At 62.7% G+C, this 41,258-nt stretch carries 40 protein-coding genes and 1 pseudogene (1 of these 41 cut by a window edge); 17 read left to right on the top strand and 24 right to left on the bottom strand.

The window, feature by feature from the left end:
* Positions 1 to 564, bottom strand: a pseudogene (locus LCF60_RS02255) (phenylalanine--tRNA ligase subunit alpha); the annotation flags it as partial.
* A 316-nt stretch (positions 565 to 880) separates the two neighbouring features.
* Between LCF60_RS02255 and LCF60_RS02250 the strand changes: the two are divergent.
* Positions 881 to 2,035 carry an OmpA family protein gene (locus tag LCF60_RS02250; RefSeq protein ID WP_292289379.1) on the top strand — a complete coding sequence of 385 codons (1,155 nt, stop codon included), beginning with the start codon at positions 881 to 883 and terminating at the stop codon, positions 2,033 to 2,035.
* Between the two features lie 51 nt (positions 2,036 to 2,086).
* Here the strand turns inward: LCF60_RS02250 and LCF60_RS02245 are convergent, their stop codons facing one another.
* The 8 genes from LCF60_RS02245 to pyk all read right to left on the bottom strand — a co-directional run bounded on the left by LCF60_RS02245 (position 2,087) and on the right by pyk (position 10,096).
* The gene (locus LCF60_RS02245) at positions 2,087 to 2,995 is read right to left on the bottom strand and encodes a DMT family transporter (RefSeq protein WP_292289378.1); all 909 of its coding nucleotides are present in this window, start codon (positions 2,993 to 2,995) and stop codon (positions 2,087 to 2,089) included.
* 98 nt (positions 2,996 to 3,093) lie between these two features.
* A complete protein-coding gene (locus LCF60_RS02240; RefSeq protein ID WP_292289377.1) occupies positions 3,094 to 4,578 on the bottom strand; it encodes a fused MFS/spermidine synthase in 1,485 nt (494 codons plus the stop codon).
* A 68-nt stretch (positions 4,579 to 4,646) separates the two neighbouring features.
* The gene (locus tag LCF60_RS02235; RefSeq protein ID WP_292289376.1) at positions 4,647 to 5,624 is read right to left on the bottom strand and encodes a serine hydrolase; all 978 of its coding nucleotides are present in this window, start codon (positions 5,622 to 5,624) and stop codon (positions 4,647 to 4,649) included.
* Positions 5,625 to 5,722: 98 nt separating this feature from the next.
* On the bottom strand, positions 5,723 to 7,522 hold the full coding sequence (locus LCF60_RS02230; RefSeq protein WP_292289375.1) for an NAD(P)/FAD-dependent oxidoreductase: 1,800 nt from the start codon (positions 7,520 to 7,522) through the stop codon (positions 5,723 to 5,725).
* 165 nt (positions 7,523 to 7,687) lie between these two features.
* Positions 7,688 to 8,053 (bottom strand): 50S ribosomal protein L20, encoded by a 366-nt coding sequence (rplT, locus tag LCF60_RS02225; protein WP_292285190.1) that lies wholly within the window; start codon positions 8,051 to 8,053, stop codon positions 7,688 to 7,690.
* Positions 8,054 to 8,065: 12 nt separating this feature from the next.
* Positions 8,066 to 8,266 (bottom strand): 50S ribosomal protein L35, encoded by a 201-nt coding sequence (gene rpmI / locus LCF60_RS02220; RefSeq protein ID WP_085628113.1) that lies wholly within the window; start codon positions 8,264 to 8,266, stop codon positions 8,066 to 8,068.
* 128 nt (positions 8,267 to 8,394) lie between these two features.
* The gene (locus tag LCF60_RS02215) at positions 8,395 to 8,616 is read right to left on the bottom strand and encodes a hypothetical protein (RefSeq protein ID WP_292289374.1); all 222 of its coding nucleotides are present in this window, start codon (positions 8,614 to 8,616) and stop codon (positions 8,395 to 8,397) included.
* 34 nt (positions 8,617 to 8,650) lie between these two features.
* Positions 8,651 to 10,096, bottom strand: a complete 1,446-nt coding sequence (pyk, locus tag LCF60_RS02210; protein WP_292289373.1) for a pyruvate kinase — start codon at positions 10,094 to 10,096, stop codon at positions 8,651 to 8,653.
* Positions 10,097 to 10,268: 172 nt separating this feature from the next.
* On the opposite strand from pyk, the gene LCF60_RS02205 reads away from it, so the two are divergent.
* Together LCF60_RS02205 and LCF60_RS02200 are read left to right on the top strand one after the other, a co-directional pair.
* Positions 10,269 to 11,006 (top strand): N-formylglutamate amidohydrolase, encoded by a 738-nt coding sequence (locus tag LCF60_RS02205; RefSeq protein ID WP_292289372.1) that lies wholly within the window; start codon positions 10,269 to 10,271, stop codon positions 11,004 to 11,006.
* A 16-nt stretch (positions 11,007 to 11,022) separates the two neighbouring features.
* Positions 11,023 to 11,340: a DUF1244 domain-containing protein gene (locus LCF60_RS02200; RefSeq protein ID WP_292289371.1), complete on the top strand. Its 318-nt coding sequence runs from the start codon at positions 11,023 to 11,025 to the stop codon at positions 11,338 to 11,340.
* 98 nt (positions 11,341 to 11,438) lie between these two features.
* Here LCF60_RS02200 and LCF60_RS02195 read toward each other — a convergent pair whose 3' ends face one another.
* The 4 genes from LCF60_RS02195 to LCF60_RS02180 all read right to left on the bottom strand — a co-directional run bounded on the left by LCF60_RS02195 (position 11,439) and on the right by LCF60_RS02180 (position 13,678).
* Positions 11,439 to 12,011: a cob(I)yrinic acid a,c-diamide adenosyltransferase gene (locus tag LCF60_RS02195; protein WP_292289370.1), complete on the bottom strand. Its 573-nt coding sequence runs from the start codon at positions 12,009 to 12,011 to the stop codon at positions 11,439 to 11,441.
* Between the two features lie 3 nt (positions 12,012 to 12,014).
* Positions 12,015 to 12,215, bottom strand: coding sequence for a twin transmembrane helix small protein (locus tag LCF60_RS02190; RefSeq protein ID WP_292289369.1), 201 nt, complete (start codon positions 12,213 to 12,215; stop codon positions 12,015 to 12,017).
* A 70-nt stretch (positions 12,216 to 12,285) separates the two neighbouring features.
* Entirely contained in the window at positions 12,286 to 13,113 is an 828-nt protein-coding gene (locus LCF60_RS02185) for an SDR family NAD(P)-dependent oxidoreductase (protein WP_292289368.1), read from the bottom strand.
* 1 nt (position 13,114) lies between these two features.
* The gene (locus LCF60_RS02180) at positions 13,115 to 13,678 is read right to left on the bottom strand and encodes an SH3 domain-containing protein (RefSeq protein WP_292289367.1); all 564 of its coding nucleotides are present in this window, start codon (positions 13,676 to 13,678) and stop codon (positions 13,115 to 13,117) included.
* A gap of 163 nt (positions 13,679 to 13,841) precedes the next feature.
* On the opposite strand from LCF60_RS02180, the gene LCF60_RS02175 reads away from it, so the two are divergent.
* The 5 genes from LCF60_RS02175 (at position 13,842) to LCF60_RS02155 (ending at position 20,317) form a co-directional block, all read left to right on the top strand.
* Positions 13,842 to 16,130, top strand: coding sequence for a DNA topoisomerase IV subunit A (locus tag LCF60_RS02175; RefSeq protein ID WP_292289366.1), 2,289 nt, complete (start codon positions 13,842 to 13,844; stop codon positions 16,128 to 16,130).
* Positions 16,131 to 16,140: 10 nt separating this feature from the next.
* Positions 16,141 to 17,316, top strand: coding sequence for a DUF898 family protein (locus LCF60_RS02170; protein WP_292289393.1), 1,176 nt, complete (start codon positions 16,141 to 16,143; stop codon positions 17,314 to 17,316).
* Positions 17,313 to 18,434, top strand: a complete 1,122-nt coding sequence (locus LCF60_RS02165; protein WP_292289365.1) for a M48 family metallopeptidase — start codon at positions 17,313 to 17,315, stop codon at positions 18,432 to 18,434. The genes LCF60_RS02170 and LCF60_RS02165 overlap by 4 nt, the downstream gene beginning before the upstream one ends.
* A gap of 194 nt (positions 18,435 to 18,628) precedes the next feature.
* The gene (locus LCF60_RS02160) at positions 18,629 to 19,387 is read left to right on the top strand and encodes an electron transfer flavoprotein subunit beta/FixA family protein (RefSeq protein WP_292289364.1); all 759 of its coding nucleotides are present in this window, start codon (positions 18,629 to 18,631) and stop codon (positions 19,385 to 19,387) included.
* Positions 19,388 to 20,317, top strand: a complete 930-nt coding sequence (locus LCF60_RS02155) for an FAD-binding protein (protein ID WP_292289363.1) — start codon at positions 19,388 to 19,390, stop codon at positions 20,315 to 20,317. It begins immediately after the preceding gene.
* A gap of 51 nt (positions 20,318 to 20,368) precedes the next feature.
* On the opposite strand, the gene LCF60_RS02150 is transcribed toward LCF60_RS02155, so the two are convergent.
* Entirely contained in the window at positions 20,369 to 21,187 is an 819-nt protein-coding gene (locus tag LCF60_RS02150) for a DUF6473 family protein (protein ID WP_292289362.1), read from the bottom strand.
* A 151-nt stretch (positions 21,188 to 21,338) separates the two neighbouring features.
* Between LCF60_RS02150 and LCF60_RS02145 the strand changes: the two genes are divergently transcribed.
* Positions 21,339 to 22,214 (top strand): 3-hydroxybutyryl-CoA dehydrogenase, encoded by an 876-nt coding sequence (locus LCF60_RS02145; protein ID WP_292289361.1) that lies wholly within the window; start codon positions 21,339 to 21,341, stop codon positions 22,212 to 22,214.
* Here the strand turns inward: LCF60_RS02145 and LCF60_RS02140 are convergent.
* The 7 genes from LCF60_RS02140 to LCF60_RS02110 are packed head-to-tail and all read right to left on the bottom strand — an operon-like array spanning position 22,211 to position 27,654.
* Positions 22,211 to 23,092, bottom strand: a complete 882-nt coding sequence (locus LCF60_RS02140) for a lysophospholipid acyltransferase family protein (protein ID WP_292289360.1) — start codon at positions 23,090 to 23,092, stop codon at positions 22,211 to 22,213. The genes LCF60_RS02145 and LCF60_RS02140 overlap by 4 nt on opposite strands.
* A gap of 48 nt (positions 23,093 to 23,140) precedes the next feature.
* Positions 23,141 to 23,410: an HPr family phosphocarrier protein gene (locus tag LCF60_RS02135; protein ID WP_292289392.1), complete on the bottom strand. Its 270-nt coding sequence runs from the start codon at positions 23,408 to 23,410 to the stop codon at positions 23,141 to 23,143.
* Between the two features lie 37 nt (positions 23,411 to 23,447).
* The gene (locus LCF60_RS02130) at positions 23,448 to 23,849 is read right to left on the bottom strand and encodes a PTS sugar transporter subunit IIA (RefSeq protein WP_292289359.1); all 402 of its coding nucleotides are present in this window, start codon (positions 23,847 to 23,849) and stop codon (positions 23,448 to 23,450) included.
* Positions 23,846 to 24,769, bottom strand: coding sequence for an RNase adapter RapZ (gene rapZ, locus LCF60_RS02125; protein WP_292289358.1), 924 nt, complete (start codon positions 24,767 to 24,769; stop codon positions 23,846 to 23,848). Before rapZ ends, LCF60_RS02130 begins: the two co-directional genes overlap by 4 nt.
* A gap of 16 nt (positions 24,770 to 24,785) precedes the next feature.
* Positions 24,786 to 25,226, bottom strand: coding sequence for a serine kinase (locus LCF60_RS02120; protein ID WP_292289357.1), 441 nt, complete (start codon positions 25,224 to 25,226; stop codon positions 24,786 to 24,788).
* 8 nt (positions 25,227 to 25,234) lie between these two features.
* Entirely contained in the window at positions 25,235 to 26,947 is a 1,713-nt protein-coding gene (locus tag LCF60_RS02115; RefSeq protein ID WP_292289356.1) for a sensor histidine kinase, read from the bottom strand.
* A gap of 2 nt (positions 26,948 to 26,949) precedes the next feature.
* On the bottom strand, positions 26,950 to 27,654 hold the full coding sequence (locus LCF60_RS02110; RefSeq protein ID WP_292289355.1) for a response regulator transcription factor: 705 nt from the start codon (positions 27,652 to 27,654) through the stop codon (positions 26,950 to 26,952).
* A 339-nt stretch (positions 27,655 to 27,993) separates the two neighbouring features.
* Between LCF60_RS02110 and LCF60_RS02105 the strand changes: the two genes are divergently transcribed.
* Entirely contained in the window at positions 27,994 to 29,592 is a 1,599-nt protein-coding gene (locus LCF60_RS02105; protein WP_292289354.1) for a phosphoenolpyruvate carboxykinase, read from the top strand.
* A gap of 50 nt (positions 29,593 to 29,642) precedes the next feature.
* Here the strand turns inward: LCF60_RS02105 and LCF60_RS02100 are convergent, their stop codons facing one another.
* A complete protein-coding gene (locus LCF60_RS02100) occupies positions 29,643 to 29,810 on the bottom strand; it encodes a hypothetical protein (protein ID WP_292289353.1) in 168 nt (55 codons plus the stop codon).
* On the opposite strand from LCF60_RS02100, the gene LCF60_RS02095 reads away from it, so the two are divergent.
* A complete protein-coding gene (locus LCF60_RS02095) occupies positions 29,809 to 31,497 on the top strand; it encodes an acyl-CoA dehydrogenase family protein (RefSeq protein ID WP_292289352.1) in 1,689 nt (562 codons plus the stop codon). The two genes, LCF60_RS02100 and LCF60_RS02095, sit on opposite strands and share 2 nt — an antisense overlap.
* A 103-nt stretch (positions 31,498 to 31,600) precedes the next feature.
* Here the strand turns inward: LCF60_RS02095 and LCF60_RS02090 are convergent, their stop codons facing one another.
* Both LCF60_RS02090 and LCF60_RS02085 read right to left on the bottom strand, forming a co-directional pair.
* A complete protein-coding gene (locus LCF60_RS02090) occupies positions 31,601 to 34,099 on the bottom strand; it encodes an FAD-dependent oxidoreductase (RefSeq protein ID WP_292289351.1) in 2,499 nt (832 codons plus the stop codon).
* Between the two features lie 110 nt (positions 34,100 to 34,209).
* On the bottom strand, positions 34,210 to 34,641 hold the full coding sequence (locus tag LCF60_RS02085; protein ID WP_292289350.1) for a hypothetical protein: 432 nt from the start codon (positions 34,639 to 34,641) through the stop codon (positions 34,210 to 34,212).
* Positions 34,642 to 34,976: 335 nt separating this feature from the next.
* Here LCF60_RS02085 and LCF60_RS02080 point away from each other — a divergent pair, with 335 nt between their 5' ends.
* The 6 genes in view from LCF60_RS02080 to LCF60_RS02055 are tightly spaced (at most 29 nt apart) and all read left to right on the top strand, a layout consistent with a single transcriptional unit that may run on beyond the window.
* Positions 34,977 to 36,023 carry a rod shape-determining protein gene (locus tag LCF60_RS02080; RefSeq protein ID WP_292289349.1) on the top strand — a complete coding sequence of 349 codons (1,047 nt, stop codon included), beginning with the start codon at positions 34,977 to 34,979 and terminating at the stop codon, positions 36,021 to 36,023.
* A 29-nt stretch (positions 36,024 to 36,052) separates the two neighbouring features.
* The gene (gene mreC, locus LCF60_RS02075; protein ID WP_292289348.1) at positions 36,053 to 36,958 is read left to right on the top strand and encodes a rod shape-determining protein MreC; all 906 of its coding nucleotides are present in this window, start codon (positions 36,053 to 36,055) and stop codon (positions 36,956 to 36,958) included.
* The gene (locus LCF60_RS02070) at positions 36,958 to 37,494 is read left to right on the top strand and encodes a rod shape-determining protein MreD (protein ID WP_292289347.1); all 537 of its coding nucleotides are present in this window, start codon (positions 36,958 to 36,960) and stop codon (positions 37,492 to 37,494) included. The genes mreC and LCF60_RS02070 overlap by 1 nt, the downstream gene beginning before the upstream one ends.
* Positions 37,491 to 39,434 (top strand): penicillin-binding protein 2, encoded by a 1,944-nt coding sequence (mrdA, locus tag LCF60_RS02065; protein WP_292289346.1) that lies wholly within the window; start codon positions 37,491 to 37,493, stop codon positions 39,432 to 39,434. The genes LCF60_RS02070 and mrdA overlap by 4 nt, the downstream gene beginning before the upstream one ends.
* Complete coding sequence (gene rodA, locus LCF60_RS02060; RefSeq protein WP_292289345.1) at positions 39,431 to 40,570, top strand: rod shape-determining protein RodA; 1,140 nt, start codon at positions 39,431 to 39,433, stop codon at positions 40,568 to 40,570. Before mrdA ends, rodA begins: the two co-directional genes overlap by 4 nt.
* 3 nt (positions 40,571 to 40,573) lie before the next feature.
* A protein-coding gene (locus LCF60_RS02055; RefSeq protein WP_292289344.1) for a glyoxylate/hydroxypyruvate reductase A crosses the window boundary here: on the top strand, positions 40,574 to 41,258 show its 5' portion. 251 nt of this gene lie beyond the right edge of the window; the window shows 685 of its 936 coding nt (coding positions 1–685); the start codon lies at positions 40,574 to 40,576; its stop codon lies off the right edge, out of view.

Below are 41,258 nucleotides of genomic sequence, written 5' to 3'. Positions count from 1 at the left end.
GGGCGCGCCCTGCTTTTCCATCGACCGGGTCTGCACGGGGCTGGTGTGGGTGCGCAGCACATGCGGCGGGCGGTCGTCGCCTTCCGCACGGTGCATGTAGAACGTGTCCATTTCCGCCCGCGCGGGGTGGTGGCCGGGGATGTTCAGCGCGTCGAAATTGTACCAGTCGGTGTCGATCTGCGGCCCTTCGGCGACGGCAAAGCCCATATCGGCAAAGATTGCGGTGACCTCTTCTGTGACCTGGCTGATCGGGTGGATCGTGCCTTGGCGGCGTCCCCGACCGGGTAGGGTCACGTCGAGCCATTCGCCGCGCAGACGCTCATCCAGCGCCGCGTCTTCAAGCGCCGCTTTCTTGGCAGACAGCGCCGAATTGATCTCGTCCTTCAGCGCGTTGAGGGCGGGTCCGGTCGTCTGGCGCTCTTCCGGACTCATCTTGCCCAGTTCGCGCATTTTCAGGCTGATCTCGCCCTTCTTGCCGACGGCCTGCACGCGCAGGTCCTCGAGCGCGGATTCGTCGGCAGCGGTGGCAATGAGATCCAAATATTTGTGGCGCAGGTCGTCCATGTCACCCTCCTGAATTCAGGAGGGTCTGCTACCACAGGATACCGGGATTGCAAGATGAAGCGCAGCCCAAAACGTCCTGCCGGGGTCTTGTCGCTATGTTTCCGGAACTGCCCCGTCTGACGTGGGACGGCGACAGGTGCGCAAAAAAGGCAGGGGATCAGCTATGTCCTGCGACATAGATGTTGACGGAAACACCAAATTCAGCAGAACTACACAGATATTTGTCAATATGTTGGGTGACACAACACCCGCTGTGCTGCGCTTATTCGGGGGAAAGAGCATGTCGATACGCATTTTGAAGGAACATTTACCATGGGTGGCGCCAACCGTGGCAATCGTGCTGGCCGCGACGGGCGTCATTCAACTTGGACCACGGGACACCGACACGACGTTCGATCCGAACGAGATGGAAGTGTCGCGCAGCATCACGCAGAACCCGGTCGCCCTGGGCCAGCAAGGCGCGGGGCTTGCGGCGCGCGCTTCGGGTGATGTGTCCGCCGTTCAGGCGGCAGTGATCCAGTCGCAACGCCTTCCAGAGGCTGCCACCACGATCGCGCCAGCCGTCGTGGCCCCAAACCCGGTCGCGGCCCCCGAGGTCGAGCCGCTGCCGGTGTCGATCTCGCCGGACCCGCAAAGCGCGCCTGCCGCCGATCCGGGCGCCTTTTTCAAGGCCGCGCAGGCCAAGCTTGCCCAGGACACCTCCTGCATCGACGATCTGCGGGTGCTGGCCGACGGGGCACGCATCTATTTTCCCAGCGGCGGGCTGACGACCGAAGACGCCGGGATGGCGCAGGCCCGCCTGATCGGGCTGGTGGCGCAGGACTGTCACGGCGTCGAGATCGTGATCACCGGCCATTCCGACCCGTCGGGGGATCCGGCCGCGAACCTGCAACTGAGCCAGAAACGCGCCGACGAGGTGCTCAAGCGTCTGTCGGCCTCGGGGATCGAGACCGCACGGTTCACCGCGGTCGGGCTGGGCAGCCAGGAGCCCTCGGGCCTAACCGGCAGCCAACCGAGAGGGTATTATGACCGCCGCGTTGAATTCGAAATTCGCGAAGCGTCTCGTCAGACAGCCCCGGTCCCGACAGCCCCGCAGCCGCGGACCGAAACTGTCTCGGCCTGTGCGGCAGAGCTTCAGGCAGCAGTGGCCCAGACCAGGCTGTTCTACTCGCCCCGGTCCATCACCGCGCCGTCCGAGGGCATTCCGGCCCTGATCGAGCTGGCCGCACAGGCAAGCTCGTGCCCGGACGCCCGGCTTCGGGTGATCGGTCAGTATTCGGACGAACCGGGATCGGGCGAAACACCGGCCACGGCACGGCTGCGGGCGGTCGCCCTGATGAGCTATCTGGTGGGATCGGGCTTCGACTCTGGCGAGATCATCATCGCGGCCCATTCCACCCCACAGATCCTGCCCGGACAACCGGGACTGAGCGCGCGGCGGGTCGATTTCGACGTGATCCTCGAGAACTGATCTCGTCCGGCGTGAATAGGATTTCAAAGGCGGTGCTTGGGCATCGCCTTTTCAGCGCGCCGCGAGGCCCGCGCGACTCAGGCGGCGTTCCCGGTACACGATCATCAGACCGCCTGCGACGATCAGCAAGGCACCCGGCATCAGCGTGTCGATGGGGGCCTCATCGAAGAACACCCAGCCCAGCCCAAAGGCGATGGGGATGCCGAAATAACTGAACGGGGCAAGATTGCTTGGCTCCGTCATGCGAAAGGAAATCACCAGGCACAGCACGGCAGAACCGCCGAACAGACCCATGAGCACGATCAACCCGAGATCCTGCACACTGATCAAGGGCGTAAACCCACCCAGCAGGATCGCCAGCAGAAACGATCCCAGGGCGGCAACAACCGAAGAATAGAGATTGAACAGCGCGGTCGGCACTTCGGGGTCGATCAGGCGCGCGGTGACCCCCGAATAGGCGTAAAGCGCAGCGGCCCCGAAAGGCAGCAGCATGTGCCAGGAAAACGCATCCGTGCCGGGTTGCATGATCATCAACACGCCGACAAACCCGATCGCCACCGCAGACCACCGGGCAAGGCCGACACGTTCTCCCAACAGGGGAACCGCCAGCGCGGTCGTGAAGAGTGCCGTCGTATAGGAAATCGTCGTGGCCGTGGCAAAGGCCATCAGACCCAGCGACATGTAGAACATGACCTGTGCAAAGGTCACGGCGGCGCCGCGATACACAGCCAGGCGCCATTGCCGGATCTTCAGGCTGCGGCCGCTGCGACGCCATGTCGAGTTCATCCAGAGGGCGATGCCGCTGGGCACCAGACCAAAGAAGTTGCGATAGGCAGACAACTCCGCCGCGCCATAGCGGGGCGACAGGTGCTTGATGATGACCCCCATGAGATCGAAGAGAAGCAGCGCTGCAATGCTGACTAGGATGCCCAACACCACGTTGTCCGTATCTCTTTTCATGGCGTCTGTCCCGGTGCGACCTGAACGCCAAGGAACATGTTTCCACCGTCAAGTCGACGGGTTTGAGCGGGCGCGGCGCGGCTCATCGGCAGAGCGCGTCAGTCGCGCGGACCGACAAGACGGTCGATCGGGGCGTAATCATCGGTCAGCAGGGTGCCTGCCGCCGCAAGCTCGTCGACGAAGCCAGACCCCAGGGCGGCAAATGTCGTGCGCGTCGGGGCCGGCACGGTAAAGCTGTCGACCGGCGTTTCAAATCGTCCCGCTGCGATCACCGTGACGACGCGTTCTCCCGGCGCGGGGCGGCGGGCCTCAGTCCAGACCTCGACGACCGGGAACACGCGGCGCAGGGTTCCGACCAGGCTGCCGACCGCCTGCATCCGGTCGGCGTAGTCGATCACGTTCATGAGGTAGCTGCCGTCGGATGACAGGCGGGTCCGGACCAGGTCGAAGAATTCCTGCGTCACGAGATGTTGCGGCACGGCGGTGTCGGTGAAGGCATCCCCGATGATGACGTCATAGGTGGTGTCCCTTGTCAGAAGCGCACGGCGGGCATCAAGGTGGAGCACATGCGTGGTCGTCGGGTCGAACCAGAATGACTGCACGGCCAACGCGGTCACGGCGGGGTCGATCTCGGCCACGGTGATGCTGGTTCGGCCCCGGTCGGCAAAGGCGCGCGGGAGGGCATAATTGCCACCGCCGATCAGAAAACTGGACGGGTCTGCATTGGGCGCGCGAAGCTGTGTCAATGCATCCAGCATCGCGGCATGATCGGTGAACATCACGTCGGGCGCGTCCTGCGCCGAGATTCCGTGCACAAGATGGTCGATCACCATCGCCCGCGTCGGGCGTGCCGGATCGGCAGAGACATCGACGGTTTGCAGGCAAAAGTAACGGCTTTCGACCGTGCAGGGGCTGTCCGAAAGTGCCGTCGTCACGCCCATCGCCGCCAGCCCGCCGACGATGGCTCCGTGAAGCAGGCGCAGACGCCGGGCGAGTGCGAAACACAGCGCCGCACCGAGCGCATAGACCAGTGTCACCGTCGCCAGCGTCCAGAGGCTGCCCAGCCACGAGATGAAGACAAAGCCTGCCAGCAACGTCCCGAGGATCGCCCCGATGGCCCCGGAGGCGAACATCGCGCCCAGCGCCTGACCCTGACGCGCCGGGCCGGCCAACGACACCTGGGTCAGCAGCGGTGCGGGGATGCCCGCGAACAGGGACGGCAGGAAGAACGCGGCGAACGTCAGCCCGGTGATGCCCCAGACCGGTTGCGGCAAGGCCGTCAGGATCGGCCCGGCCGTGGCGCGCAGGGCGACGCTTGCCAATGCGGTAGTCACAGCCGCCGCAACAAGCGCCCAGCCGGTGGCCGCCATCGGGTTGATGCCGGGACGGTCGGCAAGCCGCCCACCCCACCAATGCCCGGCCGAGAACCCGGCCAGCACAACCGCGATCACCGAGGTCCATGTGTAAAGCGACATGCCGACATAGGGCGCGAGCATGCGCCCCGCGACGATCTCGACCACCATGGACGCTGCGGACACGGTGGCCTGAAGGGCGACAAGCAGCCAGAGGGGCGCCATGGGCATGTTCACTCCGCAGATTGGGAACTGGCCCATGTTGCTTGCCCGCCAGGCGAAGGCAAGGGATCTTCGTGTCAGGCCAAGGCCAGAACCGGTCCGTCCAGAAGGCGCATCAGATCTCCGAAATACCCACCGGATCGCGCCGGCTGGTTCGGGTCCGACGTGATTGCCACCGCAATATTGCGTGCCGCGTGCGCCGCGATGATCTGCCCGCCATAGCCGCGGGCAAGCGTATATCCCGATGGCGACAGGAACCAGCCATAGCCATAGGCAAGACCCGACCATGGGGACCGGGCATGCTGCTGCGTCGAGGCGGCGATCCAGTCTTCCGGGATGATCTGTCGGGCGCCATATTTCCCACCATCCCGCATCAGCATTGCGATCCTGAGCATCGCCGTCGGGCGGAGCGCCATGTTGTTGCCGCCCATGTAATACCCCTGCGGATCGCGAGTCCAAGGCGGGATCTCGATGTCCAGCGGCTCACCAAGCCGGTCGCGGGCCTGCGCCAGAAGGCTCTTGCCCGTGGCCTCGGTCAGGGCGGCGCCAAGGATATGGGTCGATCCGGTGGAATACAGCATCCGCCCGCCGGGCTCGGCCACCATCGGCCGCGACAGCGCATCGGCCAGCCAGTTGCGGGAATTGACCCATGCGCCATAATTCGGACCCGAGGTGCGCTCCAGCCCCGCACGCAAGGTGACGAGATCTTCGAGCGTGATGTCCCCGGCGCCCTCGGTTGCGTCCGGCGGCAGGATCGACGGCGCGACTTCGGACAGGGCAGCCGTCACCGCAGGCACTTCCCCCCGCTCAATGGCCGCGCCAAGCAACAGCGCGACGATGCTTTTCGAGCAGGACTTGATATTCGCGAGGCTGTCGAGCCCCGGGCCGCGCGGCGCTTCGGCAAACACCGTCTTGTCGCCGCGGCTGATCTGAAGCGAGTGCAGCTGCGGCAACGCCTCGACCGCGCTGCGCAGGTCCGAAGTCTGGGCACGCAGGATATGGGGGAAATACAGGGCTGCGCCGCTGGCGCCAAGAAATGTACGTCGATCCATCATACCCATGGGTCTAAGGTCCGGACACGGCGAGTCCAGCGCCCCCCGATCACGTCTGCGTGCAGGTGACCGGGCGCGTCCGACCGGCCACCCTTTCGGCATCAAGACAGGTGGTGCACCTCTTGCAACGCATAGACCGGGGTCGGAAGGCCTTCCATCCGCGCCTTGAGTTGCAGCGCAAGGAATTGCGAATAATGCCGCGACTGGTGCAGGTTGCCGCCATGGAACCACAGGTTTTCCTGCTGGGTGGGCTTCCACATGTTGCGCTGTTCGCCCTCCCATGGGCCGGGATCCTTGGTGGTGTCCGACCCGAGCCCCCAGACCTTGCCGACCTTGTCGGCCATGTCCTGACCCATCAGGTCGGCGACCCAGCCGTTCATCGAATTGTAGCCGGTGGCAAAGACGATCAGGTCCGCTTCCAGCTTTTCACCGCTGTCGAGGATCAGCCCGTCCTCGACGATCTCGGTCACCTGCCCGCGCTTGAGCTTGACCTCGCCATCGATGATGAGCTGGCTTGCGCCCACGTCGATGTAATAGCCCGAGCCACGTCGCAGGTACTTCATGAAGAGACCGGACTCGTCGTCGCCCCAGTCAAGCCAGAAGCCCGCCTTTTCAAGCCCGTCATAGAATTCCCTGTCCTGCTCTTTCATCGCGGCATAGGCCGGGATCTGGAATTCGTGCAGGATCGCGTAGGGCAGCGAGGCAAAGATCAGGTCGGCCTTTTCCGTCGTCACACCAGCATTGACCGCCCGTTCGGAATAAAGATCGCCCAGACCGATCTCCATCAGCGTGTCCGAGCGCACGATATGGGTCGAGGACCGCTGCACCATCGTGACATCGGCATCATGTTCCCAAAGCGCTGCGCAGATGTCGTGGGCCGAGTTGTTCGACCCGACCACAACGCATTTCTTGCCCTTGTATTTGTCGGGGCCCGGATGCTGCGAGGAGTGATGCATCTCGCCCTTGAAGGTTTCCATGCCCGGAAAATCGGGCATGCGCGCCTTGCCCGACATGCCGGTGGCCATCACCAGTTGCTTGGGTCGCAGGGTGACTTCCGTGCCATCGCGGTCCAGCACGACGGTCCATTCCTTCTTGGCCTCGTCATAGGTGGCCGATTTGGCGGTGGTGCGGGTCCAGTAATTCAACTCCATCACCTTGGTATACATTTCCAGCCAGTCGCCGATCTTGTCCTTCGGGGCAAAGACAGGCCAGTTCTCGGGGAACTTGATGTAGGGCAGATGGTCGTACCAGACCGGGTCATGCAGGCAGAGCGACTTGTAGCGCTTGCGCCAGCTGTCGCCGGGGCGGTCGTTGCGTTCGACGATGATGGTCGGCACGCCAAGCTGCCGCAGCCGCGCACCCAGCGCGATCCCGCCCTGCCCGCCGCCGATGATCAGAGTGTAGGGCTGGGTCGCATACCCCAGTTCGGCCGCTTCGCGTTCGCGCTCCTCGGCCCATGTCTCGCGGTTCTTTCCTGCACCATGCCTGGCGCCAAGCGGCCGGTCAAAGCCCTTGGGTTCCTCGAAGCCCTTGAGTTCGACCATCGTGGTCAGCAACGTCCAGATCCTGCCGTCGCGCAGGCGCATCAGGCCAAATCCGCGGGCAAGCTCGGTCTCGAAGGTGATCCAGGCGGTTGTGATGCCGCCATCCTCGGTGACGACTTCACCATCGGCCAGCGCCCAGTTTTGCGGCTTGGTCGTGGCAAGCTGATGGGTCAGCATATCCTCGACCTGATCCTTGCCTTCCACCGTCTTGAGGTTCCAGGTGAAGATCACAAGGTCCCGCCAGTAGCAGTCATCCGCGAACATATCGCGGGCGCGGGCAATGTCGCCGTCTTCGAGGGCTTTCCCGAACTCATCGAGAAAAACCTGCGTTGTGTCAGCCAGTGTCGAGTCGAGCATGATTTCCTCCCATTTAATTATGGGTAAGAGTGCCAAGCCGCGCCAATTTACGCTAGGGAAACTTTCGTCCTGTTGCGCGGCGCTCGGGGCTGCGGATCACGGTGCCTGAACGAAAAAGCCCCGCCAAACTGGCAGGGCTTTCAAAAATTCCGGTCTTCGGGTCGCTTACGCGGCCAAAGCACCCTTGGCCTGATCCACGATCGCACCGAAAGCTTCGGGCTCGTGTACGGCCAGATCGGCCAGAACCTTGCGGTCCACTTCAATGCCAGCCAATGTCAGGCCGTTGATGAAGCGGGAATATGTCAGCGCTTCGTCATGCGACCGCACGGCCGCGTTGATCCGCTGGATCCACAGCGCGCGGAAATTGCGCTTGCGGTTCTTGCGGTCGCGTGTGGCGTACTGGTTCGCCTTGTCGACGGCCTGGCGTGCAACCTTGAAGGTGTTCTTGCGGCGGCCATAGTAACCTTTGGCGGCCTTGATGACCTTCTTGTGACGGGCGTGTGTGGTGGTTCCGCCTTTTACTCGGGACATGGTTCTTCCTCCTTAGCGCGCGTAGGGCATCATCGGCTTGATGATCTGCTCATCAGCCTTCGACAACACGGTGGTTCCGCGCGCGTCGCGGATGAACTTCTTGTGGCGCTTGATCATGCCGTGGCGTTTGCCGGCCTGACCTGCCTTGATGCGGCCCGTGGCCGTCACCTTGAACCGCTTTTTGCAGCTCGACTTCGTCTTCATCTTCGGCATTTCCGTCTCCTGTCATCAGATCGGTGAACGCGCGACTCGGTATGCCATTTCGACCGGCCACGCGGATAGAGCGCGCCGTATAGGCGGGGACGTCGTGCGATGCAAGAGGCTTTGCGCCGGCAAGCCTCTCAGGTGAAGTCCGACAGGACCTGTGCGACCACCCGGGGGATGGATTCGATCGGATATCCCCCCGGCTTGTTGCTGATCGCCCAGACGATCATGCCCCCCGCCACCATGAGGGTGATCGTCGCGATGCGCGGACGGTCCCCGTTCGAGATTGAAGAGACAACCGCCGGAATCGACAGGACGCTCAGCACGAGGCCGATCACAAAAAAAGTATCCGGGTTCATTCACCCTTCCCTCACTCATTACGTGAGGGAAAGCTTACTCCGGATCCGTGTTGTAGATCAAACGTTCGTCGCAGGGCGCCACACGCAGGATGTTGGTGGTGCCCGGCGTGTTGAACGGCACACCTGCGGTCACGAGGATCTGGTCGGTCGCATCCGCATAGCCCCGCGCCCGGGCGGCGCGCGCCGCGTTCACCACAGCCTGCTTGAAGCGCTCGAGTTCGCCGGTGATGACGCATTCGGTGCCCCATGTCAGCGCCAGGCGCCGGGCCGTGTTGACCGAGCTTGTCATGGCGATGATCGGCACGCGCGGACGTTCCCGCGCGGTCAGCAGCGCCGTGGTGCCGGAGGACGTGAAGCAGCAGATCGCCTTGATGTCCGTCGTCTCGGCAATCTCGCGCGCGGCGGCGACGATCCCGTCGGCCACGGTCGCCCGCTTGGCGGCGCGGGAGGCTTCGATGATCTCGGTATAGGTCGGATCGCTTTCGACCTCTTCGGCGACGTTGTTCATCGTGGTCACCGCTTCGACCGGGTAATCCCCGGCGGCGGATTCCGCCGACAGCATGATCGCGTCCGCCCCTTCGTAGATCGCGGTGGCGACGTCCGACACCTCGGCCCGTGTGGGCATGGGCGACTCGATCATCGATTCGAGCATCTGGGTGGCCACGATCACCGGCTTGGCGGCGGCGCGGCAGCGGCGGATCAGGCGTTTCTGGATCGGCGGCACGTTCTGAACCGGAAGCTCGACGCCCAGATCGCCCCGGGCCACCATGATGCCGTCGGACACTTCGAGGATTTCCTCGAAAGCCTTCACCCCGGCGGGCTTTTCGATCTTCGACAGGATCGCCGCGCGCCCCCGACACAGTTCGCGCGCCTCGATCACGTCTTGCGCGCGCTGCACGAAGCTGAGAGCGAGCCAGTCAACGCCAAGGTCGGACACGAATTCCAGATCAGCCCGGTCCTTGTCCGACAGGGCGGCCAGCGGCAGCACCACGTCGGGGACATTGACGCCCTTGCGGTTCGAGATGGTGCCCCCCGCGAGGACGGTGCAATCGGCGAAATCGGTGCCGCATGCCTCGACCTTGAGACGGATCTTGCCGTCGTTCACCAGAAGATGCGCGCCCGGTTCGAGCGCCGCGAAGATCTCGGGATGCGGCAGCGTCACGCGGGTCGCGCTGCCCTCTTCGTCAAGCAGATCAAGCCGGAAGGCCGCGCCCTCGACCAGGTCTTCCTCGCCGTTGGCGAACACGCCGACACGCAGCTTGGGGCCTTGCAGATCGGCCAGGATGCCGATCGTGCTCTTGCAGTCTTCCTCGACCCGGCGGATGATCGCGTGGCGCTCGGCGATCTCCGAGTGGCTGCCATGGCTCATGTTGAGGCGGAACACATCGGCCCCGGCTTCGTGCAGCGCACGGATCACTTCGTAGGTGCTGGAGGCCGGCCCGAGGGTGGCCACGATCTTCACACTGCGCAAACGTCTCATCGGATCCCTGTCCTTCCGCTCGTGTTCCGCGCGGTGACCTGCCCCGTCTCGGACTGGCCGCTGAAGCACCCGCTCCCGGGCACTGTTACCGCTAACTGTTCCCAAGGCTTATTGCCCATTTCACATTGCTGCGCAACTCCACTATCTGATGCGCTCGGGAGATGACGCACGCATGACATACGTACCCTATCTTGTTCACGGAGAGAACCGGTCCTCGCGCTGGCTGATCACCTGCGATCATGCGAGAAACACGGTGCCACCCGACCTCGGTGGCACGCTGGGCCTGCCGGACGCGGACATGGCGCGTCATATCGCCTTCGATCCGGGCGCCGCGGGCGTGGTGACGGCCTTGGCCGATGCGCTGGACGCCCCGGCGATCCTGACGAATTTCTCGCGGCTTGTGATCGACCCGAACCGTGGCGAAGACGACCCAACCCTCTTGATGCGGCTTTATGACGGATCGGTGATTCCGGGCAATCGGACAGCCGGTGCCGCCGAAAAGGAACGGCGGCTGCAGGCTTATTACCGGCCTTATCATGACGCGCTTGCGGCGTTGGCAGCGCGGCGGGACGATACCGTCATCGTCTCGGTACATTCGTTTACGCGACAGCTCAGGTCGCGACCAAGCCGCCCTTGGCACATCGGGATCCTGCACGGCTATGACCGGCGGCTGTCCGACCCGCTCATCACGCTGCTCGAGGCGGAGCCGGACCTGGTGGTGGGCCGCAACCAGCCCTATCCCGGACATCTGCCCGGAGATGCGATCGACCGGCATGCCTTGCATCGCGGACGGCACAACACACTTATCGAGTTGCGCAATGACCTGATAGACACCGAAGCGACGCAGGTCGCATGGGGGCGGCGACTGGCCCCGATGCTGACCGCCGCGCTGGCAAAGACACAAGACTGACCCGGAGGATCCCCAGATGGACGACCAGACCCGACTAGAAATCGAAGCCGCCGCGTTCCGCCGCCTGCGTCAACACCTCATCGAGGATCGGCCGGACGTGCAGAACATCGACATGATGAACCTGACCGGCTTCTGCCGCAATTGCCTGAGCCGCTGGTACCAGGAAGCCGCCAATGCGCATGGCATCGAAATGGGCAAGGACGAGGCGCGCGAGGTGTATTACGGCATGCCGATGTCGGAATGGAAAGCGAAACACCAGACCGACGCTACAGACGATCAGAAAGCCGCGTTCGAGGTCGCGTTCAAGCAGAACGTGACCGACAGGGACGGCTGACCGTCCCAGGCAAAATCACCCTCGGCTGGGGTGAGGGCTTTGCCCTCACACCCCAGATGTATGTGAAATCCAACGAAGCGGGGCCGTGATGCGCCGCTTCAGCGGCTGGCCCCCGGCACCCAAAGCACATCCGCCTTGCCGCCGTCATTGGCGATCCGCGCCGCGACGAAGAACCAATCGCTGAGGCGGTTGAGATACTTCACCGCTGCCGGGTTCACGCTTTCCATGGTTGCAAGCTGAACCACGTGCCGCTCGGCCCGGCGCGCCACGGTGCGACACTGGTGCATATGCGCCGACAGGGCCGAACCCCCGGGCAGGATAAAGCTGCGCAACGGTTCCAGATGGGCGTTCATCGCGTCGATTTCGGTTTCGAGCCGGTCCACCTGTGACGACACGATTCGCAGCGGCGGGTATTCGGCATCCGCATCCTGCTCCATGTCAGGGCGGCACAGGTCTGCCCCCAGATCGAAGAGGTCGTTCTGGATCCGCGCCATCTGCGCATCCAGATCGGTGCCCGCCTGCAGCCGCGCCAGCCCGACGATGGCGTTGAGTTCGTCCACCGTACCGTAGGCGGTCACGCGCATCGAATGCTTGGCGACCCGCGCGCCATTGCCCAGCGCGGTTTCACCGTCATCGCCGGTCTTGGTGTAGATCTTGTTCAGCACGACCATCGTCTATTCTCCCCGCAACCAGACAAACAGCAGGATCAGCAGCACCGCCGCGAATTGCGCGATGATGCGCCAGCGCATCGCCTTGTTGGCGTATTTCTTGTTGAAGTCTCCGCCCTTGGCAAAGCTGCCGATGCCGAACAGGAGCACAGCCACGACTGCAAGACAGGCGATGGCTGCGATAATGAAAAGCGGGTCTTGCATCATGGCGGTTGGCCTTCCTCGGATGGGTGTTCAGCGCCATGTAGGCGTAACGCGGTGCAAGGCGAATGAAAAGTCAGCCTTTGGACAAAACCCAGTCAAGCGCGCGGGTCGGCAGCAGGCGCCGGGCGATGGCCATGGCGTGGGTGGGGGTGGTCACGGCATAGCGCGGCCTGGGGCGACGCGCGGTCAGGGCCTTGAGGACCGCATCGGTCACGACGGAAGGCGGCCATTGCGCCTTGGCGCTGCCGCCCTTGTGCAGCTGGTCCAGCAGGGAGGCTTCGTATTGCGCGCGGCGCGGCGACGCTTGCCAGTCGACCCAACGCTCGAACTGTTTGATCGCATTCGCGCGAAATGCGGTCTCGATCGGTCCGGGTTCGATCAGGACCACGTGGATGCCGGTCCCGGCCATCTCCATCCGCAGCACGTCGGCATAGCCCTCGAGCGCGAACTTGGTCGCGACATAAGCCCCGCGCCAGCGCATCCCGACAAGACCCAGAACCGACGAGTTGAACATGATGCGCCCCTGCCCCTGGCGCCGCATCACCGGGATCAGGTGGCGATTGAGATCGTGCCAGCCAAGGAAATTCGCCTCGAACTGACTGCGCATGCCGTCCGCCGGGATATCCTCGAGCGGGCCGGGAAGCGCATAGGCGCCGTTGTGAAACACCGCGTCGAGCGTGCCGCCGGTCATGCTCAGCACTTCTTTGACGCAGCCGGTGATGCTTGACGGGTCTTCATAATCAAGCCGGGGAGACTGAAAGCCTTCGGCGGCGCGCGCGGCGCAGTCTTCGGAGGACCGGCAGGAGGCGAAGACCGTCCAACCCCGAGATTTCAGCCGCCGCGCGGTATCGAGGCCGATCCCGCTTGAACAGCCGGTGATCAGGATTGTCTGCGAACTCACCTCAGTTCGACGCCGTCACGAGCCATTCGGCAATCCAGCCCTCGTCCCCGGTGAGCGTGTCGCGCAGGTGCAACCAGCCATTGCCCTCGTCCTGGATGATCTCGACCATGTCGTTGCGGTACAGCCTTCCGACCACGGCATAGTCTGTGCCCGGCCCACCGCGCATGTTGACGCGGTCGCCATCGACAAATCGAAAATCCGGCGCGGGGACGATCCGCGGACCGGATTCGGACGCTGCGACCGTGTCTTGCCGTGTCGTGTCGCGCTCTGCCTCTTGAAGGTCCAGCACGTTGTCCGGCTCCAGGGTCGCAAGTTGCACATTGGCGTCGCGGTCCTCCGGGGCTGCGGGGGTTTCGATCAAGGCGCGTGCCGGCGTGACATCGGTCAGCGCGGACATGTCGGCGCGGGCGACGACGGGCGGTTGTTGTGGTTGCTGAGGCTGTGTCGGCTTCGGTTCGGCGAAGATGGCCAGACGGGTGTCCCCCTGTTCGAAATCGGCACCGCCCGACAGTTCATAAAATCCAATGCCCATGAAGGCGAATGTTACCACGATATACTTGTTCATCTTGTCCCCCGAGTGGACCAAACACGTCCAGTCTGCGCAACATTATCGTGATTCTGCGGCCCTGCCGAAGGGGAATGCTAAAAATTATTCCCGCAATTGCTTTACGGCCTCAGAGGGTGTGAGTATCACATCATCTATGGCCAATGATGTCGATGACCCCAAGATGACCCCCCGCGACTTCGCAGAGCCGCTGCGCCGCGCGATTGGCGAACGGTATCTGACCTACGCTTTGTCGACGATCATGCACCGGGCTCTTCCCGATGCGCGGGACGGCTTGAAGCCTGTCCATCGACGTATCCTCTATGCAATGCGCGAACTGCGTCTGAGTTCCACCGGAGGTTTCCGGAAGTCGGCCAAGATTTCGGGTGACGTTATGGGCAACTATCACCCGCACGGCGACGCCGCGATCTACGACGCGATGGCGCGACTCGCTCAGGACTTCGCGGTCCGCTACCCGCTTGTCGACGGTCAGGGCAATTTCGGCAATATCGACGGCGATAACCCGGCGGCGGCGCGCTATACCGAAGCGCGGCTGACTTCTGTGGCCGAGGCGCTGCTGGACGGGCTGAACGAGAACGCGGTCGATTATCGCGCAAATTACGATGGCACGCTGGAAGAGCCTGTCGTCCTGCCCGCGCAGTTCCCGAACCTGCTGGCCAACGGGTCCAGCGGAATCGCCGTGGGCATGGCCACGAACATCCCACCGCACAACATTTCCGAACTGATCGACGCCTGCCTGCACCTGATCAAGGTTCCCGATGCGCGCGACGACACGTTGATGAACTACGTGCCGGGGCCGGATTTCCCCACCGGCGGCGTGATCGTGGAGCCGCGCGAGAATATCGCGCAGGCCTACCGCACCGGGCGCGGGTCGATGCGTCTGCGCTGCAAATGGGAGATCGAGGATCTGGGCCGCGGCCAGTGGCAGATCATCGTCACCGAGATCCCCTACCAGGTGCAGAAATCCAAGCTGATCGAACGGCTGGCCGAACTGATCCAGACAAAGAAGGTGCCGATCCTCGCCGATATCCGCGACGAATCCGCCGACGACATCCGCATGGTTCTGGAACCGCGCTCCAAGAACGTGGACGCGGATGTGCTGATGAACATGCTCTATCGCAATTCCGACCTGGAGACGCGGTTCAGCCTGAACATGAACGTGCTGATCGACGGGCTGACGCCCAAGGTCTGCTCGATGAAGGAAGTGCTGCGCGCCTTCCTCGATTTCCGGCGCGAGGTTCTGATTCGGCGCAGCCAGCACCGGATGGACAAGATCGATCACCGGCTCGAAGTGCTGGAAGGCCTGATCGTCGCCTTTCTGAATCTCGACCGGGTGATCGACATCATCCGCTACGACGACGAGCCCAAGGCCGCGCTGATGCGCGAGGATTGGGGCAAGGATCACCCGCGCGCCATGAACGAGCGCGATTACGTGTCGCCGCCGAGGGTGTCGGGCGACGACGAGCTGGGTCTGACCGAGGTCCAGACCGAAGCCATCCTGAACATGCGGCTGCGCTCCCTTCGCAAGCTCGAAGAGATCGAACTTGTGGCCGAACGCGACCGCCTGATGGCCGAACGCGCCGGGCTGGAAGACCTGCTGGAAAGCGGCGACCTGCAATGGGATTCGATTGCCGAGCAGTTGAAGGAGGTCAAGAAGACTTTCGGAAAGTCTCATCTTTGGGGGGGCCGCCGAACGCTGATCGAAGAGGCGGGCGAAGTCGAGGATGTGCCGCTGGAAGCGATGATCGAGCGCGAACCGATCACCGTGGTGTGCAGCCAGATGGGCTGGATCCGCGCGATGACCGGCCACATCGACCTGAATCGAGAGTTGAAATTCAAGGATGGCGACGCGCCGCGCTTCATCTTCCACGCCGAAACCACCGACCGGTTGCTGGTCTTCGGATCGAACGGGAGGTTCTACACGCTCTCTGCCGCAAGCCTGCCCGGCGGGCGTGGCATGGGGGAACCGTTGCGGCTGATGGTCGATCTGCCGAACGAGGCGACGATCATCGACCTGTTCATCCATCAGCCCGACCGGAAGCTGCTGGTGGCGTCGAGCGCCGGCGACGGGTTTGTCGTTCCGGAAAACGAGGTCGTGGCCCAGACGCGGGCGGGCAAACAGGTGCTGAACGTACGCGGCGACGTGCGCGCCAAGGTGTGCAAGCCCGTGACCGGCGATGCTGTTGCGGTGGTCGGGGAAAACCGCAAGGTTCTGGTTTTTGCGTTGGACGAGCTACCTGAGATGGGACGCGGCAAGGGCGTGCGGCTGCAAAAGTACAAGGACGGGGGCCTGTCGGATGCAACCACCTTCACCCTGGGAGAAGGCCTCACCTGGCGCGACCCGGCCGGACGCACCAGAACCGAAGCCGACCTCGCAGAATGGACCGGCAAACGCGCCGGATCAGGGCGCATGGCCCCGCGCGGATTCCCCAGGGACAACAGCTTCACCTGACGCCGAAACGCTGACCACCGAAGTTGTCGGCAATCGTCGAACGCTGTTCTGGCTGGCGCTCAAGACGGGCTTCTTCACCGTTCTGACGCTCGGCATCTACCGCTTCTGGATGCGCACCCGGCTGCGGCGCTGGTACTGGTCGGCGATCCGTCCGGGCGGTCATCCGCTGGAATATGTCGGCGACCCGATCGAAAAGCTGTTGGGTTTCCTGTTCGCCGTGGTGGTTCTGGCCTTCTATATCGGCATTGTGAACCTGTTCCTGATGTTCGCGAGTTTTTCCCTGTTCCAGGACAATGTCGCCGCCTATGCCACCAGCCTTGTCGGGGTCATACCGCTCTGGTTCTACGCGCAATATCGCGCACGCCGCTATGTGCTCGCGCGGACCCGGTGGCGCGGCTTGCGGTTCGGACTGGAGCCGGGCGCGTGGGGGTATGCCTGGCGCGCGATGGCGCATTGGGCGGTCACGATCCTCACCCTCGGCCTCTTGCTGCCGCGCATGACCTTCTGGCTTGAGAAGTACAAGACCGACCGCACGTTCTACGGCACCGCCCGGATGCAGCAGGGCGGCAACTGGAAAATGCTCTACCCGGCGATGAAGCCGCTGTTCCTGGCGCTCGGAATCGCCCTCCTCGGGGGGGCTGCGATTGTCTTGGAAAACCTGGCCGTCGGCATCGGGTTCTGCGTGATTGCCGGGTTCACCGCGCTTTACGGGCTGGTCTATTACCGCGTCGACACCCTGCGCCGGTTGACCGATGCCAAGACCGTCAGGGGCGTTTCTCTGGGCCTGGCGCCCAATGCGTTTCGCGTGATGATGATCTATGTCCTGGGAACGCTGCTGGCTGCCGCCGCGATTTTCGTTCCGATGGTCATGCTGGGAATTCTGCTCTTGCTCATCCAGTCGACCGACATGCTGGCCGAGCTGGGGCTCGAGGACAGGCTCGAACCGATCGCCGGGGCGGGCCGGTATATCCTCATCGGCGCCAGCGTGTTGATCTATTTCACGATTTTCCTGCTTTGGTCGGCTCTCAAGAATGTCTTCATCACCTACCCGATCATCCGGCACTATTTCTCGACGCTGAACCTGTCTCCGGCCAGCGCCGTGGCCGACATCCGTCAGCGTCCGCGCGACGCCTTCGAAGAAGCCGAAGGCTTTGCCGACGCGCTTGATGTGGGAGCGTCGCTATGACCCTGCTGCACGTGGGCCGGACACCCGGATCCTTTTCGTCGACCGGCACCTATTTTGACGGCACGCGCGCGGCTCCGGTCGAGATCAGACTGTCGATCGACGAAGACGCGAAGGCGCTTGTCGGCTTCACCGATGTCGGTCTGGAGCTTCGATGGCCACTTGGCGACATCCGCGAAGTGCCGGATCAGGCAGGTGGCGACCAGATGATCCTGCAGCGGTGCGACGATCCGGTGCAGCGCCTTTCCCTTCCGGACCGTGCCTTGGCCGCGCGTCTGCCAAACCGCACAAAGCGCCCCGCCGTGACCAATCGCGGCCCGCTTCTTGGCTGGGCGGTGGCGGCCGTGGCCTCTGTCGCGCTCATCATCTTCGTGCTGGTCCCGGCGATGGCAAATCAGCTGGCCAGGTTCATCCCACCCGAAGGAGAACGCGCTCTTGGCGAAGTGACCCTCGACCAGATCCGCAGCGCGCTCGATCAAACCGGGCTGAACCCGGTTCCGATGTGCGAAAACCCCGAAGGCGTGCAGGCGCTTGCCAAGATGGAGGCGCGGTTGCAGGCCGCCCTGCCCGATACGCAGCCGCTGAACGTTTCGATCCTGGATCACGGCATGGTCAACGCCTTCGCCCTGCCCGGCAACTACGTCGTCTTCTTCCGGGGCCTGATCGAAAAGGCCGACACGCCCGAGGAAGTCGCCGCGGTGTTCGCCCATGAAATCGGTCACGTGGTCAGCCGCGACCCGACGCGCCATGCCTTGCGCTCTGCCGGATCACTGGGTGTGCTGGGGCTGATCTTTGGCGATTTCGCGGGCGGTGCCGCCGTCTTGCTGCTGGCAGAACGCCTGATCGAGGCGAATTACAGCCAAAGCGCCGAGGCGACTGCGGATGTGTTTGCTCATGCCCTGTTGATCGAGGCCGACATCGCCCCATCCGCGCTCGCCACCATGTTCGAGAGGTTCCTTGAAATGGGCGGCGATACCGGCCCGCTTGTTGGCCATTTCCTGAGCCATCCCGCCCTGGGCGACCGCGTCGAGGCGGCCCGCGAGGCAACACCCGAGGGGTTCGACCCCGTCCCGGTGATGACCGCGCAGGAATGGCAGGCATTGAAGACGATCTGCGACTGATGTGCCTGAACCGGCGTCCCTGCCATATCGGCACATTTCCCGACCGCCACAGGAAATCCGGAAAACGCGACGTCCGATGGCGCTAACGTGACGATTTTGCCCTGTTTCCCTAGGTCAGGGTTGGGTATCCCTTGCCCGGAACGAAACGTCAGAATCGCAGAAACATCTGCGATCCCAACGAGAGGAACGCGCTTATGAAGGTCCTGGTGCCTGTCAAACGCGTGATCGATTACAACGTCAAAGTTCGCGTAAAGGCGGACGGGTCCGGTGTCGATCTCGCCAACGTCAAAATGTCGATGAACCCGTTCGACGAAATCGCCGTCGAAGAAGCGATCCGCCTGAAGGAAGCCGGCAAGGCCGACGAGATCGTGGCCGTCAGCATTGGCGTGAAGCAAAGCCAGGAAACCCTGCGCACGGCGCTTGCGATGGGCGCGGATCGCGCGATCCTCGTGGTTGCCGCCGATGACGTGCACACCGATATCGAACCGCTGGCTGTCGCGAAAATCCTGGCCGCCATCGTCAAGGAAGAAGAACCGGGTCTGGTTCTGTGCGGCAAGCAGGCGATCGACAATGACATGAACGCCACCGGCCAGATGCTGTCGGCGCTGCTGGGCTGGTCCCAGGCGATGTATGCCAACAACGTCGACATCGACGGCGACCACGCCGTTGTCACCCGCGAAGTGGATGGCGGCTTGCAGACCATCAAGGTCAAGATGCCGGCGATCATCTCGACCGATTTGCGCCTGAACGAGCCGCGTTACGCGTCGCTGCCGAACATCATGAAGGCCAAGAAAAAGCCGCTGGATGAAAAGACAGCCGCCGATTACGGCGTCGACGTCACGCCACGCCTCGAAATCCTCAAGACCTCCGAACCCGAAGAGCGCGCCGCGGGGATCAAGGTGGCCTCGGTTGACGAACTGGTAGCGAAACTCAAAGAAGCGGGGGCTGTGTAAATGGCTGTACTTCTGATTGCCGAGATCACCGACGGCACCCTGGCGATGGACGCCACCGCCAAGTCCGTGACCGCCGCGAAAGCGCTGGGTGACGTGGTGGTTCTGGCCGCCGGTGCGACAGCGAAAGCCGCCGCCGACGAAGCCGCGACCCTGGAAGGTGTGTCCAAGGTGCTGCTGGCCGAGGACGATCTTTACGGTCACCGCCTGGCCGAACCGGTTGCGGCGCTGATCGCCTCGATGGCGGGTGACTATTCCCACATCGTCGCCCCCGCGACCACCGATGCCAAGAACATCCTGCCGCGCGTTGCGGCGCTGCTGGATGTCATGGTCATCACCGATGTGACCGCGGTCGTGGATGCCGACACGTTCGAGCGTCCGATTTACGCCGGCAACGCGATCCAGACCGTGAAATCCTCGGATGCGACCAAGGTCATTTCCTTCCGGACCTCGACATTCGATGTCGCTCCGACCGGGGGATCGGCCTCTGTCGAAGCCATCGCGACAGGTGACAATCCCGGCCTCAGCGAATGGGTCGAGGACAAGGTCGCCGCAAGCGACCGGCCTGAACTGACATCTGCCGGCGTTGTCGTGTCGGGTGGCCGTGGCGTCGGGTCGGAAGACGACTTCGCCATGATCGAAAAACTGGCCGACGCCCTGGGCGCCGCGGTTGGTGCATCGCGCGCGGCGGTGGATTCCGGCTTTGCCCCCAACGACTGGCAGGTCGGTCAGACCGGCAAGGTCGTGGCACCCGATCTATATATCGCCGTCGGCATCTCTGGCGCGATTCAGCACCTCGCGGGCATGAAGGACTCCAAGATCATCGTCGCGATCAACAAGGACGAAGAAGCTCCGATCTTCCAGGTCGCGGATTACGGGCTGGTTGCAGACCTGTTCGAAGCCGTTCCGGAACTGACCGAAAAGCTGAGCTGATCCAACATGGCATGACCGCGAAACGGCGCGCCTGACCGGGCGCGCCGTTTTCTATTGTGTCAGCGCATTGATCCGCTTCGCCAGGACCTGCGCCAGCAAGCCATGTGCAGCCGGGCCGGGCAGATGCTCTGCGCGTGTCTCTTCCAGAGGTGGGACAACCATCGCCTCGTGACCCGCGCGCCAGTCCGGTGGCACGACCTCCACGATGTCCCTGACATGCGGCGCGAAGGACTGGACAAGCGCACGGGTCAGGAAGGGATCACCCTCTCCAAGACCGGCATTCCCGTCCATCAAAGGCGTCGGATTGAACCAGAGCAGAACCACCGCACCGTCCATCTGGCTGATCAGATGCCGCATCCGGGCCCGCCATGCATGGCGCGCCTCACCCGCGACCAGATCGAACCGGTCAGGACAGATCGCCTGCAACCTTTTCAGCAGGTGCCGCGTGAAATGCACTTCGGTGAAGTCCATCTCCGGATAAAGCGATTTCAGCGACTCCGACGCCTTGAGAAAACGGTCGTTCCGGCGCGGATGAACCGAATAGAACCGGTTCGACGTGTTATGGCTGCAGGCCAGGTGCACCACGCAGACATCGGCCTTGGCGGCCGTCACCATGGCCCCCGGATCGTTCAGATAGGCGTCAATGCCGGCATTCTCTATCCCGAGATTGACGACAATGCGCGACACCTGCCCCTCGAGCAGGGTAGGCCAGGGCCGTTCCAGATAACGCCCGTACACTTCGGACCCGCCAAGGCAGGCCACATATGGCAGTCGCAATGGTCTGCGCGGACCGCGAAACCAGAGCCGCGATGCATTGTATCGACATGGCGCATAATCAATTCCATGATCGTGCGTTGCGGGAATTGTCATGATCCCACCCCCTTTCCTTTCACCCGAGGATGAGACTGCCCCGATTCGGTTCCCAAATCGCTAAACCTAAATTTGGACGGAACGCGCCGATCCGCCTTGCAGCGCCTTGCCCCACAAGTCATTGTTGCCGCGAAACGGACGGAGCATTCGCATGACGGTGAAATCAATCGGCGTGGTCGGGGCCGGGCAGATGGGCAACGGCATCGCCCACGTGATGTCGCTGGCAGGCTACGATGTTGTTCTGAACGACATCAGCGAAGACGCCCTGAAACGGGCGCTCAGCCTGATCGAAAAAAACATGGACCGCCAGGTCAGCCGTGAAAAGATCACCCAGGAGGAACGCGATCAGGCCGTGTCCCGCATTGTCATCACCCGGGAATTACCGCAGGTCGCCAAGACCGATCTCATCATCGAGGCCGCGACCGAACAGGAAACGATCAAGCAGAAGATCTTCGACAGCCTGCTGCCGCACCTGGACGATCACACGATCCTGACGTCCAATACCTCGTCGATCTCGATCACGCGACTTGCCAGCCGGACGGATCGGCCCGAGAAATTCATGGGGTTCCACTTCATGAACCCGGTGCCGGTGATGCAGCTGGTCGAACTGATCCGCGGGATCGCAACGGACAAGCCAACCTACGAAACCTGCCTGGCAGTCGTCGAGAAGCTTGGCAAGACCGCGGCCTCTGCCGAAGATTTCCCGGCCTTCATCGTCAATCGCATCCTGATGCCGATGATCAACGAAGCGGTCTATACGCTTTACGAAGGCGTCGGAAACGTGAACTCGATCGACCAGTCGATGAAGCTGGGCGCGAACCACCCGATGGGACCGCTGGAGCTTGCCGATTTCATCGGGCTCGACACCTGTCTGGCGATCATGAACGTGTTGCATGACGGGCTGGCGGATACGAAATACCGGCCCTGCCCCTTGCTGACCAAATATGTCGAGGCCGGATGGCTGGGCCGCAAGACGCAGCGCGGATTTTACGATTATCGCGGCGAAACACCGGTCCCGACGCGTTAGGGTCGCTTCCCGAGGGCCAAGGTCGTTTCGCGCAGCGAGGCCACGAATTCCCGGCTGCGCCCGGCATAGGACTCGATGGCTTCGGCCGGGATCGGCTCGCCGACAACCGGGGTCTGCGGCTTGCCACAGGCATGGATCACTTCATGGATCAGCAAGCCCTGCCTGAGCGTCGCCGAAAGCCGGTTGGCGATCTGGTAGGCGCGTGAATTCTGACCGGGGAAAAAGATCGGCACGACGGTCGCGCCCGACCGCTGGATGAGATTTGCGGTGAACGGATTCCAGCTTCGTTCGATCGCCGGGCCGAAATAGCTGTCGCTCGAGGCGACGAGCCCGGACGGAAACAGCGCGATCACGCCGCCCTGCTTGAGATGGGCCATGGCGCGGCTGCGCATCTCCAGGCTCTGTTCGCGGGCGTCTTCCTCGTGCGGGAACGGAACCGGGATCATGAACTGCTCGACCTCGGAAACCCCGGTCAACAGCGACCGCGTCAGGATCTTGTAATCCGTGCGCACCCGGCCGATCAGCTCGGCCAGGACCATTCCGTCCACCAACCCATGCGGATGGTTTGCAACGATGATCACCGGTCCGTCTTTGGGGATCCGCGCGATCTGCTCTGCCGGGGTCTCAAGCGAGATATTCATCAAGCCAAGCGCCTGCGCCCAGAAGGCCTGGCCTTCGGCGGGGCCCATACGCTCGAACCGGCGCACGAGATAGAGCAAGGGAATCTTGCCCGTCACCCACTCCAACGCGCGAATGGTGTTGGCTTTCCACGGATTGGTGAAGGTATTGGCGTAGCTGAGTTTGCGCTTGTCATAGGGAACATCAGCCGACACCACGGAAGGCGCATCTGTCGATGTGTGCTGATAGCTGTCAACCATAAGGCAGTGTGCGGTCCTGTTTCCGTTCGCCCTGCCGAACCCTGTCGATCAGCAGCCTTCTCCAAAGCGGTCGGCCACCAGATGTTCAATGGCCGTGGCCAGGGCTTCCGCATCCGGCCCGGAGGTCTCTACCTCAATAGAGGTTCCTTTGGAAGCTGCCAACATCAAAAGGCCCATGATGCTGTCCCCGGACGCGCACATGCCATCCTTGCGCACCTCGGCCGTGGCATCGAACTCCTCGACAACCTCGACCAGCCTGGCCGACGCCCGGGCGTGCAGCCCCTTCTCGTTCACGATCTTCAAAACCCGGTGCGCGATGACGGACATGCTCGATAACCTTCCCTACCCCCTGCGATCACGCGCTCTGATCCAGAGTAATGTTCTGGCTGTCAATGTATTTCCGACCCGCGTCCAAGGCCGCACGGACCGCCTCTGGTACGGTCTTGTTGCGGCTTTTGGCCAGTTTGATCAACATGGGCAAATTCGCACCATACACGATGCGGCGGTTTTCGGGCTGGCAGGCCCGCAGGCTCAGGTTGGATGGAGACCCGCCGAACATGTCCGTCACGATGACGACGCCACTGCCCGTGTCGACCTCGTCCGCGACGCTACAGATCTCGGATTGCTTGGAATCCCGGTTGTGATCCGCTTCGATCGAGACGGCGGCCATGCCGGGCTGATGGCCGACGACATGTTCGACGGCAGAAAGATATTCTTTCGCCAACCCACCGTGAGCGACAATCACGATCCCGATCACTCTGTTGCCTTTCCGCGTTCCGACAGATCTTTGCTGCCAGTGGCCACGAGTCCCCGTCTGGCCAGTTCCCTATGGTCAGTTGACACTTGCAAGCCCCTGTCTGCAAGGGCTCTTGCAACGTGTTCCGTCACGATAACCGACCGGTGTTGCCCGCCGGTACACCCGATCCCGACCGAAAGATGGGTTTTGCCCTCCGCCTCGATCTCGGGCAGCAGAAAGGCAAGCAGATCCGTGACCCGATCGACAAAAGGCGCAAACCGAGCGTCGGCGTGGACAAACCGGGCCACGTCGGCATCCAGCCCGGTCTTGTCCTTCAGGCCGCGCTCCCAATGGGGGTTGGACAGAAACCGGCAATCGAAGACCATGTCAAGACCACGCGGCAGACCGCGCTTGTAGGAAAACGACTGCACCGCGACGGACAGCTTCTGTGACCCCTGGTCCGCAAACCATTGATGCAGTTCCGACTTGAGCTCATGCGGCGACAAAAGCGAGGTGTCGATCAGGATGTCGGCCTTTTCCTCGACGGGCCGCAACAATTCGATCTCGCGCGCGATGCCGGCCTCCGGGGTGTCGTCGCCCGCCAATGGATGGCGGCGCCGGGTTTCGGAATACCGCCGGAGCAGGATGTCCGGCCGACACTCCAGGAACAGGAGCGACGCGGCACTGTCGGGACGTTTTGAAAGATCGAGATGCAGGTCGAGCAACCCCGCGACCGAAAAATCGCGGTTGCGCACGTCAATGCCAAGCGCCAGCGGATGATCGATCGAAACGCCGTCGAAAAGCCGCGGGATCATCCGGAGCGGGATGTTGTCGATCGCCTCGTATCCGAGGTCTTCCAGTACATTGATCGCGGTAGACCGTCCGGCCCCGGACGGGCCGGTGACCAATACGATGCGGTTCGCTTCGGGTTGGGTCGCCATGTCCTCGATTTCGCGTTCAGGCCTGCGCATCCGCACGCCCGTCCGCCCTTAGATATTGCAGAATTGCCGCAGGAAAATGCCGGGAGTCGACTTTGTGAAGTAACGGGAGCGTTTGCGTGAAGTAGGAAATCCGTCTTGGTGCCGGCATCCGTTCGGTCTCCGTGATATCCATATCGACAACGAGCGCAAGCGGCACCGGGGATTGATACGCTGCGTAAAGAAGTCCCACGCCCCGCGCCTCGATCAGCCCGAGAAGCGGATCGGGGCAGGTCAACAGGATGTGGCCCGCCTCCTCGGACAGGATCACCCGGTCATCCGCCACGAGGGTCGCGCCGCGCGCCATCATTTCCAGCGCCAGCGAGGATTTTCCGCTCCCCGAGGCCCCGGAAAGAAGAACCGCGCGCCCGTGAACGGCCACCGCAGTCGCATGCAGGGTAAGGGCTTCGGGGTCGGACACCTTCTGGCCTAGAGCGGCAGGCCGACGACGAAACGGGCGCCCAGCGGCTCCGATGTCGCATCCGCTTCGGTCGGTCGGATGTTTTCGGCCCAGATCACGCCGCCATGCGCCTCGACAATCTGCTTGGAGATCGCAAGGCCAAGCCCCGAATTGTTGCCGAAATCGGTCTCGGGACGTTGCGAGTAGAAGCGTTTGAAGATCTTGGTCAGGGCTTCATCCGGGATACCCGGTCCGGTATCCTCGACCACGATAAGAACACGGTTTTCCCGACGGCGCGCCCAGATGCGGATCGCGTCGCCATCCTCGCAAAAGCTGATGGCGTTGGTGATCAGGTTGACGAAAACCTGCGCCAGACGCGCTTCGAGTCCATGAACCTGTATCGGTCTGTCAGGCAGGTCGGAAATGAATTCGATACCCTTGCGCTTGGCGTCCTCGCCAAGGAACTGCGCCAGGTTGCCAAGCATTTCCAAGAGGTTGAACTCGGCCTCTTCTTCCTTGACCAATTCGCTGTCAAGTCGAGACGCGTTGGATATATCGCTGACCAGACGGTCCAGGCGACGGACATCGTGATCGATCACGTCGAGAAGGCGATCCACCTGGTCGGGCCTACGCGCGACACGCAATGTGCCGACAGCGGAACGCAACGAGGCCAGCGGATTCTTGATTTCATGCGCCACGTCAGCGGCAAATTGTTCATTGGCGTCGATCCTGTCATAGAGCGCCGCGACCATGCCGCGCAGCGCGCCGGACAGTCGACCGATTTCATCCGGCCGCGCGGTCAGGTCGGGGATGCGGATGCGCCCCGACGAGACATTCCGGCGGTTCCGGTCGCGTCCGACTTCGGCGGCATCGGCCAGGTTGGAGATCGGGTTCGAAATGGTGGAAGCCAGAACCAGGCTCAGGCCGATCGACACCAATGTCGCGATGACGAACATCTGCAACACGTTCTCCCGCTCGAGCCGCACAGCGGCGTCGATCTCGGGTGCGTAGCTGATCAAGGCCACGGTTCCGGCGACTCCGCTTTCGACTTCGATCGGGCTGAGCGCGGTGAAGATCGTTTCCCCGTTCGGCCCTTCGGCCCGTTCGATCCGGGTCTGGGACGGGTCGGTCTCTTCGATCTCGCGGCGCAATATGTCTTCCAGCGTCAGGGCCTCGAGCTCGGCATCGGACCGGAAGATCGCCGAGACGCTGTTCCAGACGGTCATCAGGAAGTCGGAAATGACCGTGGGTCTTTCGGCGGACGTCGCTCCGGTGGCGACGGGCGCGCTTTCCAGATCGCCCACCAGAAAGCGCGCCGCATCGAAGACAAAGACCCGCCGCCCCGGTCGCACATCGAGTTCGGTGAGCGTGCGAGGCACGTCGACACCTTCGCCGGTGCCAAGATTGACGGACGCGCCCTCCGCCACCTGTGCTTCCAACACGTCCGCGATCAGCTCGACTTCGATGCGAACGGCGGTTTCTTTCTGTTCTGCAAGCGTATCGCGCGACGAGTTGAGAAACAGGATGCCCGCAACGAGGAAATTGAGGGCGACCAGGTTGAACGTGATGATCTTCCGCGTGAGCGGGGACCGGTTGAGAGAGAAAAGGCCACGCTTTTCGCGGCTGGACCGGACTTCGGACTCGACTGTCTTGTCGGGGGCGACCCAGTCGTCCCCGAGAACCACATCTGCATCTTTGCGCCCGCCGGATTTTCCGGGTGCCGCGCCCTCAACCAATGCCATGGTCACTCTTCGTTATAACGGTACCCGATGCCGTAAAGCGTTTCGATGGCCGAAAACTCGTTGTCGACCATGCGCATCTTCTTGCGCAGGCGTTTGATATGGCTGTCGATCGTGCGGTCATCGACATAGACTTGGTCATCATACGCCACATCCATCAACTGGTCACGCGATTTGACGAAGCCGGGACGCTGTGCAAGGGCCTGCAACAGCAGGAATTCCGTCACGGTCAAGGACACGTCCAGACCTTTCCAGGACACCGAGTGGCGCAGCGGATCCATGGTGAGGTTGCCCCGAACCATGAGTTTGGTCTCTTCGACCTCGGTCCCGGCGGCATCGCCGGAAATCGCATCCTGACGCCGCAGCAGCGCGCGGATGCGTTCGACCAGAAGACGCTGGGAAAAGGGCTTCTTGACGTAGTCGTCGGCGCCCATGCGCAGGCCCAGCACCTCGTCGATCTCGTCATCCTTTGACGTGAGGAAGATCACCGGCATCTTGGATTTCTGGCGGACCCGCTGAAGCAGGTCCATGCCATCCATCCGCGGCATCTTGATATCGAAGACGGCCATATCCGGCATCTTCTTGTTGAAGGCGTCCAATGCGGCCTGACCGTCATTGTACGTTTCAACCTCGAATCCCTCTGCCTCAAGAGTGATTGCAACCGATGTCAGGATGTTCCTGTCATCGTCCACCAGGGCGATTTTCGACATGGATTGTGTTCCTTGTACTGCTCTCGATTATGATTTTTCATCATTATGCGGAATTTTTCGCCTTGCGCCAACGTAATTTGCGAATCACTTTGTGACCGCTGCCTAATTGAGACGGAAAAGTCCTTACGGATGGCTAATTTGCATCACATCCTGCGGCAGAGCTCTGCCATGGTTGCGCTAAACCCGTCTTGGTTGCGCTAACGGCGTGTTTGCATCCTGTTCAGTCTTGGAAATGCCATGTTAAGAGGCCAACATCTCTGACGTGACGTCCGGGTCGCGCAAAATACCGCGCGTTAAGGAAAGACCGCCGCAAGACGCGCGGCTACAGGAGCTTGGCAAATGGCATTTGGACGGGTGAACCCGGAATTCCGGCTGGAAGATCAACAGATCAACGGGCTTGGCAATGTCTATTACAACCTCACAGAGCCCGCCCTCATCGAAGCGGCCCTGAAACGCGGCGAAGGCGCGCTGGGCAATGGCGGAGCGTTCCTCGTCACCACCGGCAAGTTCACCGGCCGGTCGCCCAAGGACAAGCATGTCGTCAAGACCGACAGCGTGGCCGACTCGATCTGGTGGGAAAACAATGCGCCGATGTCGCCTGAAGGGTTCGATACCCTTTACCACGACATGCTCGAACACATGAAGGGGCGCGAATACTTCGTTCAGGACCTGACCGGAGGCGCGGATCCCAAGCACGCCATCGACGTGCGCTTTGTTACGGAGCTGGCGTGGCACAACCTTTTCATCCGTCACATGATGCGCCGCCCCGAACGCGAAGACCTCGACAGCTTCATCGCCGATTTCACGGTCATCAACTGCCCCTCGTTCCAGGCGGACCCCAAGAAGCACGACTGCCGGTCCGAAACGGTCATCGCGATGAACTTCGACCGCAAGCTGATCCTGATCGGCGGCACCGAATATGCCGGAGAGAACAAGAAATCCATCTTCTCGCTGCTCAACTACCTGCTGCCGGAAAAAGGCATCATGCCGATGCATTGCTCGGCCAACCATGCCGTCGGCAACCCGGTCGACACCGCGATCTTCTTCGGCCTCTCGGGCACCGGCAAGACCACGCTCTCGGCTGACCCGAATCGCGTGCTGATCGGCGACGACGAGCACGGCTGGTCCGACCGGGGCACCTTCAACTTCGAAGGCGGCTGCTACGCCAAGACGATCAACCTGTCGGCCGAGGCCGAGCCGGAAATCTATGCCACGACCGAGAAATTCGGCACCGTGATCGAGAACATGGTCTTCGACCCCGACACGTTCGAGCTTGACTTCAAGGATGACAGCCTGACCGCGAACATGCGCTGCGCCTACCCGCTCGACTATATCTCCAACGCGTCCGAAAGCGCGCTTGGCGGGCATCCCAAGAACATCATCATGCTGACCTGCGATGCGTTCGGCGTGCTGCCGCCGATCTCGCGGCTGACACCGGCGCAGGCGATGTACCACTTCCTGTCGGGCTTCACCTCCAAGGTGGCGGGCACCGAACGCGGCGTGACGGAACCGGAACCCACCTTCTCGACCTGCTTCGGCGCCCCTTTCATGCCCCGCCGTCCCGAAGTCTATGGCAACCTGCTGCGCGAAAAGATCGCGTCGCACGGCGCAACCTGCTGGCTCGTCAACACCGGCTGGACCGGCGGAGCCTACGGCGCGGGCCAGCGCATGCCGATCAAGGCGACCCGCGCGCTGCTGACCGCGGCCCTTGACGGCAGTCTCGCCGAGGCCGAGTTCCGCAAGGACGCCAATTTCGGCTTCGAAGTGCCGGTTGCGGTCGAAGGTGTGCCGGACATGCTGCTCGACCCGCGGCGCACCTGGAATGACAAGCAGGCCTATGATGCCCAGGCGGCCAAACTGGTGCAGATGTTCGCCGACAACTTTGCACAGTACACGCCCTATATCGACGACGACGTCAAAGCGGCTGCAATCGGCTGAGCTTGCCTGCGTCGAAAGGCGCTTGGAAACAAAAGGGCGGGAGCACATGTTCAGGTGCATCCGCCCTTTCTTCTTTCTGCAGCTGCACCCGGCATGGCGCCGCAGAGCAGCAATTCAAGACGAAAGATTGGAACAAATCGAAGGTTAATTGGGTATTTTTGTTGCGCTGCACCTGCAAAGTGGATATCCAGCGACAAAGCTGAAAGGACACGATTCATGGCCCATGACGGACAAGACTTGACCCTGACAACCGAAACGATCCTGCCGAACCTGGTGTCGCTGACGGCCGCCGCACTCGAGCCCGCCAACGCCGTGCTGGACATGGCGACGGCGAAGGTGCGCGGCATGGTCGAAGCGGATGGCCGCATTTCCGGAGCCCTGATCGAAGACAACCAGACCGCCGCGCACGGTCTTGCGTGGTTGGCGACATATGTCGAATCGCTGCGCCAGATGCAGGGCTGGGCCGAACGGCTCGATGCAGATGGCAAATTCGGCGAGGTCGAACAGCTGATCCACCAGATCGCCTTTGGCGAATACCTCTGGCAGATCTATGGCGGCATCCAGATGAACCAGGGCGAAATGGTTCGGCTTCAGGATATCGGTCTTGGGCAGGACGACATGCGCGTTCTGATGACACCCGAGGTCATGCACCTGACCCAAAGCGGCAACACCCAGGCAGCCCGCGTGCGCCTTGTTGAACTGATGCAGGAACGCAGCGCCGAACTGACCGTCGGCGCCTGTGGTCTCGACGACGAGCTCGAGATGATCCGCGAACAGTTTCGCCGCTTCTCGCTCGACAAGGTGGAACCCCACGCGCAGGACTGGCACCTCAAGGATGAACTCATCCCGATGGAGATCATCGACGAGCTGGCCGAGATGGGCGTGTTCGGCCTGACCATTCCCGAAGAACATGGCGGGTTTGGCCTGAGCAAGAATTCCATGTGCGTCGTGTCCGAAGAACTGTCGCGCGGCTATATCGGCGTCGGCTCGCTCGGCACCCGGTCCGAGATCGCGGCTGAACTGGTCATTGCTGGCGGCACCGACGAACAAAAGGCCAAATGGCTGCCCGGTCTGGCGTCGGGTGAGATCCTGCCCACGGCCGTCTTCACCGAACCCAACACCGGATCCGACCTCGGATCGCTGCGGACCAAGGCCGTGAAGGACGAGAACGGAGACTGGATCCTCAACGGCAACAAGACATGGATCACCCACGCCGCCCGCACTCATGTGATGACAGTCCTTGCCCGCACGGTGCCCGACACCGACAATTACAAGGGATTGTCGATGTTCATGGCCGAAAAGACCCCCGGCACCGATGCGGAACCGTGGCAGGATCCGGGCATCTCGGGCGGCGAGATCGAAGTGCTCGGTTATCGCGGCATGAAAGAATACACCCTCAACTTCGACGACTTCAAGGTCAAGGGCGAGAACCTTCTGGGCATGGAAGAGGGCAAGGGCTTCAAGCAGCTGATGGAGACCTTCGAATCCGCTCGCATCCAGACCGCCGCCCGCGCCATCGGCGTCGCGCAATCGGCGCTGGACGAAGGCATGAAATACGCACAGGATCGCAAGCAGTTCGGCAAGGCGCTGATCCATTTTCCGCGCGTTGCGTCGAAACTGGCGATGATGGCTGTCGAGATCATGATCGCGCGTCAGCTGACCTATTTCTCGGCCCGCGAAAAGGACGAAGGCCGCCGCTGCGACCTGGAGGCCGGCATGGCCAAGCTGCTCGGCGCACGGGTGGCATGGGCTGCGGCGGACAACGCGTTGCAAATCCACGGCGGCAACGGGTTCGCGCTCGAATACAAGATCAGCCGTATCCTCTGCGACGCGCGCATCCTGAACATCTTCGAAGGTGCCGCCGAGATCCAGGCACAGGTGATTGCGCGACGTCTTCTGGGCTAGGCAAAGCCGCTTCGAAGCGGCTTGAAGAAAGCGCGTTCGAACGCGCTTTCAACGCATTTTGGAAAATGCGTACCAAGGGCTTTCGAAAGCCCTTGGTACGGCGTCATCCATCGACCCGGATGGCCTCGTTTTTGGGATCATAGGGGCTGTCCTCGACAACCTCCGCATCCCAAAGCTGGTCGAACATCTTGACCTGCAGCTTGGTCCCCGGCACCGCCAGGTCCGGCGTCACATAGCCCATGCCGATGGACTTGCCGAAGGCCACCGAATAGCCGCCCGAGGTCAGTCGCCCAACGCGGGTCTCGCCGTGATACAGCACTTCGCGACCCCAGGGATCGGCATCCTCCGGCCCGTCGATCAGCAGCGTGCAGCACTTGGATCGCACTCCGGTTTCTTCCAGCGCCGCCTTGCCATGGAACTCCTTTGACAGATCGACAAAGCGCGGCAGATCGGCTTCCAGCGGTGTCGCGTCGCGGCCCAGCTCGTTGCCAAAGGCGCGGTAGCTCTTCTCTTGACGCAACCAGTTCTGCGCACGACCGCCGACAAGCTTCATGTCGTGCTTGGCCCCCGCCGCCATCAGCTGATCCCAGAGGTAATTCTGCATCTCGATCGGGTGGTGCAGTTCCCACCCCAGCTCGCCGGTATAGGCCACCCGGATCGCGCGCACCGGGCACATGCCCAACTCGATGTCGCGGCAGGTCAGCCACGGGAACCGCTTGTTGCCCAGCACGGTTTCGGGGTCGGCATCCTTGACGATCTCTTTCAGAACATCGCGCGATTTCGGCCCGGCGATGGCAAAGACACCCCATTGGGTGGTCACGTCCTGGATCTCGACATAGCCAAACTCGGCCGCCTTGTCCTCGGCCGCCTTGCGCAGGTAATCCGCGTCATAAGCCGTCCAGGCACCGGCGGAGACGAGATAGTATTCATCCTCGCCCAACCGCACGATGGTATATTCCGTGCGTGTCGTGCCGTGATCTGTCAGCGCATAGGTCAGGTTGATGCGCCCCACCTTGGGCAGCTTGTTGCAGGTGAACCAGTCAAGGAACTGCGTCGCGCCCGGACCCTTGACCAGATGCTTGGTAAAGGCCGTCGCGTCGATCAGGCCAACCCCTTCGCGGATCGCCTTGGCTTCGTCCACGGCGTATTTCCACCAGCCACCGCGCTTGAACGACCGCGCGTCATGATCGAACGTCTCTGGCGCATCCAGCGGCCCGTAGTAGTTCGGACGCTCCCAACCGTTCACGCAGCCGAACTGCGCACCCAGCGCCTTTTGCCGATCGTACGCCGGAGCCGTACGAAGCGGACGGCAGGCCGGGCGTTCCTCGTCGGGGTGATGCAGGATGTAGACGTGCTCATATGCCTCTTCGTTCTTGCGCGCGGCGTATTCCGTGGTCATCCACGACCCGTAGCGCTTGGGATCCAGCGACGCCATGTCGATCTCGGCCTCGCCCTCGACCATCAACTGGGCAAGGTAATACCCCGTGCCACCCGCCGCCGTGATCCCGAACGAGAACCCCTCGGCCAGCCACATGTTGCGCAGGCCGGGTGCCGGGCCGACCAGCGGGTTGCCATCGGGCGTGTAGCAGATCGGACCGTTGAAATCGTCTTTGAGACCCACGGTTTCCGACGAGGGAATCCGGTGGATCATGCTCATGTATTCCTCTTCGATCCGCTCCAGATCGAGCGGGAACAGGTCGGCGCGGAAGCTGTCCGGGACACCGTATTCGAAGCGCGCCGGCGCGTTGCGTTCGTAGGGGCCAAGAATCCAGCCGCCGCGTTCCTCGCGCACATACCACTTGGCATCGGCATCGCGCAAAACCGGATGTTCCCCGTTCGACTTCCGCCATTCCACCAGCGCCGGATCGGGTTCGGTGACGATAAACTGGTGCTCCACCGGAATCGCGGGGATTTTCAGGCCCAAGAGCTTGGCCGTGCGCTGCGGGTGGTTGCCCGTCGCGGTCACCACATGCTCGGCATGAATGACGATCTGTTCATCCGACGGCACGAGGTTGCCGCCCTTTTCCACCATCTTGGTGCAGGTCACATCCCAATGATCGCCGGTCCAGTGGAACGCATCCGCCTGCCACTTGCGCTCGATCATCACGCCCCGCTGACGTGCACCCTTGGCCATCGCCATGGTGACGTCGGCCGGGTTGATGTAGCCATCGGTCGGGTGAAAGATCGCGCCGACCAGATCGTCGGCATTGACCAGCGGATACCGCTCCTTGATCTGCGCCGGGCTCAGCCATTCATAGGGCACGCCACAGGTTTCCGCCGTGGACGCATAAAGCATGTATTCGTTCATCCGCTCCTGGCTTTGCGCCATGCGCAGGTTGCCGACGACGGAAAAGCCCGCATTCAGCCCGGTCTCTTCCTCGAGCGTCTTGTAGTACTTGATCGAATAGTCGTGAATATGGGTCGTCGCATAGGACATGTTGAAATAGGGCAACAGGCCAGCGGCATGCCAGGTCGAGCCGGATGTCAGTTCATCCCGCTCGAGCAGCATAACATCATCCCAGCCTGCGCGGGCGAGGTGATAGGCGATCGAGGTGCCGACGGCGCCGCCACCGATCACCAATGCTTTGACATGCGTTTTCATGGGTCTTCACTCCAAGACGTTTGAACCCGTGAATACCCGGAGTGTAAACGCACCACCAAACCGACCCGACACGTTGCAGCAGGAAAACGACGCGCCGTCGTTTCAGTGCTTCACCGAAGGGCGCGGACGCGGGGAAAAAGTGATGTCTCGGGGGCCAGGACGGTCCGGACCGCCGCGATCTCGACGGCGTCGGACGGCTCTGCCACTGGTGCGAGGACCCCGCTCTCAATTTCGGGAAGATCCGACTGGGCCATTTCCACCTCGGGGGTGGGACTCGCGTCGCCTGTCTTGCCAAGCAGACCGGCATTGTCTGCCCATTCAAGGCCGTTCCGGACGCCACCTTTCGCAATGTCGAGCGCCCCCACCGCGAACTGGGCTTCGGTGCCGTAGCGGTCGGCCAGCGACGCCGCATGCGCACCGACCGTATACTGAAAATCGGCAGCCTTGGCCTGCCGGGTATAGTCCCAGACCCCGACCACGGCAGCGACACCTGCCGCATAGACCCCGAGTTTGAAAATACTCTTTAAAACTTTGACAAGCATGGTGACCCTCTGACTGATTTGCGGCCATATTGGGACTGCAAAATGATCAGAATGCGCCGCGTGCGTGGCGTTTCGCGGGCGACAGCCTTGCACGGCCAGCTGATTTTTCAGCAATCCGGCACATGCCGGAAAACCGTCAGGAAATTGGCGACGATCAGGCGGGCGCGCGTGCCAAGACCCGAGGCGCGGGCCGCCCATGGCAGCATGTGGCAGATTCACGCTGGCAAAGCGTGAACTGACCCTTTCACAGCACCCCTTCCAACCCTATAAGACCCTCGGCTTGCGCCTCCATAGAGTCGCAGGCCTAAAACTTATTGGCGTGGGGCAAATCGCAGATGCTTGGACTCGACAAATTGCTAGGCATGTTTTCTTCGGACATGGCCATCGACCTCGGAACTGCGAACACGCTGGTCTACGTCAAGGGGCGCGGTGTCGTCCTTTCGGAACCTTCGGTGGTGGCCTACCACATCAAGGACGGGCAAAAGAAAGTTCTCGCCGTCGGTGAAGACGCCAAGCTGATGCTGGGCCGGACCCCCGGCAGCATCGAGGCAATCCGCCCGATGCGCGAAGGCGTGATCGCCGATTTCGATGTGGCCGAAGAGATGATCAAGCACTTCATCCGCAAGGTTCACAAGCGCTCGACCTTCTCCAAGCCCAAGATCATCGTCTGCGTCCCACATGGCGCAACCCCGGTCGAAAAACGCGCGATCCGTCAGTCGGTCCTGTCGGCGGGCGCGCGCAAGGCGGGCCTGATTGCCGAACCCATCGCGGCGGCCATCGGGGCCGGCATGCCGATCACCGATCCGACGGGCAACATGGTCGTCGATATCGGCGGCGGCACCACCGAGGTGGCGGTCCTGTCGCTGGGCGATATCGTCTATGCGCGCTCGGTCCGCGTGGGTGGCGACCGCATGGACGAGGCGATCATCAACTACCTGCGCCGTCAGCAGAACCTGCTGGTGGGCGAATCGACCGCCGAGCGGATCAAGACCTCGATCGGCACGGCGCGGATGCCCGATGACGGGCGCGGCACGTCGATGATGATCCGCGGTCGCGACCTGTTGAACGGCGTCCCCAAGGAAACCGAGATCAGCCAGGCGCAAGTGGCAGAGGCGCTCTCGGAACCGGTTCAGGCGATCTGCGAGGCGGTGATGACCGCGCTCGAAGCGACCCCGCCGGATTTGGCCGCCGACATCGTGGACCGGGGCGTGATGCTCACCGGGGGCGGGGCCCTGCTGGGCGATCTCGACCTCGCGCTGCGCGAACAGACCGGGCTGGCGGTGTCGATCGCCGATGAAAGCCTGAACTGCGTCGCCCTGGGAACCGGCAAGGCGCTGGAATATGAAAAGCAGCTGCGCCACGCAATTGACTACGACAGCTGATCCGACCACCCTTCCGGGAAGGGGGATTTTTGGCAAAAAACGGCACAAACAGCGAAGCCTACACAACCCCGCTGCGGCGCTTGCTGCTGGCGGTGGTCGTGCTGTGCCTTCTCGGCCTGTTCTTCGTCTGGCGGATCGACAGCCCCCGCGTGGAACGGTTCCGGGCCGTGGTGATCGACACGGTGATCCCGAGCTTTGACTGGGCGATGGCCCCTGTCACGGCGACGGTCAACCTGGCGCGGGACTTTCGCAGCTATCAGCGCATCTACGAACAGAACCAGGAACTGCGCCGCGAGTTGCGCCAGATGACCGCGTGGAAGGAAGCGGCGCTTCAGCTTGAACAGGAAAACGCCAAGCTGCGCGACCTGAACAACGTCCGGCTCGACCCGCGCCTGACCTACATCACCGGCGTCGTGCTGGCCGATTCCGGGTCGCCGTTCCGCCAGTCGGTCCTGATCAATGTCGGGTCTCGCGACGGGATTGTTGACGGATGGGCGACAATGGACGGTACCGGGCTTGTCGGCCGCATCTCGGGTGTCGGCGCCAACACCAGCCGCGTGATCATGCTCACCGACGCCACCAGCCGTATCCCGGCGACGATCCAGCCGTCGGGCCAGCGCGCCCTGATCGTTGGTGACAATACGTCGGCGCCGCCCATCGACTTTCTGGAAGACCCCGACCAGGTCCGCCCCGGAGACCGGATCGTCACCTCGGGTGATGGCGAGGTCTTCCCCCCCGGACTTCTCATCGGTCAGGTGGCCCAGGATCCGGGCGGCCGTCTGCGCACCCGGCTGGCGGCGGATTACGAACGGCTCGAATTCCTGCGCGTCCTGCGCGATCACGGTGCGCGGCGGGTGTCGAACCCGTCGGCGCTCATCCTGCCGGAAACGCCTCCGGCCGCGACCGACACCGCCGTAGCAGAGCCGGCAGACTGATGGATACCGGTCTGCTGAAGCTTTGGGGCATGCGTTTCCTGTTCATCCTGACCGCCTTCGTGGTCCTGTTCTTCCACCTGCTGCCGCTGAACCCCGCGCCCAGCCATTGGGCCGGGCCAGATGTCCTGGTGGCCATGGTCTTTGCCTGGGCGGTTCGGCGACCGGATTACGTGCCTGTCCTGCTGGTCGCGGCGGTGATGCTGCTGGCCGACATGCTGCTGCAACGCCCGCCGGGTCTCTGGTCGGTCCTGGTGGTCTGCGCGACCGAATGGCTCAAATCCCGCGAACGGCGGCAGCGCGAAACGACATTTGTGCTTGAATGGCTGACCTTCGCCGGTACCTTTATCGTGATCACGATCCTCTATCGCGCGGTGATGATGATCCTTATCCTTGTGCCGGGCACGCTGACCCTCAGCCTTGTCCAGGTCGTTCTGACCATCGCGGTCTATCCGATTGTGGTGGTCGTGTCGTATTTCCTGTTCGGGGTGCGCCGCAGCGCGCCCGGTGACATGGATCGCTTGGGGCGGACGCAATGAGACGAGCGCCAAAAGACACGGCGGAAAGCATCCGCAAGATCTCGCGCCGGGGTGTGATCCTTGGCGGCGTGCAACTGGCATTTGCCGGGGCGCTTGGCCTGCGAATGCGGCATCTCCAGGTCGATCAGGCCGATGAATTCCGTCTGCTGGCCGAAGAGAATCGCATCAACATCCGGCTGATCCCGCCGACCCGCGGCCAGATTTTCGATCGCAACGGAATCATCCTCGCCGGCAATGAGCCGTCCTACCGGATCACGATGGTCCGCGAGGACGCGGGCAATGTGGACGATGTCGTGGCACGGCTTTCGGCCCTGGTAGAGCTTGACGAGGACGAGCTGAACCGCGCCCTGAGCGAAATGCAGCGCAGCGCGCCGTTCCTGCCCGTCACCGTAGCCGAACGCGTCACCTGGGAAGACATCAGCCGCGTCGCGGTGAACGCCCCTGCCCTGCCCGGCGTCACCCCCGAGGTCGGGCTGTCGCGCATCTATCCGCGGCGGGGCGACTTCGCGCATGTGGTGGGCTATGTCGGCCCGGTCAGCGAACGCGACCTGTCGCGATACGAAACCCCCGACCCGGTCCTTCGCATCCCCCGGTTCCAGATCGGCAAGGTCGGGATCGAAGCCCGCCACGAAGAGGTGCTGCGCGGTCGCGCCGGTGCCAAACGCGTCGAGGTGAACGCGGTCGGGCGCGTCATGCGCGAACTGGATCGCCAGGAAGGCACCGCGGGCGCCGACATGCAGCTGACCGTCGACAGCAAGCTGCAAAGCTACATCCAGGCCCGACTGGGCGAAGAAAGTGCCTCTGTCGTGGTGATGGATGTCACCAATGGCGATCTGCTGGGCATCGCCTCGTCGCCGTCCTACGATCCGAACAAATTCGTGCGTGGCATCTCGGTCGCGGATTTCGGCGAACTCAGGGAAAACGACCATCGTCCGCTGGCCTCGAAGACCGTGCAGGACGCCTATCCCCCCGGATCGACCTTCAAGATGGTCACCGTTCTGGCCGCTCTGGATGCAGGCGTCGTCGCACCGGACGAAACCGTCTGGTGCCCCGGCCATATGCAGGTCGCCGGTCGCAGGTTCCACTGCTGGAAACGTGCGGGCCACGGCCACATGAACCTCGAACAGGCGCTCCGCGAAAGCTGCGACGTCTATTTCTACGACCTCGCGCTGACGGTCGGCATCGAACGCATCGCCGACACCGCCCGGCGGCTTGGTCTGGGACAGGCGTTCAGCATCGGCATGTCCGCCGTCACGGAAGGGCTTGTTCCGAACAAGGAATGGAAGGAACGCGAACGCGGGGCTGGCTGGGTGATTGGCGACACGGTAAACGCCTCCATTGGCCAAGGCTTCGTCCTCAGCTCTCCGTTGCAGCTTGCCGTGATGACCGCCCGGCTGGCCACCGGCAAAGAGGTCACGCCCCGCCTCACCCGCAGGATCGGCAGCGCCGAGATGGCAGAGACCGGCGGCACGGATCTGGGCTTCAACGAAAACCATCTGCGCCAGATACGCCGCGCGATGTATGCGGTCAGCAACGACCGCCGCGGCACCGCGTATGGCTCGCGCATCATCGACGAAACCGTCCGCATGGCGGGCAAGACCGGCACCAGCCAGGTCCGAAACATCACCGCCGCCGAGCGCGCGCGGGGCGTCACCCGCAACGAGGACCTGCCGTGGAACCGGCGCGACCATGCGCTCTTTGTGAATTATGCACCCTACGAGACCCCCAGGATCGCGGTGTCGGTGGTTGTCGAACATGGCGGCGGCGGCTCGTCCGCGGCGGCCCCCATCGCCCGCGATATAACCTTGCAGGCGCTTTACGGCGACAACCCGCCGCTCGAGGCGTACCCCTCCAAGGACCGCGAACGCATCCGCAGTCAGCAGGAACGCCTGCAACAGGTCATGCAGGCCAATGATCCGGATGGTCGGAGCCGCGCATGAGTTATCTTGAATACACCGTCAAGACCGTCCCGGCGGGCTGGCGCAAGATGCTGTTCATCAACTGGCCCCTGGTGGTCCTGCTTTCGGCCATCGCAGGGGTCGGTTTCCTGATGCTCTACTCGGTGGCGGGCGGAAATCTCAGCCCCTGGGCCGAACCCCAGATGAAACGCTTCGGCCTGGGTCTTGCGGTCATGTTCGTGGCGGCGATGGTCCCGATCTGGTTCTGGCGCAACATGTCGGTCATGGCCTACCTGATCGCCCTCGCGCTGCTGGTCGCGGTCGAGTTCTTCGGATCGGTGGGCATGGGCGCACAGCGCTGGATCGACCTTGGCTTCATGCGGCTGCAACCGTCCGAGCTGATGAAGGTCGCAATGGTGATGGTCCTGGCCGCCTATTACGATTGGCTTCCGATGAAACGGACCTCGCATCCCTTCTGGGTGCTGGTGCCGGTGTTCCTCATCCTGCTGCCGACGTTCCTGGTGCTCACGCAGCCCGACCTTGGCACGGCCATTCTTCTGGTCGCGGGCGGCGGGTTGATGATGTTTCTCGCCGGGGTTCACTGGGCCTATTTCGCGACCGTGTTCACCGCGGGCGTGGCCGGCATCTATACGATTTTTCTCAGCCGGGGCACCGAATGGCAGCTGCTCAAGAATTACCAGTTCCGCCGCATCGACACCTTTCTTGACCCCAGCTCCGACCCTCTCGGGGCCGGTTATCACATCACTCAGGCCAAGATCGCCATGGGCTCGGGGGGCTGGACCGGGCGTGGCTTCATGCAGGGCACCCAGTCGCGCCTGAACTTCCTGCCGGAAAAACACACCGACTTCATCTTCAATACACTGGCCGAGGAATTCGGCTTTGTCGGCGGGATTTCCCTGCTCATCCTCTACGTGCTGATCCTGATCTTCTGCATCGTCGCCGCCCTGCAGAACCGCGACCGCTATTCCTCGCTTCTGATCCTGGGGATCGGCGTCACGTTCTTTCTGTATTTCGCCGTCAACATGTCGATGGTGATGGGCCTTGCGCCGGTTGTGGGGGTTCCGCTGCCGCTGGTCAGTTATGGGGGGTCGGCGATGTTGGTCTTGATGCTGGCCTTCGGCTTGGTACAGAGCGCCCATATCCACCGTCCGAGGTAAGCCATGACCGTCAATGTCCTGTTCGCCGCCAACGAAACCCGTTGGGCGCAATACGAACCTCACCTGCGCAGCGCGCTGGATGCGACCGGGCTGGAGTATCACCTCGCCACAGACATGGCGCCCGAAGACGTGGACTACATCGTGTACGCGCCGAATTCGTCGGTACAGGATTTCACCCCCTACACGCGTCTCAAGGCGGTCCTGAACCTGTGGGCCGGGGTCGAGGACGCGGTGAACAACCCGACCTTGAAAGTGCCGTACGCCCGCATGGTCGATGACGAAGGGCTGACGCAGGGCATGGTGGAATGGGTCACCGGTCACACCCTGCGCCATCACCTCGGGATGGATGCGCATATCGTGAACCCGGATCACGCATGGATCCCGGATGCGCCGCCAGTGGCGTCGGACCGGCCCGTCGGCATCCTCGGGCTGGGGCAATTGGGGTCGGCCTGCGGTCAGGCGCTGCACCGCCTGGGCTTTCCGGTATCCGGCTGGGCCCGCAGCCAGAAAAAGATCGACGGGATCACCTGCCAGAGCGGTTCCGACGGCTTGCGGCAGGTCTTGACGCAATCGCAGATCCTGATCCTGCTGCTGCCCAGCACGCCCGAGACCGAAAACACCCTGAACGCCGAAACCCTGGCCTTGCTGCCCAAGGGCGCGTTCATCATCAATCCCGGTCGCGGCCCGC

This window comes from Marivita sp. (assembly GCF_020055635.1).
GTDB lineage: Bacteria > Pseudomonadota > Alphaproteobacteria > Rhodobacterales > Rhodobacteraceae > Marivita.
Note: the sequence above shows the minus strand (reverse complement) of the source record. Positions and strands in the feature narration are given on the sequence as shown.

Excerpts from the sequence above, each read along its gene's own strand:
- LCF60_RS02245 (WP_292289378.1), bottom strand. The coding sequence starts at position 2,995 with ATGAAAAGAGATACGGACAACGTGGTGTTGGGCATCCTAGTCAGCATT.
- LCF60_RS02240 (WP_292289377.1), bottom strand. The coding sequence starts at position 4,578 with ATGCCCATGGCGCCCCTCTGGCTGCTTGTCGCCCTTCAGGCCACCGTG.
- LCF60_RS02235 (WP_292289376.1), bottom strand. The coding sequence starts at position 5,624 with ATGATGGATCGACGTACATTTCTTGGCGCCAGCGGCGCAGCCCTGTAT.
- LCF60_RS02230 (WP_292289375.1), bottom strand. The coding sequence starts at position 7,522 with ATGCTCGACTCGACACTGGCTGACACAACGCAGGTTTTTCTCGATGAG.
- rplT (WP_292285190.1), bottom strand. The coding sequence starts at position 8,053 with ATGTCCCGAGTAAAAGGCGGAACCACCACACACGCCCGTCACAAGAAG.
- rpmI (WP_085628113.1), bottom strand. The coding sequence starts at position 8,266 with ATGCCGAAGATGAAGACGAAGTCGAGCTGCAAAAAGCGGTTCAAGGTG.
- LCF60_RS02215 (WP_292289374.1), bottom strand. The coding sequence starts at position 8,616 with ATGAACCCGGATACTTTTTTTGTGATCGGCCTCGTGCTGAGCGTCCTG.
- pyk (WP_292289373.1), bottom strand. The coding sequence starts at position 10,096 with ATGAGACGTTTGCGCAGTGTGAAGATCGTGGCCACCCTCGGGCCGGCC.
- LCF60_RS02205 (WP_292289372.1), top strand. The coding sequence starts at position 10,269 with ATGACATACGTACCCTATCTTGTTCACGGAGAGAACCGGTCCTCGCGC.
- LCF60_RS02200 (WP_292289371.1), top strand. The coding sequence starts at position 11,023 with ATGGACGACCAGACCCGACTAGAAATCGAAGCCGCCGCGTTCCGCCGC.
- LCF60_RS02195 (WP_292289370.1), bottom strand. The coding sequence starts at position 12,011 with ATGGTCGTGCTGAACAAGATCTACACCAAGACCGGCGATGACGGTGAA.
- LCF60_RS02190 (WP_292289369.1), bottom strand. The coding sequence starts at position 12,215 with ATGATGCAAGACCCGCTTTTCATTATCGCAGCCATCGCCTGTCTTGCA.
- LCF60_RS02180 (WP_292289367.1), bottom strand. The coding sequence starts at position 13,678 with ATGAACAAGTATATCGTGGTAACATTCGCCTTCATGGGCATTGGATTT.
- LCF60_RS02175 (WP_292289366.1), top strand. The coding sequence starts at position 13,842 with ATGACCCCCCGCGACTTCGCAGAGCCGCTGCGCCGCGCGATTGGCGAA.
- LCF60_RS02165 (WP_292289365.1), top strand. The coding sequence starts at position 17,313 with ATGACCCTGCTGCACGTGGGCCGGACACCCGGATCCTTTTCGTCGACC.
- LCF60_RS02160 (WP_292289364.1), top strand. The coding sequence starts at position 18,629 with ATGAAGGTCCTGGTGCCTGTCAAACGCGTGATCGATTACAACGTCAAA.
- LCF60_RS02155 (WP_292289363.1), top strand. The coding sequence starts at position 19,388 with ATGGCTGTACTTCTGATTGCCGAGATCACCGACGGCACCCTGGCGATG.
- LCF60_RS02150 (WP_292289362.1), bottom strand. The coding sequence starts at position 21,187 with ATGACAATTCCCGCAACGCACGATCATGGAATTGATTATGCGCCATGT.
- LCF60_RS02145 (WP_292289361.1), top strand. The coding sequence starts at position 21,339 with ATGACGGTGAAATCAATCGGCGTGGTCGGGGCCGGGCAGATGGGCAAC.
- LCF60_RS02140 (WP_292289360.1), bottom strand. The coding sequence starts at position 23,092 with ATGGTTGACAGCTATCAGCACACATCGACAGATGCGCCTTCCGTGGTG.
- rapZ (WP_292289358.1), bottom strand. The coding sequence starts at position 24,769 with ATGGCGACCCAACCCGAAGCGAACCGCATCGTATTGGTCACCGGCCCG.
- LCF60_RS02115 (WP_292289356.1), bottom strand. The coding sequence starts at position 26,947 with ATGGCATTGGTTGAGGGCGCGGCACCCGGAAAATCCGGCGGGCGCAAA.
- LCF60_RS02110 (WP_292289355.1), bottom strand. The coding sequence starts at position 27,654 with ATGTCGAAAATCGCCCTGGTGGACGATGACAGGAACATCCTGACATCG.
- LCF60_RS02105 (WP_292289354.1), top strand. The coding sequence starts at position 27,994 with ATGGCATTTGGACGGGTGAACCCGGAATTCCGGCTGGAAGATCAACAG.
- LCF60_RS02095 (WP_292289352.1), top strand. The coding sequence starts at position 29,809 with ATGGCCCATGACGGACAAGACTTGACCCTGACAACCGAAACGATCCTG.
- LCF60_RS02100 (WP_292289353.1), bottom strand. The coding sequence starts at position 29,810 with ATGAATCGTGTCCTTTCAGCTTTGTCGCTGGATATCCACTTTGCAGGT.
- LCF60_RS02090 (WP_292289351.1), bottom strand. The coding sequence starts at position 34,099 with ATGAAAACGCATGTCAAAGCATTGGTGATCGGTGGCGGCGCCGTCGGC.
- LCF60_RS02085 (WP_292289350.1), bottom strand. The coding sequence starts at position 34,641 with ATGCTTGTCAAAGTTTTAAAGAGTATTTTCAAACTCGGGGTCTATGCG.
- LCF60_RS02080 (WP_292289349.1), top strand. The coding sequence starts at position 34,977 with ATGCTTGGACTCGACAAATTGCTAGGCATGTTTTCTTCGGACATGGCC.
- LCF60_RS02070 (WP_292289347.1), top strand. The coding sequence starts at position 36,958 with ATGGATACCGGTCTGCTGAAGCTTTGGGGCATGCGTTTCCTGTTCATC.
- mrdA (WP_292289346.1), top strand. The coding sequence starts at position 37,491 with ATGAGACGAGCGCCAAAAGACACGGCGGAAAGCATCCGCAAGATCTCG.
- rodA (WP_292289345.1), top strand. The coding sequence starts at position 39,431 with ATGAGTTATCTTGAATACACCGTCAAGACCGTCCCGGCGGGCTGGCGC.